The following is a 57,471-nucleotide window of genomic DNA, read 5'->3' as shown; positions in this document are numbered from 1 at the left end:
GGGGACGATCGCCCGCTACCGGGCCGTACGGGCCAATCGGCGCGCTGTGGGGAAGGACGGCGGGTGGGACGGGGTTGCCGGGCGGGAAGGGGCTGCCGGTGCTGCCGGGACCAACGGGCCGGACGGTACTGCCGGTACCGCCGAAGCCGTCGCAACGCCTCCACCGGCCACGGGACCCGTCACGCCGACGGCCGCGGAATCCGTCACGCCGACGGCCATGGAACACGTCACGCCGACGGCCGCGGAACCCGCTGCGCCACCGGTCCCGCGGCCCGCGGCACCGCCGGCCTCGGAACCCGCGGCACCAGCAGTCTCACCCACCGCTGCAACCACCGGATCCACCACAAGCACCCCACCCACCCCTGCCCCTGTCCCTGTCCCCACCCCCACCGTCACTACCCCCGACCTCCTCCCCGCCCCCACCCCAGCCGTTCACTACGGCAGCGACCGCCGCCAGGCCGGCGCGCTCGCCGCGGCCGCCGTCGCCGCTGCCGAAGGTCCCCTCGTCGTCGCCACCACCGACCCCGCCCTCTGGGCCGACACCAAGGACGGCCGCGCCAAACTGGGCCCGCTGCTGACCTACGACCCGCAGCACCTTCTGGACACCCCGGCCCGGATGCGCTGGTCACCGACATCCGGCTGCGAGGACATCGCCATCGCCGCGGCCCGCGCGGCCGCGCTCCTCACCCCCGTACGCCCCGTCAGCACCCTCGACTCCGCGGTGGCCGACGCCGCGACGACCCTGCTGCGCTGCTGGCTGCACGCCGCCGCCGTGGACGGGCGGCCTTTCCGCCAACTGCACCGCTGGGCCCACACCAAGGGCGCCGCGCACGAGCCCGTACGGATCCTGCGTACGAACCAGAAGGCGTCGGCGGGCCAGGCGGGCGAGCTGGAGTCCGTACTGACCGCGCACGCGGAACGCCGGGAGATGGCCCAGGAGTTGGTCTCCCGTACCCTGGCGTCCCTGGCCTCGATCCACATCCGGGACGCCTGCAATCCGGCGCGATCCGATGCCCTTCTTCTCGAATCTTTCATCGACGAAGGGGGAACGCTCTACGTGGTAGGGGAATCCATCGAGGATCCGCGAACCACTCCGGGTGCGATGCCGTTGCTCGTCGCACTCCTCTCCAACGTGGTCGAGCGCGGCCGCCGCATGGCCGAACGGTCATCCGCCGGTCGGCTCGACCCACCACTCACCCTCGTCCTGGACGACATCGCGGCGCTGGCGCCGTTCCCCGCCCTGCCCGGCCTCCTAGAAACCGGCCGTGCGCAGGGGCTGTTGACGCTGGCTACGATGCGCTCCCAGGAGCAGGCCCGCGCCCGCTGGCCGCACACCCCGTTCCCGGCCTGACCGGCGGGCCGCTACGCGCGCTCCAGCGCCATCTCGTGCTCGACAGCGCTCTCGTCCTTGGGATCGGCCATCGTCCGGCCGGTCTCGACGAAGCCCAGTGAGCGGTAGAGGGCAGCCGCGCGCTCGTTCTCCTCGTGCACCCAGAGCCGTACGCGCTCCACCGCCGGCCGTGACCGGCCCCACGCCCACTCCACGGCGGCCGCGAACAGCTCGCGCACCAGCCCCGTACCGCGATGTTCCGGACGTACGTAGACCCCGACGATGTGCGCCCACGGCGCCTCGCCGCCCCGCTCGTCCGCGCCCTCCTTCTCGACGAGCACGACAACCATGCCGCCCCAACTGCCGTCCGGGGCCTCGCCGATGAACGTCACCGGATCCCGGTCCTCGTCACTCCGCGCCGCCCGCCGCTGCCACACCTCATCCGGGTACGCCGCGACCTTCTCGAAGGGCTCGTTGAAAGCGATGCGCGCCACCGGATCGGACAGCGCCGCCAGCCGGAGTTCCCTGAGCCGCTTCCACTCGTCCGCCTTGACCGGCCTGATCAGATACCCCATCGGACCAGCATCCCAGCAGCCCGTCCCTCTGGCCACACGTAATTCTCCCTCCCCACCCCGCACTTACTAGTTAGGCTAGCCTCACCTAACTAACATCCTTCTCGTGGAGGCACCGCCTTGCCCCGAGCCATGACCCCCTCCGAACCCACACCACTCACCTCCCGCACCGACACCGACACCCACACCCACAGCCTCCGCGCCCTCCGCCTGGCCGGCATCGCCGGAATCCTGACCTCCGCGGCCTGGCTCGTCGGCGACATCCTCCTGCTCGGCAAGCCCATGGTCGCGCCGGACCAGTACCCGATCCTCACCGCGTACGACGGCATGGCCCGCGACTCCCTGGCCGCGATGCTCCCCGCCTCCACCACCCGCCTGGCCTGGGGAGCCCTGCTCGGCGTCCTGACCGGGCCGCTCTACCTCTACGCCTGCCGCCACTTCCGCCACGCTCTTCTCCCGCAGCCCCGCCGGCTCGCCCTACCGCCCTTCCTCCTCCTGACGGCCGGCTACGCGCTCGCCCCCTTCGCCCACGGCTCGTTCTTCTACTGGGGCCAGGCCGCGAAGGCGGTGCACGAGTCCGGCGCCGACTCCGCCACGCTGACCGCTCTCCCGGGCGACCTCGCCACAGTGCTCTTCATCCCGTACGCGGTGCTCCTTGCCCTCTGGGGCGTCGGCTCGGTCTGGCTGGCCGTCCTCGTCCTCCGTGGCGGGACCGCCCTGCCCCGCTGGATGTGCATCGCCAACCCACTGGTCTGCACACTCATCGGCACTCTCGTCACCAAACTCTGGCCCGGTGCCATGGGTACGGCCCTCCAAGGAGCTGCCCTGAGCGTCGGCAATCTGCTGCTCTTCTCCCTCACCACCGCGGCGTTCTGGAGAAGGACGACCGACTGACCCTGTCCCGGAACGCAAAAAGCTCCGGTCCCTGAACCATAAGGTTCAGGGACCGGAGCTGAAAAATTGTTCGGCGGCGTCCTACTCTCCCACAGGGTCCCCCCTGCAGTACCATCGGCGCTGAAAGGCTTAGCTTCCGGGTTCGAAATGTAACCGGGCGTTTCCCTAACGCTATGACCACCGAAACACTATGAAGATAACAACTCCAGCCGGCAAGGCGAGTTCGTTACTTCAGAACTAACACAGTGGACGCGAGCAACTGAGGACAAGCCCTCGGCCTATTAGTACCAGTCAACTCCACCCGTTACCGGGCTTCCATATCTGGCCTATCAACCCAGTCGTCTACTGGGAGCCTTAACCCCTCCAGGGGGTGGGAGCCCTCATCTCGAAGCAGGCTTCCCGCTTAGATGCTTTCAGCGGTTATCCTTTCCGAACGTAGCCAACCAGCCATGCCCTTGGCAGGACAACTGGCACACCAGAGGTTCGTCCGTCCCGGTCCTCTCGTACTAGGGACAGCCCTTCTCAAGACTCCTACGCGCACAGCGGATAGGGACCGAACTGTCTCACGACGTTCTAAACCCAGCTCGCGTACCGCTTTAATGGGCGAACAGCCCAACCCTTGGGACCGACTCCAGCCCCAGGATGCGACGAGCCGACATCGAGGTGCCAAACCATCCCGTCGATATGGACTCTTGGGGAAGATCAGCCTGTTATCCCCGGGGTACCTTTTATCCGTTGAGCGACGGCGCTTCCACAAGCCACCGCCGGATCACTAGTCCCTACTTTCGTACCTGCTCGACCCGTCAGTCTCACAGTCAAGCTCCCTTGTGCACTTACACTCAACACCTGATTGCCAACCAGGCTGAGGGAACCTTTGGGCGCCTCCGTTACTCTTTAGGAGGCAACCGCCCCAGTTAAACTACCCACCAGACACTGTCCCTGATCCGGATCACGGACCCAGGTTAGACATCCAGCACGACCAGAGTGGTATTTCAACAACGACTCCCCCGCCACTGGCGTGACGAGTTCACAGTCTCCCACCTATCCTACACAAGCCGAACCGAACACCAATATCAAGCTATAGTAAAGGTCCCGGGGTCTTTCCGTCCTGCTGCGCGAAACGAGCATCTTTACTCGTAGTGCAATTTCACCGGGCCTATGGTTGAGACAGTCGAGAAGTCGTTACGCCATTCGTGCAGGTCGGAACTTACCCGACAAGGAATTTCGCTACCTTAGGATGGTTATAGTTACCACCGCCGTTTACTGGCGCTTAAGTTCTCAGCCTCGCCCCACCGAAATGGAGCTAACCGGTCCCCTTAACGTTCCAGCACCGGGCAGGCGTCAGTCCGTATACATCGCCTTACGGCTTCGCACGGACCTGTGTTTTTAGTAAACAGTCGCTTCTCGCTGGTCTCTGCGGCCACCACCAGCTCAGAGTGCAAAACTCATCACCAGCAATGGCCCCCCTTCTCCCGAAGTTACGGGGGCATTTTGCCGAGTTCCTTAACCATAGTTCACCCGAACGCCTCGGTATTCTCTACCTGACCACCTGAGTCGGTTTAGGGTACGGGCCGCCATGAAACTCGCTAGAGGCTTTTCTCGACAGCATAGGATCATCCACTTCACCACAATCGGCTCGGCATCAGGTCTCACCCTTAACGTGCGACGGATTTGCCTACCGCACGGGCTACACCCTTACCCCGGGACAACCACCGCCCGGGCTGGACTACCTTCCTGCGTCACCCCATCACTCACCTACTACCACCTTGGATCAGCGGCTCCACCACTCCCCTTTGTCCGAAGACTCCAGGGCGGCTTCACGGCCTTAGCATTAATGGATTCGATGTTTGGCGCTTCAAAGCGGGTACCGGAATATCAACCGGTTGTCCATCGACTACGCCTGTCGGCCTCGCCTTAGGTCCCGACTTACCCTGGGCAGATCAGCTTGACCCAGGAACCCTTAGTCAATCGGCGCACACGTTTCCCACGTGTGTATCGCTACTCATGCCTGCATTCTCACTCGTGAACCGTCCACAACTACCTTCCGGTGCTGCTTCACCCGGCACACGACGCTCCCCTACCCATCACAGTCCCCGTTAGGGGTATCTACTGCAATGACACGACTTCGGCGGTGTGCTTGAGCCCCGCTACATTGTCGGCGCGGAATCACTTGACCAGTGAGCTATTACGCACTCTTTCAAGGGTGGCTGCTTCTAAGCCAACCTCCTGGTTGTCTCTGCGACTCCACATCCTTTCCCACTTAGCACACGCTTAGGGGCCTTAGTCGATGCTCTGGGCTGTTTCCCTCTCGACCATGGAGCTTATCCCCCACAGTCTCACTGCCGCGCTCTCACTTACCGGCATTCGGAGTTTGGCTAAGGTCAGTAACCCGGTAGGGCCCATCGCCTATCCAGTGCTCTACCTCCGGCAAGAAACACACGACGCTGCACCTAAATGCATTTCGGGGAGAACCAGCTATCACGGAGTTTGATTGGCCTTTCACCCCTAACCACAGGTCATCCCCCAGGTTTTCAACCCTGGTGGGTTCGGTCCTCCACGAAGTCTTACCTCCGCTTCAACCTGCCCATGGCTAGATCACTCCGCTTCGGGTCTTGGGCACGCTACTCAACGCCCTCTTCGGACTCGCTTTCGCTACGGCTTCCCCACACGGGTTAACCTCGCAACATACCGCAAACTCGCAGGCTCATTCTTCAAAAGGCACGCAGTCACGACTATGCAGCAAGCTGCATAGCGACGCTCCCACGGCTTGTAGGCACACGGTTTCAGGTACTATTTCACTCCGCTCCCGCGGTACTTTTCACCATTCCCTCACGGTACTATCCGCTATCGGTCACCAGGGAATATTTAGGCTTAGCGGGTGGTCCCGCCAGATTCACACGGGATTTCACGGGCCCCGTGCTACTTGGGTGGTTCTCAAACGAGCCGTTGATGTTTCAGCTACGGGGGTCTTACCCTCTACGCCGGACCTTTCGCATGTCCTTCGCCTACACCAACGGTTTCTGACTCGCCGACCGGCCGGCAGACCGGTCAAGAGAACTCCCACAACCCCAACCACGCAACCCCTGCCGGGTATCACACGTGACTGGTTTGGCCTCATCCGGTTTCGCTCGCCACTACTCCCGGAATCACGGTTGTTTTCTCTTCCTGCGGGTACTGAGATGTTTCACTTCCCCGCGTTCCCTCCACACTGCCTATGTGTTCAGCAGCGGGTGACAGCCCATGACGACTGCCGGGTTTCCCCATTCGGACACCCCCGGATCAAAGCTTGGTTGACAGCTCCCCGGGGCCTATCGTGGCCTCCCACGTCCTTCATCGGTTCCTGGTGCCAAGGCATCCACCGTGCGCCCTTAAAAACTTGGCCACAGATGCTCGCGTCCACTGTGCAGTTCTCAAGCAACGACCAGCCACCCACCACCCCGCCACACTCGGCGAGTTCACTGGGGCCGGCGTTGAAGGTACAGACGTCTCCGTCCGTGCCCTCAGACACCCAACAGCGTGCCCGACACCCTCGCCCCCTGACACGTTCCACGCCGAAGCAGTACTAGTGACCAGTGAGCCAAGTGTGCCGAGTAGTCAACGTTCCACCCATGAGCAACCAGCACCGGACATTCGCCGATGTACTGGCCCCTGACCAGCCCGAAGGCCGGTAAGAAGTGCTCCTTAGAAAGGAGGTGATCCAGCCGCACCTTCCGGTACGGCTACCTTGTTACGACTTCGTCCCAATCGCCAGTCCCACCTTCGACGATTCCCTCCCACAAGGGGTTGGGCCACCGGCTTCGGGTGTTACCGACTTTCGTGACGTGACGGGCGGTGTGTACAAGGCCCGGGAACGTATTCACCGCAGCAATGCTGATCTGCGATTACTAGCAACTCCAACTTCATGGGGTCGAGTTGCAGACCCCAATCCGAACTGAGATCGGCTTTTTGAGATTCGCTCCACCTCGCGGTATCGCAGCTCATTGTACCGACCATTGTAGCACGTGTGCAGCCCAAGACATAAGGGGCATGATGACTTGACGTCGTCCCCACCTTCCTCCGAGTTGACCCCGGCAGTCTCCTGTGAGTCCCCATCACCCCGAAGGGCATGCTGGCAACACAGAACAAGGGTTGCGCTCGTTGCGGGACTTAACCCAACATCTCACGACACGAGCTGACGACAGCCATGCACCACCTGTACACCGACCACAAGGGGGCGCCTGTCTCCAGACGTTTCCGGTGTATGTCAAGCCTTGGTAAGGTTCTTCGCGTTGCGTCGAATTAAGCCACATGCTCCGCTGCTTGTGCGGGCCCCCGTCAATTCCTTTGAGTTTTAGCCTTGCGGCCGTACTCCCCAGGCGGGGAACTTAATGCGTTAGCTGCGGCACGGACGACGTGGAATGTCGCCCACACCTAGTTCCCAACGTTTACGGCGTGGACTACCAGGGTATCTAATCCTGTTCGCTCCCCACGCTTTCGCTCCTCAGCGTCAGTATCGGCCCAGAGATCCGCCTTCGCCACCGGTGTTCCTCCTGATATCTGCGCATTTCACCGCTACACCAGGAATTCCGATCTCCCCTACCGAACTCTAGCCTGCCCGTATCGAATGCAGACCCGGGGTTAAGCCCCGGGCTTTCACATCCGACGTGACAAGCCGCCTACGAGCTCTTTACGCCCAATAATTCCGGACAACGCTTGCGCCCTACGTATTACCGCGGCTGCTGGCACGTAGTTAGCCGGCGCTTCTTCTGCAGGTACCGTCACTTGCGCTTCTTCCCTGCTGAAAGAGGTTTACAACCCGAAGGCCGTCATCCCTCACGCGGCGTCGCTGCATCAGGCTTTCGCCCATTGTGCAATATTCCCCACTGCTGCCTCCCGTAGGAGTCTGGGCCGTGTCTCAGTCCCAGTGTGGCCGGTCGCCCTCTCAGGCCGGCTACCCGTCGTCGCCTTGGTAGGCCATTACCCCACCAACAAGCTGATAGGCCGCGGGCTCATCCTGCACCGCCGGAGCTTTCCACACACAGACCATGCGGTCGTGTGTCATATCCGGTATTAGACCCCGTTTCCAGGGCTTGTCCCAGAGTGCAGGGCAGATTGCCCACGTGTTACTCACCCGTTCGCCACTAATCCCCTCCCGAAGGAGGTTCATCGTTCGACTTGCATGTGTTAAGCACGCCGCCAGCGTTCGTCCTGAGCCAGGATCAAACTCTCCGTGAATGTTTACCCGTAATCGGGTCAACACACACAAGAGCGGAACAGGAAGCGGAATAGGCTTCCCGTTCACAGCGTCCTCGCTGTGTGTGCCACCCGCACCGTTAAGTGCTGGTGGGCTTTTTCAAAGGAACCTCATCCTCCGGCTGCTGCCGGTGGACGGGGTATCAACATATCTGGCGTTGACTTTTGGCACGCTGTTGAGTTCTCAAGGAACGGACGCTTCCTTTGTGCCTGTTTCACCAGGCTCTCCGGGCGCTTCCCTTCGGTCTTGCGTTTCCGACTCTATCAGATCCTCGCGGTCCTGATTTTCGCCGGTGCGTTTCGGCCTTTCGGCTTCTTCGCGGTTCCAACCTTACCAGATCCGTTCGGCGTTTCCGCTTTCCGTTTCCGGCCCCCTGTTGGAGCGGGGTGACCGTCCGGCTTTCGCTTTTCGGCCTTTCCGACTCTATCAGATCCGTTTTTCGTTCCGGGCTTCCGGTGAAGGAAGCTGGTCGGTTCGAATGTGAATCCGATTCCCCGTCGGAGGGGGTTTGTTCGCGCCTTCCGGCGTGATCACTACTTTAGTGCCTTTTCCCGGTGACGCATAATCGAGTCACTGGTCAGAATTTCGGCACGCCGAAATCCGTCCCGTTCGGGAGTCGTGCAGTGGTGATGGTGCCGCCGTCCGGCGTGAGGGGCTGCCGTGGGGGCCTGTCGGCTCCGTGGCAACTCGGAGAACACTACACGAGGGGTTGGGGCGCTTCAAACCCGTGCCAGGAGGCGGATCCGGGCGTACCGTGGCCCCTATGACGACGCGTGCACTCGTACAGCAGTGGTGGCCCGCCTGACGGCGGCCGCCCCCAGTGCATGCAGACAACGGCCGCCGGACCCGGCGGCCGTTTCGCGAATCTCCTCGCAGCCGGCCGGTGGGCGCGGCGGTCCCGGGACCAGTAGTTCGGGAGACGAGAGAGATGACGCGGACACGGATCTTCAGTGGTGTGAAGCCGACGGGGCACCTGACCCTGGGGAACTACCTCGGTGCGCTGCGCGGCTGGGCGGACGAGGACCAGCACCGGGCGGACGCGCTGTTCTGCGTCGTGGATCTGCACGCGCTGACCGTGGAACACGATCCGGCGCGGGTGCGAAGGCTCAGCCGGCAGGCCGCCACGCTGCTGCTGGCGGTGGGGCTCGATCCGCGGCTCTGCACGGTGTTCGTGCAGAGCCATGTCGACGAGCACACGCGGCTGGCGTACCTGATGGAGTGCACGGCGTCCGACGGCGAGATGCGGCGCATGATCCAGTACAAGGAGAAGACCGAGAGGGAGCGGGCCCGGGGCGGCAGCGTACGACTGTCGCTGCTGACGTATCCGGCTTTGATGGCCGCCGACATCCTCGCGTACGGAACCGGCGAAGTGCCGGTGGGTGAGGACCAGGCGCAGCACGTGGAGCTGACGCGGGACCTGGCGGTGCGGTTCAACCAGCGGTACGGGCAGACGTTCGTGGTGCCGAAGGCGACGGTGCCGAAGGTGGCCGCGCGGGTGATGGACCTCCAGGAGCCGACGTCGAAGATGGGGAAGTCGCACGCCCGTACCTCGGGGATCGTCTATCTGCTCGACGAGCCGGAGGTGGTGCGCAAGAAGGTGATGCGGGCCGTCACGGACGCCGGGTCGGACGTCGTGTACGACCGGGCCGAGCGGCCCGGGGTGGCCAACCTGCTCGACATCCTGGCCGCGTGCGGTGCGGGGGATCCCACGGAGCTGGCGGATGAGTACGACTCGTACGGCGCGCTCAAGAAGGACACGGCGGAGGCGGTGGTGGAACTGCTGCGGCCGGTGCGGGAACGGCACGCGGAGCTGGTGAAGGACCCGGAGTACGTGGACTCCGTCCTGCGGGACGGGGCCGAGCGGGCCCGGGCGATCGCGCGGCCGCGGGTGGATGCGGCGTATCGGGCGGTGGGGCTGATGCCGGCGGTGTGAATGGGGGTGGGGTGGCCACCGGTGCGGGTGTTGTGCGCGGCGGTGGCCACCGCCCCGGAGGTCCCGGGTCCGGGGCGGCGGGGTAAGAGGGTCAGCCGTTGCCCGAGGCGAGTTCGCGGCTGCGGTCGCGGGCCGCTTCGAGGGCGGCGATCAAGGCCGCGCGCACACCGTGGTTCTCCAGCTCGCGGATGGCGTTGATGGTGGTGCCGGCGGGTGAGGTCACGTTCTCGCGAAGGGTGACCGGGTGCTCGCCACTGTCCCGGAGCATGGTCGCCGCGCCGATCGCCGCCTGCACGATCAGATCGTGCGCCTTGTCGCGCGGCAGGCCGAGCAGAATGCCGGCATCGGTCATCGCCTCGACGAGAAAGTAGAAATACGCCGGGCCCGAGCCGGAAAGGGCGGTCGCGGCGTCCTGCTGGGACTCCGGGACACGCAGCGTCTTGCCGACCGTGGCGAAGATTTCCTCGGCGCGGGTGAGGTGGGCGGCGGTGGCGTGGGTGCCGGCCGAGATGACGGACATCGCCTCGTCGACCAGGGCGGGGGTGTTCGTCATGACCCGTACGACGGGGGTGGCGTCGGGCAGCCGCTCCTCGAAGAAGGCGGTGGGGATGCCGGCGGCGCCGCTGATGACCAGGCGGTCGGCGGGTGTGTGCGGGGCCAGCTCCGTGAGGAGGGTGCCCATGTCCTGCGGCTTGACGGTGAGGATCAGCGTGTCCGCGGACTTGGCGGCCTCCGCGTTGGTCACGGGGGTGACGCCGTAACGGGTGCGGAGCTGGTCGGCGCGTTCGGGGCGGCGGGCGGTGACCATGAGGTCGGCGGGGGCCCAGCCGCCTCGGATCATGCCGCTGAGGAGGGCTTCGCCGATTTTTCCGGTGCCGAGTACGGCGACCTTCTGGGTCATGTTGCGGTTCACCTCGCCGGTGGGGCTGATGGGGGTACGGGGGTGGCCCGGGCCTGGGCCTGGGCCTTGGCCGCGGTCTGGCCTTGGCCTTGGCGGCCGGGCGGTGTGCGGGCTGCGCTGCCTTGCCCTGGTCATCCTCGCATCGTGTGGGTTCGGGGGTGGGGGCGTCCACGTTGCGGGCGACTGGGTGACGTAGCCGATGCGGGAGCGCGGGCGGGCGTGGCCGGCGGGGCGCCCGAGGACGTCGAGGGTGCCGGTCACCTTGGCCTTGCTGCCGACGACGGCGCGCATCCAGGTGGTCTCGCCGCAGCCGGACGGGCCGAGGAGGCCGGTGACACGGCCGGTCGGGACGTCGAAGTCGAGGCGGTCGAGGACGGTGCGGTGGCCGCTTACGACCGTGAGTGTCCGGGCCCGTACGGCGACGGTCTGCTCGGGAACGGTCCGGGTGACCGGGGGCGGGACGGGTCGGGTCGGGTCGGTCGCGACCGTAATTCCTCACGTGGTGAACAATGCGCGCGCGGTACGGCGCGTCAAGGGCCGGGGTCGTGCTCCGGCGGCCGCCGGAGTGCGCGGAATCGACCACTCCTGTTCGCTAACTCGGCGTTTACACGACGGTTACACAGCGACTCGCTCAAAGTCATGCTGCTTTGGACAGACTGAAGATGAGTGTCCAACCAGCCGTAGGAGGGGGCCGACGCCATGCGCCGCGTGCTGCTGTTCCTCTTGGCAGTGCTGCTGGCGTTTCCGGTCGGCTCCGAGGGTGCGTACGGGCGGACGGCTGGAACCGGGGCCGGAGCCGGTGGCAGGGCGGGGACGCAGACCGTCGGTGTGGCCGCACCGTTCGCGTACGAGGAGGACGGCCCGGCGGACTCCGCGAGCGAGCGCTGCCCCACCGGCCGCGCCGCGCGGTCCGCGACGGGGATACCGGCCTTCCACCCGGGCGACCAGGCCCGGGGCACGAGCGACCCCACCGCCCCGCCGGCCACCGGGCCGGACCCGGCGACTCCGGTCACCGGGCACCGCGCCGTACCTCTGCGGCGTTCGGGCCAGCTTCCCATCAGTCATCGCGTGTTCCGCTGCTGATCGACGTCCGGCAGACGAAAGTCGGTAATCGGCATTCGGTAATCGGTATTCGGTGAATGTCCTTCGGCGATCGACGACCACAGTCGTCGGTAGCTGCCGCCAGCCGCCGGCAGTCCGCCGCCCGGCGAGGCATCACCGGCGACATACCGCCATCCCCTCCCCCTCCCCTCTCCGCACGGCGCACCTCCGCGCCGCGCGGCCCGTCGCAATGCGCTGGAGGCACCCTCATGCAGAAAACAACGGACATACGCGCGGACTTCACCGCTTCACTCGTCGTCTTCCTGGTCGCCGTGCCGCTGTGTGTCGGCGTGGCCGTCGCCTCCGGCGTCCCGGCCGAGCTCGGTCTCGTCACCGGCATCGTCGGCGGCCTGCTCACCGGCTTCCTGCCCGGCAGCAGCCTCCAGGTCAGCGGCCCGGCCGCCGGACTGACCGTCCTCGTGTACGAGGCGGTCGAGGAGTTCGGGCTGAGCGCCCTCGGTGCGCTGGTGCTGGCGGCCGGTGTGCTGCAAGTGGCCATGGGGGCGCTGCGGCTGGGGCGCTGGTTCCGGGCCATCTCCGTGGCCGTCGTCCAGGGCATGCTGGCGGGCATCGGACTCGTTCTGATCGCCGGACAGTTGTACGCGCTCACCGACACCCGGCCGCCGGGCACCGGGCTCGCCAATCTCGGCGGCCTGCCGGAGCTGGCGTCCGACACGGTCTGGTCGGACCAGGCGCTGACGGCGTCGGCGGTCGGCGTCGGCACCATCGCCGTACTGGTGCTGTGGCCCCGGTGGAAGCGCGCGGCGCGCCTGCTGCCGGCTCCGCTCGCGGCCGTGGCGCTGGCCACCGGCACCGTCGCCGTCCTCGGCCTGCCGGTGGCCCGGGTGGAGGTCACGGGGTTGCTGTCGGCCGTCCAGCCGCCGGGCGGGGCGGACTTCGGGCAGCTGGCGGGGGTCGGCGCGGTCGGTACCGTGCTCGCCTTCGCGCTCATCGCGTCGGCCGAGTCGCTGTTCAGCGCGGCCGCTGTGGACCGGATGCACGACGGCCCGCGTACGGACTACGACAAGGAGCTGATGGCGCAGGGGGCGGGCAACGCGGTGTGCGGGCTGCTCGGCGCGCTGCCGATGACCGCGGTGATCGTGCGCAGCTCCGCGAATGTGCGGGCCGGGGCCCGTACGAAGGCGTCGCGGGTGCTGCACGGCGTGTGGCTGCTGCTGTTCGCGGCGGCGTTCCCGGCGGCGCTGGGTGTCGTGCCGCTGGCGGCGCTGGCGGGGGTGCTCGTGCACGCGGGCTGGAAGCTCATTCCCGTACGGGACATGGTGCCGCTGTGGCGTGAGCATCGAGGGGAGGCCGTGGTGCTCATGGGGACGGCGGTGGCGATCGTGGTGACCAACATGTTCGAGGGGGTCCTGATCGGGTTGCTGATGGCGGTCGCGAAGTCCGCGTGGGAGACCTCGCACGCGCATCTGGAGGTGTCGGGGCTGGAGGACGGCGGGCCCGGGGCCGGGCCCGTTCGCGTACGCGCGCTGGGGAACGCCACCTTCCTGCGGCTGCCCAGGCTGCTGGACCAGCTGGAGGCGCTGCCGCGCGACCGGGACGTGATCCTGGACCTCTCCGGGCTGCGGCACCTCGACCGCGCCTGCGCGGCGGCGCTGGGCACCTGGGCGGAGCGGCGGCGGCCGGCCGGGCCCGATCCGATGGCCGCCACCGCCACCCCCGCGCCCCCATACCGGGCATAGAGGGCGATAAACGCCATTAAACGGAAGGGAGCGGCGTTGCGGGGCCAATGGGCCGTAGGGTCAGGGAGCTTGATCCAACCGTCCTACGACCCTAGGAGCCCCGTGATCCGCCGGCCTCTCCGCTCCTGCGGTGCGACCGCCGCGCTCTCCGTCGCCCTGCTGCTGTCCTCCTGTACGAGCGCGACGCGGCTGGACGGCACGCAGGGCGCGGGCAGTGTGCACGACCCGCTCTTCCCCACCCTCGGCAACGGCGGGTACCAGGTCGGGCACTACGGTCTCACCCTCGACTACGACGTACGCGGCGGCACGCTGGACGCCACCGCCGACATCAGCGCCACCGCGCAGGCCGACCTCGCCTCCTTCCAGCTGGACCTCCAGGGGATGAAGGTGCACGGCGTGCGGGTGGACGGTGAGGACGCCGAGTTCTCCCGCAAGGGCCACAAGCTGACGGTCCGCCCGCCCGCGACGGTCAAGAAGGGCGCCACGTTCCGTACGACGGTCGCGTACGACGGCGAGCCCGAGGAGATGAAGGACGCGGACGGCGCGACCGAGGGCTGGGTCCGTACGGAGGACGGGGCGTTCGTCGCGGGGCAGCCGGCCGGGTCCATGACGTGGTTCCCCGGCAACAACCACCCCGGCGACAAGGCCGCGTACGACTTCAAGATCACCGTGCCGGACGGGTACACCGCCGTCGCCAACGGCGAGCTGCGCGGCCGGAAGAGCACCAAGGGCCGGACCACCTTCGAGTGGCACAACGCCGAGCCGATGGCGTCCTACCTCGCCACCGCGACGATCGGGAAGTTCACCGTCGAGGAGTCCCGCACGAAGGGCGGGCTGCCCGTCTACACGGCCGTGGACCCGGCGGAGGCCAGGGAGAGCGCCGGGCCGCTGGGCAAGCTGGACGAGATCCTCGACTGGTCGGTGAAACGGTTCGGCCCGTATCCGTTCTCCTCCGCCGGGGCGATCGTCGACCACACGCCCGAGCGGGTCGACTGGGGCGCCCTGGAGACGCAGACCAAGCCGGTCTACGCCGGGGCCCCGGACGAGGGCACGGTCGTCCACGAGACCGCGCACCAGTGGTTCGGCAACTCGGTGACGCCGAAGACGTGGCAGGACATCTGGCTCAACGAGGGGTTCGCGCAGTACGCCGAGTGGCTGTGGGAGGAGGACAAGGGCGGCCGTACGGCGCAGCAGCAGTTCGACGAGCTGTACAAGACCGACGAGGACGACGAGGACGTCTGGGGCTTCGCGCCCGGCGATCCGGGCACGGCGGAGAACGTGACCGGCGAACCCGTCTACAAACGCGGCGGCATGGTCCTCCAGCAGCTCCGCAAGGCCGTCGGCGACAAGGACTTCTTCGCGATCCTCAAGGACTGGCCCGCCGAACACCGGCACGGCAACGCCGACACCCAGCAGTTCATCGACTTCTGCCAGGACCGTACGGAGGTCGACCTGACGGACCTCTTCGACGACTGGCTGTACGGGGACGGGAAGCCGGACTGGGAGTACTGAGGGGGCGGCGGATTCGCGGGCGCACTCGAAGGCCCCGACTCTCCCGATACGCCGGTTTTCGCGGAAGCGAGTAAAAGGGCGGGGCCGGCAGGGTAAACGGGCAGGTGAGTTCCTGTGGTCCCCGCGCGTGCGGGGGTGGTCCCGTGGCGCTGCAGGCCCGCCTGGAGGGCCGGCAGTGGTCCCCGCGCGTGCGGGGGTGGTCCCGTCAGGCGGTGTCGAGGCAGACGGGCAGGTGAGTGGTCCCCGCGCGTGCGGGGACCACAACCGGCGTCTGCCGGTGCGATCGCAGGGTGATCCGGAAGAGGGAAGCGCCCTACCCGCGCTTCTTCTTCGCCTTTGTCGCCTTCTTGGCCGCCGGGTTGCCCGTACGCGCGTTCCGGCGGCGCTCGTAGCGCTCGCGTTCCGTCTCGTACTCGGCGCGCCGTACCCCTTCACCCGGCGCCTCGACGAGGCTGCGGCAGAAGTAGGCGAGCAGGGAGCCGATGAAACCGAGAGGCTCTGGGCGGAGCGGTCGGCCGGGCGGTCGGCGGCCGCGTCGTCGGTGATGCGGGTCAGGCGGTCCCAGGTGCGGCGGAAGGCGACCGCGCTGCAGACCGCGAAGCAGGCCACGATCAGGGCGTTGAGGAACGAGCCGACCTCGGCGATCTCCAGGCCCTGGAAGGCGAAGCGCAGCACCACCGCGCCGGCCGCGGCGAGTGCCAGGGAGCCGACGGCTGCCCCGGCCCGGCGCAGGCCGTAGCCGCCGTCGTGGTGCACCCAGGTCGTCCCGAAGAAGCGGATCGGGGCCGGCTCGGGGCCGGACCGGTCCGGGGCGGGCGGTGTCTCGTCGCTCATGCCGTCGATTATCCCCGGGGGCCGTCGGGCGACGGCACCGTGGCCGCCGGGGACGGCGCGACCGCCGCGCCCGCCGGGGCTCCCTCGGTGCCGTGTCCCCTGACGGGCGCGCAGGCGGCCCGGTCGTCCTGGCCGGCCGGTAGGCGCGGTCGCTCAGTTCGCGCAGCGCGGGGCCACCAGGCCGTCGCTGCCGGTGCGCACATAGCTGTCCGAGACGTACTGGCCGGGGGCGATGCAGTCCCAGATGTCGCTGGTGCCGTACGGGCCTTTGACCCGCTCGCCGGAGCGCTGGCAGCGGATGGCGACCCGCGCGCCGTACGGGAGCTGCCGTACGAGGGAGCTGCGGCTGCTCGGGCCGCTGCGGACGTTGAGGCGGTAGCCCGGTGCGACCGGGTAGGTGGCCGCGGTGGCCGCCATCGCCTGGACGGCGACGCCCTCGGCCTCGGTGACGGCCTCCGCCTCCGCGACCACCGCGGCCGCCTCCGCGTCGGTGCTCGCCGCTGTGCCGGCGGTGTTCTCCGGTGTGCTGGTCATGCGTACTCCCCCGTTGGACGGTCTCCGTGTGGACGAACGGTCCGGCCGGCCCGTACGCGGGTCACGGCGGCGCCGGTTCACCGCGCACGCTAGCAAGCCTCACCTGTCCCGTACGCACCATCGACTAGGCTCCGTGCGTCGCATCTGCGGCCCATGGACACGGGGGTGGGGAGATGCCGCCGCTGCGCGGTTCCGGAGCGGACCCGGAAGCGGAACGTCCGCTGTACGCGGGCCGGTACCGCCTGGACGCGCGCCTGGGTGCGGGCGGGATGGGTGTGGTGCACCTGGCGCGGTCGTCGTCGGGGCTGCGCCTGGCGGTGAAGGTCGTACACGCCGAGTTCGCCCAGGACCCCGAGTTCCGCGGCCGGTTCCGGCAGGAGGTGGCGGCGGCGCGGCGGGTGAGCGGCGCGTTCACCGCGCCGGTCGTGGACGCCGACCCGGACGCCGACCGGCCCTGGATGGCCACCCTCTACATTCCCGGGCCGACCCTCGGCGACCATGTGAAGCGCACCGGGCCGCTCGCTCCCGACGAGGTCCGCAGGCTGGCCGCCGGGCTGGCCGAGGCGCTGCGCGACATCCACCGGGCGGGTGTGGTGCACCGCGATCTCAAGCCCGGCAACGTCCTGCTCGCCGCCGACGGGCCCAAGGTCATCGACTTCGGTATCTCGCGTCCCGCGGACAGCGAGATGCGGACCGAGACCGGCAAGCTGATCGGTACGCCGCCGTTCATGGCGCCCGAGCAGTTCCAGCGGCCGCGTGAGGTGGGGCCGGCGGCGGACGTGTTCGCGCTGGGTTCGGTGCTGGTGCACGCGGCGACCGGGCGGGGGCCGTTCGACTCGGAGAGTCCGTACATCGTCGCGTACCAGGTGGTGCACGACGAGGCGGATCTGACGGGGGTTCCGGAGGAGCTGGCGCCGCTGATCCGTACGTGCCTGGCGAAGCGGCCGTCCGACCGGCCGACTCCGGACGTGCTGATGCGGGTGCTGCACACCGAGGGGCCCGCGGAGCCCCACGACGGCGTGCTCTCGGGCGGGCCCGCTCCCGAGGAAGCGCGCGTGCCGGCGCAGCGGCAGCCCGTGCGGGGTGCCTCCGCGCCCGCCCGCTCCACCGCATCGGTCGAGGCCGGGACCGCCGATGCCGGGGATGCCAATGCCGGGGCCACCGATGCCGGGTACGTCAATACCGGGTACGCCAATACCGCGGACGCGGACACGCACGTACGGGTTCGTCGGACGAAAGCGGAAGCGGAACCGGTACCGGAACCGGAACCGGTACCGGGATCGGCACTGGAACCGGGATCGACAGCGGAATCAGGGACAGGGCCGGGCACGGGCGCCAGGTCGGGCCCGGGTACAGAGTCGGGCCCGGAACCGGCCCCGCCGACCGGCCGGCCTCCCGCCCCGCGCCGCCGCCGCTGGGCCGTCTGGTCCGCGGTGGCCGCCGTGCTCGCCGGGGCGGGCATCTTCGCGGGTGTACGGGTCCTGGGCGCCGAGGACGCGCCGGCCCTACAGACGCACAACGCCGACCGCGCCACCGGCAGCACCGGTGACAGCTCCGCCGCGGCCTTCCGCCCGTGGCACACCCAGCTCGTGCGGCGGCCCGCGGGCCATCCGGCCGAAATGCCGTTCTGCGCGTACGGCGCTTCCGCCCTGTACTGCGTCGAGCGAGGGGTGAAGGCCGCGCGGGTGGACGCGGAGCACGGCGCGGTGACGTGGCGGCAGCCGAGCGGGCCGGTCCGCAAGAGTGACGTTCCGCCTGGTGCGCCGGTGTTCTCCGGCGGGCTGCTCCACGTACGGTCGCCGGACGGCAAGCGGCTGGAGGCGCTGGACCCGTCGGCCGCCGGGAAGGGCGCGGTGCGCTGGAGCAAGGACCTGAGCGGGTACGCCGCCGAGGTCCGGTTCGTGGGCGGAACGATTCTCCTGACCGCGCCGGACGGCATGATCACCGCTCTGGACAGCGCCACCCACCGGGAGCTGTGGCACCAGCGGTTCCCGGCCCAGCCGCTGGGCCAGTTCACCGCACTCGGGGACGGCCGTACGGCGTACGCGGCCACCGTCTCGGCCGACGACATCTCCACCGTCGTCACCGCGATCGACCCCGTGCACGGCTCCCTGCGCTGGGAACGGCGGCTGCCGGGATCGCTCACCCCGGCCGGTACGGGCGCGTCCGGCTCGCTCTACCTGACCGCCGCCGACCCGCTGCTCGTCACCCGTACGTCGGCCGTCGTCCGCTACGACCCGGCGACCCACCACGTGCGGCGGCTCCCCTGGACGCGCCGGTCGACGACGCGGCGGGCGTGGTGCGCGGCGAGACGGTCTACGTGCTCGCCACCACCGGCGGCACGCTCCAGGCCGTCGGTGACCGGCGGTGGAGCATGGAGACCTCGGTGAGCCGGGGGTCGGTGCCGGTGCTCGACCCGAAGGACGAGCGGCTGTACTTCACCGGGGCCGACGGCCGGCTGCTGGCCGTGGACACCCGGCGCGGCGCGCTGCTGGGCCAGACGCCGCCCCGGCTGGCCACCGGCCGCAGCGGCTACCTGGAGAAGCTGCCCGCGCCGTTGCCGGACCCGCGGGGCGGCCGGATCTACGCGGCGGCCCCGGACGGCTCGGTGTTCGCCGCGGACGCGCGGAACCCTGCCCGCTGGTGACGTGGAGAACCCCGCCCGCCGGTGCGGCGGACGGGGTTCTCGGCAAGCCGTTACGTGGCTCAGCCCAGCTTGCCGACGTCGCGCACCGCGCCCTTGTCGGCGCTGGTGGCCATCGCCGCGTAGGCGCGGAGGGCCTGCGAGACCTTGCGCTCGCGCTTCTTCGGCGCGTACACGCCGCCCAGCGCCTCCCGGCGGGCCGTCAGCTCCGCGTCGGGCACCAGGAGTTCGATCGAGCGGTCCGGGATGTCGATACGGATGCGGTCGCCGTCCTCGACCAGGGCGATGGTGCCGCCGGAGGCCGCCTCGGGCGAGGCGTGGCCGATGGACAGGCCGGAGGTGCCGCCGGAGAAGCGGCCGTCGGTGACCAGCGCGCACGCCTTGCCCAGGCCGCGGCCCTTGAGGAAGGACGTCGGGTAGAGCATTTCCTGCATACCGGGGCCGCCCTTGGGGCCCTCGTAGCGGATGACGACGACGTCGCCCTCCTTGACCTGCTTGCCGAGGATCTTCTCGACGGCTTCTTCCTGGGACTCGCAGACCACGGCCGGGCCCTCGAACGTCCAGATCGACTCGTCGACGCCCGCGGTCTTCACCACGCAGCCGTCCTCGGCCAGGTTGCCCTTGAGGACCGCCAGGCCGCCGTCGGCGGAGTAGGCGTGGGCGAAGTCGCGGATGCAGCCGTTCGCGGCGTCCGTGTCGAGGCTGTCCCAGCGCTCGGACTGGGAGAAGGCGGTGGCGGAGCGCTTGCAGCCGGGGGCCGCGTGCCACAGTTCGACGGCCTCGGGGGACGGTGACCCGCCGCGCACGTCCCAGGTCTTGAGCCAGTCGGCCATCGAGGAGCTGTGCACGGTGTGCACGTCCTCGTTGAGCAGCCCGGCCCGGTACAGCTCGCCCAGGATGGCGGGGATGCCGCCGGCCCGGTGCACGTCCTCCATGTAGTACGTGCCGCCCGGGGCGACGTTCGGCGCGACCTTGGCCAGGCAGGGCACCCGGCGCGAGACGGCGTTGATGTCGTCCAGGTCGTAGTCGAGTCCGGCCTCCTGGGCGGCGGCGAGCAGGTGCAGGATCGTGTTCGTGGAGCCGCCCATGGCGATGTCCAGGGCCATGGCGTTCTCGAAGGAGGCGCGGGAGCCGATGCTGCGCGGCAGGACGGTCGCGTCGTCCTGGTCGTAGTACCGCTTGGTGATCTCCACGACCGTCCGGCCGGCGTTCTCGTACAGCGCCCGGCGGGCGGTGTGGGTGGCCAGCACCGAGCCGTTGCCGGGCAGCGACAGGCCGATGGCCTCGGTCAGGCAGTTCATCGAGTTGGCGGTGAACATGCCGGAGCAGGAGCCGCAGGTCGGACAGGCGTTGTCCTCGATACGGAGGATGTCCTCGTCCGAGATGTTCTCGTCGACCGCGTCGGAGATCGCGTTGATCAGGTCCAGCTTGCGGACCGTGCCGTCGACCAGGGTGGCGCGGCCGGCCTCCATGGGCCCGCCGGAGACGAAGACGGTGGGGATGTTCAGGCGCATCGCGGCCATCAGCATGCCCGGCGTGATCTTGTCGCAGTTGGAGATGCAGATCAGCGCGTCCGCGCAGTGCGCCTCGGCCATGTACTCGACGGAGTCGGCGATCAGGTCGCGGGACGGCAGGGAGTACAGCATCCCGCCGTGGCCCATGGCGATGCCGTCGTCCACCGCGATGGTGTTGAACTCGCGGGCGATGCCGCCGGCCTTCTTGATCGCCTCGCTGACGATCCGGCCGACCGGCTGGAGGTGGGTGTGGCCCGGCACGAACTCGGTGAAGCTGTTGGCCACGGCGATGACGGGCTTGCCGAAGTCCTCGCGCGCTACGCCCGACGCCTGCATGAGCGCGCGGGCGCCGGCCATGTTGCGGCCATGGGTGACGGTGCGGGACCTCAGCTCGGGCACGTGGATCCACTCCCTCGGGTGTGTGTACGTCTCCCGTACGCCCGGTGCGCGTACGTACGTGAATCAGTCGAGCCTACGCGCCGCCTCCAAGATCTGGACAGCGGATCCGGCATGTGAGACGGATGACCGCTGGGCGGACAGCGCGCCGAGCCGTGGCAGCCCGTGCGGTCAGGGCCCGGTCAGATGCTGCTGTACCACCGGCGCACCCCGGGCGACGATCCGCTCCGGGCCCGCCCACGCCGGCGGCTCCAGCTTGATCACGTAGCGCAGCATCGCCGTCCCCGCCGGCTGCGCCGCCGCCGGCTCGGCCCGCAGGCCGGCGTCCGGGACCGCCGGCTCGGCCACGATCCGGCGCAGCAGCCGGCGGGCGACGAGCTTGCGGCGGGGCGGGTGCCCGGTTCCGTACCGCGAGGCCCTGAGCTGCCCCGCGTCATCAGGACCCCGGCACCCACGTCGGCGACGCCAGGTGCAGCCGGGTGAAGGCCAGTGCCTCCGCGAGGTCCGCCTCCCGCTCGGCCGCGGACATCGCGCGCCGGGTGTTGACCTCGACGACGATGTGCCCGTCGAAGCCGGTGGCGGCGAGCCGTTCCAGCAGGTCGGCGCAGGGCTGCGAGCCGCGGCCCGGGACCAGGTGCTCGTCCTTGTTGGAGCCGTTGCCGTCGGCGAGGTGGATGTGGGCGAGGCGCTCGCCCATCCGGTCGACCATGTGCAGGGCGTCGCTGCGCGAGGTGGCGGTGTGCGAGAGGTCGACGGTGAAGTGCCGGTAGTCGTCCTTGGTGGGGTCCCAGTCCGGCGCGTACGCCAGCATCTCGCGGTCCCGGTAGCGCCACGGGTACATGTTCTCGACGGCGAACCGTACGTCCGTCTCGCTCTCCATCCGCCACACTCCGCGAACGAACTCGCGGGCGTAGTTGCGCTGCCACCGGAAGGGCGGATGGACGACCACCGTCGAGGCCCCGAGCTTCTCCGCGGCGTTCCGCGCGCGCTGCAGCTTCACCCAGGGGTCCGTGGACCACACCCGCTGCGTGATCAGCAGGCACGGCGCGTGCACGGCCAGGATCGGCACCCCGTGGTAGTCGGAGAGCCGCCGCAGCGCCTCGATGTCCTGGCTGACCGGGTCGGTCCACACCATGACCTCGACGCCGTCGTAGCCCAGGCGCGCGGCGATCTCGAAGGCCGTCGCCGTCGACTCCGGATACACCGAGGCCGTGGACAGGGCGACCTTCGCATCCGGGATGCGCACCACTGGCTCCGTCACGAGGGACAGGGTACGGGCCGCCGCCGGCGGGTGGCGGCCGCGCCCCTACCCCGCGGGCAGGTGGTCGAGGTGGCGCAGGATCACGCCCTCGCGCAGCGCCCACGGGCAGATCTCCAGCGTACGGACGCCGAACAGGTCCATCCCGGCCTCCGCCACCATCGCCCCGGCGAGCAGCTGGCGCGAGCGGCCCTCGGAGACGCCGGGCAGCTTGGCGCGCTCCGGGCCGGTCATCCCGGCCAGCTTCGGCACCCACTCCTCCAGCGCCTTCCGGTCCAGCTCACGCTGGGTGCAGGGCCCGTCGGCGGACCGGGCGGCACCGGCGATACGGGCCAGCTGCTTGAAGGTCTTGGAGGTGCCGACGACGTGGTCGGGGGTGCCGAAGCGCGTGAAATCGCTCACCACCCGGGCTATTTCGGCCCGTACGCGCTTGCGCAGCGCCCGTATGTCCTCCGCCTCCGGCGGGTCGCCCGGCAGGTCGGCCGCGGTGAGCCGGCCCGCGCCGAGCGGCAGCGAGACCGCCGCGTCCGGCTCCTCGTCCAGCCCGTACGCGATCTCCAGCGAGCCGCCGCCGATGTCCAGCACCAGCAGCCGGCCCGCCGACCAGCCGAACCAGCGGCGGGCCGCGAGGAACGTCAGCCGGGCCTCGTCCTCGCCGGACAGCACCCGCAGCTCCACGCCGGTCTCCCGGGCGACCCGGCGCAGCACCTCCTCGCCGTTGGACGCCTCGCGGATCGCGGAGGTGGCGAACGGCAGGACGTCCTCGACGCCCTTGTCCTCCGCGACCTCGACCGCCGCCCGTACCGTCGCCACCAGCCGGTCCACGCCCGCGTCGCCGATCGCGCCGTCCTCGTCGAGGAGTTCGGCCAGCCGCAGCTCCGCCTTGTGCGAGTAGGCGGGCAGCGGGCGCGCACCCGGGTGCGCGTCCATCACCAGCAGATGGACCGTGTTCGACCCCACATCGAGGACTCCGAGTCTCATACCGTCGAACCTACTGCGGGCGGCCGGGAACCGACGGCGAGCCCTCGTCCCCGGTAAGACTTCGGCGGCGGCCGGTCGCCTTAGGCTGGAGTCGTGGCTAAGACGAACAAGGCGAAGCAGGAGAAAGCCCTGAAGAAGGCGGAAAAGCAGCGCGCCGCGCGGGCGGCGGCGCAGGCGCAAGGGGCTCGGGCCGACGAGGTCGGCGGCCTGGACTTCGCCCGCGCCTGGGTCACCTTCCCCGACCCCGCCGACGACGAGCAGGTCTTCCGCTGCGACCTGACCTGGCTCACCTCCCGCTGGACGTGCATCTTCGGCAGCGGCTGCAAGGGCATCGAGGCGGGCCGGGCGGACGACGGCTGCTGCACGCTCGGCGCGCACTTCTCCGACGAGGAGGACGAGCAGCGGGTCGCGGAGCACGTGGCGCGCCTCACACCGGACCTGTGGCAGTTCCACGACGTCGGCACGTCCACGGGCTGGACCCAGGAGGACGAGGACGGCGACCGGCAGACCCGGCGCTGGAAGGGCTCGTGCATCTTCCAGAACCGGCCTGGTTTCCCGGCCGGGGCCGGCTGCTCGCTGCACATCCTCGCGCTGCGCGAGGGCCGCGAGCCCCTGGAGACCAAGCCGGACGTCTGCTGGCAGCTGCCGGTCCGCCGTACGTACGAGTGGATCGACCGGCCCGACGACACCCGCGTCCTGGAGGTCTCGATCGGCGAGTACGACCGCCGCGGCTGGGGCCCCGGCGGCCACGACCTGCACTGGTGGTGCACGTCGGCGACGTCCGCACACGGCGCGGGCGAGCCGGTGTACGTGTCCTACGGGCCCGAGCTGACCGAGCTGATGGGCAAGGAGGGGTACGACCGCCTCGTCGAGCTCTGCGAGGAGCGGCTGGCGGCGACGCTTCCGATGGCGCCGCATCCGGCGGACCCGGTGGGCTCGAAGTAGGGGACGCGCGTACCGGGTCCGGCTGTCGCCCGTCAGCCTGTCGGCGCGGGCGGGCCGGGGGACGAGCCCGGGCCCGTCGTCGGTTCCGGTGGCGTGGGCGTCGGTGTCGGGGTGGGGGTGGACGGTGGCTCGCCGGTCGGCTCCCGCGTCGGCGTGGCCGTCGCCGTCGGCTCCGGATCGGGCCGGGGGCCGGACCCCGTCGGCTCCGGGTGCCCCGGCCAGTGGCCGCCGCTCCCCTGGCCCCACCCCTCCAGCGTCACCGTCGTGCCCCCTGGCGCCAGGGTGACCCGCGCGTTCCAGTACCCGTCCGGTTCCCGGCCGTGGTCCACGGACACCAGGAGCGTGGTGGACTCCCCGGACGCAGCACGCCTGCCGTGGCGCTCAGCCGGAGCCAGGGCGCGCCCGTACGCGCCGACCAGTGGACCGGCTCGCCGCCGGACGCGGTGAGGGTGACGGCCGTGCCGCCGCCCCGCGGTTCGGCGGTGACGGTCAGCCGTCCGGGGCCGGTGCCGGAACGGTCCGGTTCGCCGGGCCGCAGCAGCGTGCCGTCCGCGCCCACGACCTGCACCGATACGTCAGGGCCGGCCGGCCAGTTACTCGCCGCCAGCAGGCGCTGCGCTGCGGGCGGGCGCGCGCTGCCCGCGTTCTCGTACGGCCGGCCGTCGAACGGTCCGCTGCCCGGGTCGCCGGCCGCCACCGACGGGCCCTCGCTCTCGCCGGTCAGGGGCGCGCCCCGGTAGGCGGCCCACAGGGCGAGCACCGGAGCCGCGAGGACGGTGGCGATGACGATCGTGGTCACGGCCCGGGTGCGCAGGCGGCGTCCGCGGGCCGCCGGGTCCTTGGGCCGGACGGGGAATCCGCGCCGGTCGTAGCGTGGAGAACCGTTTGCGCCACCCGTGCGCCCCGCACGCCCGGAGCGTACGGAGACCTCCGCGCCGGCCACCCCTTCGGCACGCCCCGAACGCGAACTCCGCGCCGCCGCCATGGCCGTGCGCACGGCCGTACGCGAAACGGTGACCAACGGCAGCGCGCCGTGATCGAGGGGCGCGGTGCCCGGCCAGGGCCCGTGGGCGGTGGCCCGCTCCGCCGTACGGCGGCACTCCGCGCAGTCGTCCACGTGCCGGACCAGCTCCCGGCGCAGGGCGACCCCGAGCAGCATCCGGGTGTCGGCCGCCAGCCGCGCGACGTCCGGGCAGCGGCCGGACTCGACGACGGCGAGCGCGGCACGGGTGCGCTCGACCTCGCAGGCGGCGGTGGCCAGGAGGGTGCGGGTGGCGTCGGTGTCGCCGCCGAGGACGGCCGCGACCTCCTCGGCGGACAGGCGGTGGCGTACGGACAGCTCCAGCGCCTCGCGCTGTTCGGGGGTGGTACCGGCGGCTTCGGGCCAGGCCAGACCGTCCAGTTCGCGCCGCTGCCGGGCCGCTTCGGCGTCGGCGGTCCCGCCGGGCGGGTCGCCGCCGTCCGGTGCGCCGTCGGCCAGCCGCCGCAGACAGGCCCACCGGGCCAGCGCGTACAGCCAGGACCGGTACAGGCCGGGGTCGGGCGGCCGGCGGCCGTGGTGCCGTTCGGCGACGGCGAGCACCTCGCCCAGGACGGCGGTCGCCGCGTCGTGCTCGCACAGGACGGACAGACAGTAGGTGAACAGCCCGTCGAGGTGGGGCTCGTACCGCTCGGGAAGCCGCGCCGGGGCGTGGCGCCGGGTGCCGTCGTGCGCCCGGTGTGCGCCGGTGGCGTGCGTGGGGTGATCGGACCTGCTGCTCATCACCCGGCGACGGTAGGCGGATGATGCAGGCACTATCGCGCCGCATGGACACTTTTAATCCATACGGGTGATGTTCTCCCTCAAAAGAGGACACCAGAACGTGGTTTCACGCACGTTACGGGCCCTCTCACCCCTCCCACAGGCCTCGTCCGCCCCGCTGACAGGCCCGCGCGCCCGGCGCTGTCACACCCCGCGGCTACGGTGAACCCCATGGCGACTCGTAAACCCTCGGCCAAGGAGCGGCCCTCGTACCGCTGCACCGAATGCGGCTGGACCACCGCGAAGTGGCTCGGCCGCTGCCCGGAGTGCCAGGCGTGGGGCACGGTCGAGGAGTTCGGCGGCGCCCCCGCCGTCCGTACGACCGCGCCCGGCCGCGTCACGACGGCGGCCCTGCCCATCGGCCAGGTCGACGGCCGCCAGGCCACCGCCCGCCCGACCGGCATCGACGAGCTGGACCGCGTCCTGGGCGGCGGCCTGGTGCCGGGCGCCGTGGTGCTGCTGGCCGGCGAGCCCGGCGTCGGCAAGTCCACGCTGCTGCTGGACGTGGCCGCCAAGGCGGCCAACGCCGACCACCGCACGCTGTACGTGACGGGTGAGGAGTCCGCGAGCCAGGTGCGGCTGCGCGCCGACCGCATCAACGCCATCGACGACCACCTCTACCTCGCCGCCGAGACCGACCTGTCCGCCGTCCTGGGCCACCTGGACTCGGTCAAGCCGTCGCTGCTGATCGTGGACTCCGTCCAGACCGTCGCCTCGCCCGAGATCGACGGCGCGCCCGGCGGCATGGCGCAGGTCCGCGAGGTCGCCGGCGCCCTGATCCGGGCGTCCAAGGAGCGCGGCATGGCCACCCTGCTGGTGGGCCATGTGACCAAGGACGGCGCCATCGCGGGCCCCCGCCTCCTGGAGCACCTGGTCGATGTCGTACTGAACTTCGAAGGCGACCGGCACGCCCGGCTGCGTCTGGTGCGCGGCGTGAAGAACCGCTACGGCACCACCGACGAGGTCGGCTGCTTCGAGCTGCACGACGAGGGGATCACCGGTCTGGCCGACCCGTCCGGACTCTTCCTGACCCGCCGCGACGAGCCCGTGCCGGGCACGTGCCTGACGGTCACCCTGGAGGGCCGCCGCCCGCTGGTCACCGAGGTGCAGGCGCTGACCGTCGACACGCAGATCCCTTCCCCCGCCGCACCACCTCCGGCCTGGAGACCTCCCGCGTCTCGATGATGCTGGCCGTCCTGGAGCAGCGCGGGCGCATCGCGGCCCTCGGCAAGCGCGACATCTACACCGCCACGGTCGGCGGTGTGAAGCTGACCGAGCCGGCCGCCGACCTCGCCGTGGCGCTCGCGCTGGCCAGCGCCGCCAGTGACAGCCCGCTGCCGAAGAACCTGGTCGCGATCGGCGAGGTGGGGCTGGCGGGCGAGGTCAGGCGGGTGACGGGCGTGCAGCGCCGGCTGGCCGAGGCGGCCCGGCTCGGTTTCACCCACGCCCTGGTCCCGGCCGACCCGGGCAAGATCCCGGCGGGGATGCGGGTGCTGGAGGTCGCCGATGTCGGCGAGGCGCTGCGGGTGCTGCCCAAGCGGCCGCGCCGGGAGCCGCCGCGCGAGAAGTCCGCGGCCGAATAGCCGCCGGACGACTACGCTCCTCATGCGGGCGGCGGCCGCGCCGTCGGCCCCGTGAGCAGGCGTCCGCGCGCGGGTGACGCGCGGGGACCCGGCCGCCGCGCGGGCGGCCGGCGTGACTTTGCAGACAGCCTCTAGCCTGGGCGCCGGTAGACTTTGCCCCGGTCTCGCCTGTCAAGGAAGTCGTGCCGTCGGCCCGCGCAGCCCGTGAGCTGCGTGACCAAGGCATCTGCCGGGCGGCCTGCGGCACCGACAGACCTTGCGACGGAGGAGTGCAGTGGCAGCCAACGACCGGGCATCGTCGTCTGGTGGCAGGTCCGGTTGGGGGCCGCCCGCCCGGAAGTCGGGTGACAGCGGCGGCACGGACGGCCTGATGCGCGCCACGCTGAGTGCGGTGGCGCCCGGCACGGCGCTGCGGGACGGCCTGGAGCGCATCCTGCGCGGCAACACCGGCGGTCTGATCGTCCTCGGCTTCGACAAGACCGTCGAGACGATGTGCACCGGCGGCTTCGTGCTGGACGTGGAGTTCTCCGCGACCCGGCTGCGCGAGCTGTGCAAGCTGGACGGCGCGCTGGTCCTGGACAAGGACATCACCAAGATCCTGCGGGCCGGTGTGCAGCTGGTCCCGGACGCCTCCATCCCCACCGAGGAGACCGGCACCCGGCACCGCACCGCGCAGCGCGTCTCGATACAGGCCGGTTTCCCGGTCGTCTCGGTGAGCCAGTCGATGCGGCTGATCGCGCTGTACGTGGACGGTGAGCGCCGCGTCCTGGAGGAGTCGGCGGCGATCCTGTCCCGCGCCAACCAGGCGCTGGCCACACTGGAGCGCTACAAGCTGCGCCTGGACGAGGTCGCCGGCACCCTGTCGGCCCTGGAGATCGAGGACCTGGTCACGGTCCGGGACGTCACCGCGGTCGCCCAGCGGCTGGAGATGGTGCGCCGTATCGCGACCGAGATCGCCGAGTACGTGGTCGAGCTGGGCACGGACGGCCGGCTGCTCTCCCTCCAGCTGGACGAGCTGATCGCGGGCGTCGAGCCGGAGCGCGAGCTGGTCGCCCGCGACTACGTGCCGGAGCCGACGGCCAAGCGGTCCCGTACGGTGCCGGAGGCGCTGTCCGAGCTGGACGCGCTCAGCCACGCCGAGCTGCTGGAACTGCCCATCGTGGCCCGCGCGCTGGGCTACAGCGGCTCGCCCGAGACGCTGGACTCGGCGGTCTCGCCGCGCGGCTTCCGGCTGCTGGCGAAGGTGCCGCGGCTGCCGGGCGCCGTCATCGACCGGCTGGTCGACCACTTCGGCGGGCTGCAGAAGCTGCTCGCGGCGAGCGTGGACGACCTCCAGGCGGTGGACGGGGTCGGCGAGGCGCGCGCCCGGTCCGTGCGCGAGGGCCTGTCCCGGCTGGCGGAGTCGTCGATCCTCGAACGGTACGTGTAGGGCGCGCGGCGCCGTATCGCGTGCGGGCGTCCATGGGCCCGCACGCCGCCGGACCTCACCTCACCCCCGCAGGAACGCTTCCTCCTTCTCCGGCGCCAGTCCGACCGGCTGCCGGGGCCGCAGCGGGGGCGGACCGTCCAGTTTCCGCAGCCACGCCCAGGTGTCGGCCACCGTCTCCGCGACAGGCCGGCAGCGCAGCCCCGCCGCGTGCGCCTTGGCCGCGTCGCCGCGGTGGATGGCGTCGTACAGCTCGCCCGGCGGCAGCCAGACGGGCAGTTCCGTCCAGGGCGTCAGCCCGGCCGCGACGATCTCCTCCGGCCCGTACCAGCGCAGTTCCGCATCGGAGCCGGTGACCCGCACGCAGGCCTCCAGCAGTTCGCCCATCGTGGCGTGGCCCGGCTCGCTGATGAGGTTGTACGGGCCGGACAGCCCGGTCTCCGCGGCGTGCAGGACCCACGCGGCCAGGTCGCGGACGTCGATGTACTGCAGGCCGAGGTCGCGCGGGCCGGGCGCGAGCACCGGTCCGCCGCGGGCGACGCGCGTCAGCCACCAGGGAAGCCGGCCGATGTTCTCCCAGGGGCCGAGGATCAGTCCGGCGCGGGCCAGCACCGTACGGTCCTCGCCGAAGGCCGCCAGCGCGGCCAGTTCACCGCCGCGCTTGTCCTCCGCGTACGCCACCGCGTCCGCGTCGGGGGAACCCTCCACCAGCGGGCTCGCTTCGGTGTGCCCGGGCCCGGCCGGGTGCCGGTAGACCGAGCCGGTGGACACGTACACGTACCGTCCGGCCCGGCCGGCCAGCAGCCGGGCGGCGTCGCGCACCGCGGTCGGCGCCCAGGCCCAGGTGTCCACCACGGCGTCCCAGGTGCCGTCGGCGAGCGCGGCGAGGGTGGCCGGGTCGGTGCGGTCGCCCCGCACGACGGACGCCCCCGCCGGCGCTTCGTGCTGTCCGCGGTGGAAGACCGTCACCTGCCAGCCACGGGCCAGCGCCGCTTCGGTGACCGCGCGCCCCACGAACTCCGTCCCGCCCAGAATCAGTAGCTTCATGGAGCCGACTGTGCCCGATCATGGACGGCTGTGGAACGGCTCACGCTCACAGCGCAATCAACGCCGTACCGGCCCGGACCGCCGTACTCAGCAGGTCTTTTGGCGTCGGGTCAGTCCTTGGCCAGTGTGAAGGTCGCGCGTACCGCGTCCAGGCCGCCCACCTTGGCCTCGACCTGGTACGTACCGGGTCCGACGGCCTTGGCGGCGGGCGTCGCGCACTCCGAGTCGCTGGGCTTGCGGTCCCACTTCACAATCCGCTTGACCGAACCGCCCGCCGCCACCTGCACGGGCGCGGTGCCACCACCGCCCCGCGGGCAGTCGCCGGAGGACCACACCCGTTCGTCCTCGGCGGGCCCGCTGATGGTGAGGGCCGCGTATCCGCGTCCCAGGTCCACCTTGCAGGCGCTGTCGGACGCGTTCTCGATCGTGACCTCGAACGTGGGCGTCTCGCCGGGCGCGTAGGTGTCCTTCAGGCTGCGCAGCGTCAACTCGGTGCTCTCGGGCGCGCAGTTCGCGAGCGCCGAACCGGCCGCCACGGCGCCGCTGCCTTCCCCTATGGGGCCGCCGGCGCCGAGGCGCCGCCACTGCCGCCCGTACCGCCGCCGGAGCCGCCGGAGCCCCCGCGCCGCCACCGCTGCCGCCCGCGCCGCCGGAACCGGTGGCGGAGCCGCCGCCGCTGCCCGACTCGTCGCGGCCGCCCGGTTTTTGATCGTTCCCGGAATCCGTCGCGTTCGGGCCCGGTGTGATGGACGTCGCGGGCCCCGGCCCGCCCGGCCCCTTGCCCTCGTCGCCGGTCTTCCCGTCGCTGCCGGTCCAGTTGACGGCCCACACCACCAACAGGACGAGCACGACGAGGACGGCCAGCGCAACGGCCCTCCGCCGCCAGTAGATGGAGGAGGGAAGCGGCCCGATCGGATTGCGCAGAGATCCCACGCGGAAACTCTACGAGAGATCAGGTGTCACACCGGCCAGTACCCGCCGCGGGAAGCAGCAACTTTTCACATCATCTTTCCGGAGCGGGTCGCGGTGGCTCGTCCGCGGCGGTCCCGGCATGTTCCGTGCGGCGGTCCCCAAGTGATCCACGGCGGGCCGCCGCCCGGCCCGGGCCCGGGCCCGGCCACCCGCTTTCGTCAGGGGTTTCCCCCGACGGTGGTCAGGTGCGGCTTTCCCGTAACAGTCCGTACCGTATGCGTTCATGTACAGCACCGATCTCTATCGCGACGTCACCGACTTCGCGCACGACACTCCCGGCTGGGTCCACTCACTGGCCGCGGGCGGCACCGAAGGCGGCATTCTGCTGCTCATGGCCCTGGCCGTACTGGGCTGGTGGCGGTCCCGGAAGGGGAGGAGCGGCTGGTCGCGCTCGCGATCCTGGTACCGATCGCCACGGCGGTCGCGTATCTGGTGAGTGAGGTCGTCAAGAGCTTCGTGAACGAGGAGCGGCCCTGCCGTGCCGTGGCGGGCGCCGCCGCATCCATAGTCCCCTGCCCCCCACAGGGCCACTGGTCCTTCCCGAGCAACCACTCCACGATCGCGGCGGCGCTGGCCGTCGGCATCGTGTTCGCCTGGCGCGCGCTGGCCTGGCTGGTGCTGCCGATCGCGCTGCTGACCGGCTTCTCGCGGGTGTTCGTCGGCGCGCACTACCCGCACGACGTGGTGGCCGGCCTGGCGCTGGGCACCCTGACCGCCACGCTGTGCGTGACGCTGCTCGCCGGGCCGCTGACCTCCCTGGTCGTGCGCCTGGGGGCGGGGCGCTGGAAGATCCTGGTACGGGCCTGACCGGTCCTCCTGGGGCGGGGGCGCCCCTCGGGGTGCCCCTCGGCGGGCGCCGCGCCCGTACCCTCCCGTGGCGCCTCGCCCGCACCGCCCCGTGACGTCACGGCGCGTGCCATTCCTCCTTGTGCCCGAAGCCGCGGCCGTTGTCGATCAACCGCAGCCAGTCCGGGCGGACTTCCCAGAGTGCGGTGCGTTCCAGTGCCGCACCGAGCCGTTCGTCGGCCGTGACGAACGGGAAGCGCTCTGTGTACGTACGCCACCCGGCCGCGCGGTCCGCGCCCGTCAGCAGGTGGCACGAGCCCCGGCCCTGCACCCCGGTCAGCGCGGTCCACTCCTGGCCGTCGCGCTGGGCCGTGAAGGCGACACGGGCGCCGGCACCGGCGTCGGCGGCCCGCGCGAAGGCCCGGCCGTGCCGGGTCGTCCCGGCGGTGACGAGGACGAGGGCGGGCGCCGGCCCGTCCGCGGCGGCGTAGAGCACGGCGCACGCCTGCGGCCCCTCGTCGTCGGCGTAGGCGAGGGTCAGCGTCGTGTGGGCGGCCAGGGCCCGGCGGATCGTGTCCGGGCAGTCGCCCGTGGTGGTCGTCTCGGTGGTCATCGCCGTTCTCCCGCCGGTCCCGTCGGTATCCACATCATGGGGACATCCTCGTCCCTTACGCCCCTCGTGCCCCGGCCGGCCCGGGTGGGGCGGCCCGGCGTTCCCGCGAGCGGGTGGGCGCATCGTGGCGCGCGCCCGGTGCGTTTCACGGCGGAGCGCCGTCGTGCCAGGATCGGCAGTGCCATGACTTCCACTCCTGCCGCCACCGGCGCCGCCGCTGTCACCGCCGCCAACGAAGCCGCCGAAGGGGCCCGGCTGCACGGCCCCGTCACCGACTGGTTCGACGAGCACGCCCGCGATCTGCCCTGGCGCCGCCCCGAGGCGGGCGCCTGGGGCGTGATGGTGAGCGAGTTCATGTTGCAGCAGACGCCGGTCAGCAGAGTGCTGCCGGTGTACGAGCAGTGGCTGGCGCGCTGGCCGCGCCCTGCCGACCTGGCCGCCGAGCCGCCCGGTGAGGCGGTGCGCGCCTGGGGCCGCCTCGGCTATCCGCGGCGCGCGCTGCGCCTGCACGCCGCCGCCTCCGCCATACAGGAACGCCACGGCGGCGACGTACCGCGCGAACACGCCCAGCTCCTCGCGCTGCCGGGCGTCGGCGAGTACACGGCCGCGGCCGTGGCGTCCTTCGCGTACGGGCAACGGCACGCCGTACTGGACACCAACGTCCGCCGGGTCTTCGCGCGCGCCGTCACCGGACAGCAGTACCCGCCGAACGCCACCACGGCCGCCGAACGGAAGCTCGCCCGCGCGCTCCTGCCGCAGGACGAGGAGACCGCCGCCAAGTGGGCTGCCGCCACGATGGAGCTGGGCGCGCTGGTGTGCACCGCTCGCGGTCCGGAGTGTGTGCGCTGCCCGATCTCGGCGCAGTGCGCCTGGCGGCTGGCGGGTTCGCCCGCGCACGACGGGCCGCCGCGGCGCGGCCAGACGTACGCCGGTACGGACCGCCAGGTGCGCGGCAAGCTCCTCGCCGTACTGCGGGAGGCCGTCGGGTCCGTGCCGCAGGCGGTGCTGGACACGGTGTGGGACGAGCCGGTGCAGCGCGCGCGGGCGCTCGACGGTCTCGTCTCGGACGGCCTGGTGGAGCCGCTGCCGGGCGGCATGTACCGCCTGCCGCTCGGCCGGAGCACGTCGTGACGTCGGGGCCGTGTCGACCGCACTGTGACAGTTGAGTGATGGCGCGGCCCGCGTCACCGCTTCCCGGGCCTGCTCCTAGCTCTTCCGGCCACCCCCACTGTCCCCCGGGAGGATGACCCCTTCCGGGCCCCCGTCAGCCGGAGGTATGACCCCCGGAGGGCTGTTACACAACCGACGGTTTTCCGTGCACTCCCTGTGGGGCCCTCGCACATTACGCCGCAACACCCCCTCCGTAGCGTCTTCCTCGTGCTGGAGATGACCACCAGCGCGGTCAACGTGGGGAAGCGCAAGCGGATCGGAGGCGTCGGGATGGCGACCAGCGGCGGCAAGGTACTGGACTTCGAAGAGTACGTGCGGACGCGGCAGGAGGCCCTGCTGCGCAGCGCCCGGCGCCTGGTACCCGACCCGGTCGACGCCCAGGACCTGCTCCAGACGGCCCTGGTCCGTACGTACGGGCGCTGGGACGGCATCGCCGACAAGTCGCTGGCCGACGCCTACCTCCGCCGCGTCATGATCAACACGCGGACCGAGTGGTGGCGCGCCCGCAAGCTGGAGGAGGTGCCCACCGAGCAGCTCCCGGACGCCAGTGTCGACGACGGCACCGAGCAGCGCGCCGACCGGGCCCTGCTGATGGACATCCTCGGGGTGCTCGCGCCCAAGCAGCGCAGCGTCGTCGTGCTGCGACACTGGGAGCAGATGAGCACGGAGGAGACCGCGGCGGCGCTGGGCATGTCCACCGGTACGGTCAAGAGCACGCTGCACCGGGCCCTGGCCCGGCTGCGCCAGGAGCTGGAGAATCGCGACATCGACGCGCGGATGCTGGAGCGCGGCGAGCAGGAGCGGGAGCGGTGCGCGGCCTGACCGGCTGCGCGACCGGTGGCTTACCCAGAGGGACTGTGAGCGGGAGCGGTTTGACCAGGAACAGGCCGGCCGGAGGACGGAGCACCGTCCGGCGGACCAGCGGCGGAGCGGCCCTCGCGGGAGTGGCCGCCCTTTCGCTGTTGCTGGCCGGGTGCAACCCCGGCGGCGAGGGTGTGCGGACCGAGGGCACGGCCAGCAGCCCGCCGGCGAGCACGGGCACGGGCCGGTCGGCCCACCCGCCGTCCCCCTCCCCTCGGTGTCGGCCCCGTACGAGAAGGTCGACGCGGTGCAGCTGGTGAAGGACGACCCGAAGGTCGGCGACGACGTCAGGAAGTCGCTCGGCAAGCCGTGCGCCGCGGAGGAGTACCCGGTCGAGGTCACCTATGCCGCGCTCACCCACGGCAAGGACCCCGACGTCGTGGTGAACGTGATGACCTGCGCCGACTCGGTCGGCATCGGCTCGTACGTCTACCGTAAGAAGGGCGGGAGGTACGAGAATGTCTTCGCCGACGAGCAGCCTTCGGTGTACGCGGGTGTCAACAAGGGCGAGCTGGAGGTCTCCAAGCAGACCTACGGCACCGGCGACAAGGTGTGCTGCGCTTCCGGCGAGGATGTGATGACCTACCGCTGGACGGGCAGCCGTTTCGCCGAGTACGCCCGGTACCACACCGACTACAGCAACAACGGGGGCACGGAGGCCGCGTCCCCGGAACCGGCACCGGAGGATTGAGAACACCGCATGGCCGATACCCATGTGCTCTTCGTCGAGGACGACGACGTCATCCGCGAGGCGACCCAGCTCGCGCTGGAGCGGGACGGCTTCGTGGTCACCGCCATGCCCGACGGCCTGGCGGGGCTGGAGGCGTTCCGCGCCGACCGGCCCGACATCGCCCTGCTGGACGTGATGGTGCCGGGCCTGGACGGCGTCAGCCTGTGCCGGCGCATCCGGGACGAGTCCACCGTGCCGGTGATCATGCTGTCCGCGCGGGCCGACTCCATCGACGTGGTGCTGGGCCTGGAGGCCGGCGCCGACGACTACGTGACCAAGCCGTTCGACGGCGCCGTGCTGGTCGCCCGGATCCGCGCGGTGCTGCGCCGCTTCGGGCACGCCTCGGGGCCGGAGGGCTCGGGCGGCGCCGCCGCGGAGACGGCCGTACCCGCCGAGGCCGTGCTGCGCTTCGGCGACCTGGAGGTCGACACGGAGGGCATGGAGGTGCGCAAAGGCGGCCAGCCGGTCGCGCTGACGCCCACCGAGATGCGCCTGCTGCTGGAATTCTCCAACTCGCCCGGCACGGTCCTCTCCCGCGACCGGCTGCTGGAGCGGGTCTGGGACTACGGCTGGGGCGGCGACACCCGGGTCGTGGACGTCCACGTCCAGCGGCTGCGCGGCAAGATCGGCCAGGACCGCATCGAGACGGTCCGCGGCTTCGGTTACAAGCTGAGAGGCTGACTCCTGCGGTGGTCAGGCTCGCCCTGCGTACCGGGCTGAGATGGAAGCTCAGCGCCGCGATCGCGCTCGTCGGAGCGCTGGTCGCGATCGCGCTGAGCCTTGTCGTGCACAACGCGGCCCGCGGTTCGATGCTGGACAACAGCCGCGACGTGCAGACCGAACGCCTCAACTTCACGCAGAAGATCTACGAATCCACCCACCAGCTGCGCTTCGGCGCGAAGCTGGACGATCCGGCGCTGCCGAAGGAGCTGCGGGACGAGGCCACCAAGGGCAAGCGGGCGACCTACCTGGAGGACACCGGCCAGACCACGCCCAAGGTGTGGGCCGCGGCGCCGGTCGCGGGCAGCCGGGTGCTGTCCATCCAGGGCTACTTCCCCGACCGGTTCGCCGTCCTCGACGACCTCGACCAGGCACTGCTGATCGGCTCGACGGCGGTCGTGGTCGGCGGCTGCGCGCTCGGCGTGCTGATCGGCGGGCGGCTGTCCCAGCGGCTGCGCAAGGCCGCGGCGGCGGCCGGCAAGCTGGCCGACGGCGACACCTCCGTCCGCATCCGCGACGAGGTCGGCGGCCGTATCCGGGACGAGACGGACGACCTGGCCTGGGCGGTGGACGCGATGTCCGACGCGCTCCAGAAGCGCATCGAGGCGGAGCGCCGGGTGACCGCCGACATCGCCCACGAGCTGCGCACCCCGGTCACCGGGCTGCTCACCGCGGCCGAGCTGCTGCCGCCGGGCCGCCCCTCGGAACTGGTACGGGACCGGGCCCAGGCGATGCGCACCCTCGTCGAGGACGTGCTGGAGGTGGCCCGGCTGGACGGCTACGCGGAGCGCGCCGAACTGCAGGACGTGCCGCTCGGCGAGTTCGTCACCCGGCGGGTGCGGGCCCTGAACGCCGACATCAGGATCGAGATCCTGCGGGACGCCGAGGTCTCCACCGACCCGCGGCGCCTGGAGCGCATCCTGGGCAACCTCATCGCGAACGCGGCCCGGCACGGCAAGCCGCCGATCGAGGTGACCGTCGAGGGCCGGGTCGTACGCGTACGCGACCACGGCACGGGCTTCCCCGAGGCCCTGCTGCGCGAGGGCCCTAGCCGCTTCCGTACGGGCAGCAGCGACCGGGCCGGGCGCGGCCACGGTCTCGGCCTGACCATCGCGGCGGGCCAGGCCCGCGTACTGGGCGCCCGGCTGACCTTCCGCAACGCGGACGAGCTGACGGACGGCTCCACCGGCGCGGTCTCCGTCCTGTGGCTGCCGGAGAACGCCCCGACGAACACGGGCAGCTTCCCGGTCATCCAGCTGCCGGACCGGTGAGGGGGCCGCCCCCACCTGGCGGCCGCCCACCCGCCCCGGCCCGTCGTCCCCGGTGCGATGACTACTCCACGCACTCCCCCAGTCCTTGCCCAGGTCGAGCTGCTCGCTGCGCTGGGTCAGCGAGAACCAGTTGCCGGAGTCGTCGCGGAATATCGCCTCGGTGCCGTACGGGCGCTCCTGCGGCTCCTGGAGGAACTCCACGCCCTTGGCCTTCAGCGCGGCGTAGTCGGCCTTCACGTCGTCCGTGGCCAGCACCCCGGCGCCCATCAGCCCCTTGCTCACCAGCTGCTTGAGCTGCTCGCCGGCCTCCGGATCCATGCCGGGCGGGCCGGGGACCATCAGCGTCAGCTCCACCTCGGGCTGGTCCTTGGCGCCGACGGTCAGCCAGCGCATCCCGTCCGCGCCGCCCATCCGCATGTCCGTACGGACCTCCAGCCCGAGTTTGTCCGTGTAGAACTCCTTTGCCCGGTCCTGGTCGAGGACCCAGACGGTGGTGATGGCGAGTCCCTTGATCATGGCGTGCCTCCGTTGGTTTCTGCGCGGTCCTCTTCACCGTAGGCAGCGCTTCCGCTACCCGCCTTCTCGGAAATTGCGGTCCGCCGGGGCCGTCCCGTCCCGGCTCTCGAACGACTTGAAGCCGCCGGACCACAGCAGGGCGTAGCAGCCCGGTATCAGCCCGGCGCCCTGCCCCACGTGCCGTCGGCGGTACGCGCTCGGCGTCAGGCCGGTCCGCTCCTTGAACCGGGCGGAGAAGGTGCCGAGGCTGCCGAAACCGACCAGCCAGCAGATCTCCGTGACGGCGAGGTCGGCCGTGCGCAGCAGCTCCTCGGCCCGCTCGATCCGGCGGCGGCTCAGGTACTGGCCGGGGGTGAGGCCGTACACCTGCTTGAAGGCGCGGATGAAGTGGAAGCGGGAATATCCGGCGTGCGCCGCCACCGCCGCGAGGTCCAGCGGTGCGGCCCAGTCGCGGTCCATCACGTCCTTCGCCCGCCGCAGCTGCCGCAGCCGCGCGAGCGGCACCGGGGGCGACTGGGGCGTCTGGGGCGCCGGAGTCGACGCGGGCACCGGGGACACCGGGGGTGCCGAGGACACCGGAGATGCCGGCGGCACCGGCGCCGCGCCGTCGCCGCCCGCGCGCCCGTCCCCCGCTCGTCCCGCACCCCGTCGCCGTTCATCTTCCGATGCTGACACGCACCACTGACAACGGCCCGGCGTCCGCCGGTCCGCGGACACGCCAGCGGCCCCCGGCATGTCCGCCGGGAGCCGCTGGCCAGGGTTTTTCAGTGCCGGATCAGACGGCCTCCGCCATGGGAGCCTTGGCCGCCGGGGCCTCGCCGCCGTCCTGCGGGCCCTCGGCCGGCTTGGCGGGGCCGCCGCGCAGCGGCACCTCCTTGAGGAACCAGGCCGCGGCGAAGCCGATGACGCTGATCAGCGCGCCCCACACGAAGACCTGGTGGGTGCCGCCGGAGACCGCGTGCATGTACGCGTCCTTGACCGCCGCCGGCAGCGTGGGAAGCATCTTCGGGTCCATCTGGGCGCCACCCGCGGTCGCGCCCGCCCCCTGGGCGCCGAGCCGCTCGGTCATCACGTCCGTCACCCGGTTGTTGAAGATCGCTCCGAAGATCGCGACACCGAAGGAGCCGCCGATCGTACGGAACAGGGTGGCGGACGAGGAGCCGACGCCCATGTCCTTCATCTCGACGCTGTTCTGCGCGATCAGCATCGTGGTCTGCATCAGGAAGCCCATGCCGGCGCCGAGCACCGCCATGTACACACCCGAGGTGAAACGGGTGGTGCCGGTGTCCATCAGGGACAGCAGCGCCAGCCCCGCGGTGATCAGCGCGCCGCCGCCCACCACGAAGATCTTGTACTTGCCGGTGTTGGTGGTGACCCGGCCCGCGACCAGCGAGACCGCCATCATCGCGAGCAGCATCGGCAGGAGCAGCAGCCCGGAGTTGGTGGCCGAGGCGCCCTGCACGGTCTGCTGGAACAGCGGCAGGAAGGTCATCGACCCGAACATCACGAAGCCGACCAGGAAGCCGATGAGCGTGACGAGGCTGAAGTTGCTGTTGCGGAAGATGTGCAACGGCAGCACGGGCTCGCGGACCTTGGTCTCGGTGAGGACGAAGGCGAGCAGGGCCACCACGCCGACCGCGCCGAGCCCGACGATCTGGGCCGACAGCCAGTCGTACTCCGTACCGCCCCAGGTGGTGATCAGGACCAGCGAGGTGATGCCGACGGTGAGCAGGACGGCGCCCACGTAGTCGATGCGCGCCTGCGACCGCTTCTTCGGCAGGTGCAGTACCGCGGTCACCATGACCAGGGCGATCGCGCCCAGCGGCAGGTTGATGTAGAAGCTCCAGCGCCAGCCGAGGTGGTCGGTGATGGTGCCGCCGACCAGCGGCCCGCCGATCATCGCGACGGCCATGACGCCGGCCATCATGCCCTGGTACTTGCCGCGCTCACGCGGCGGGATCAGGTCACCGATGATCGCCATGACGCCGACCATCAGACCGCCGGCGCCCAGACCCTGCACCGCCCGGAAGCCGATCAGCTGGCCCATGTCCTGGGCCATGCCGGACAGCGCGGAGCCGATCAAGAAGATCACGATGGACGTCAGGAAGACGCCCTTACGGCCGTAGAGGTCGCCCAGTTTGCCCCAGATCGGGGTGGAGGCGGCGGTCGCGAGCGTGTACGCGGTCACCACCCAGGACAGATGGCTCAGCCCGCCCAGTTCACCGACGATCGTGGGCATCGCGGTGCCCACGATCATGTTGTCCAGCATCGCGAGCAGCATCGCGATCATCAGCGCGAACAGCACCACACGGACGCTGGCCGGCTGCTTCCCCCGGTCTGCGCCGGTTTCGGTATTTCCCCCGTCGGGGTCGCTTTCGTCTGCGACATCCCCATCTTCGCTTCTCCCACTTACTTGCCGCCCGGCTAGTTCAGTACAGTGCAGTAAGGTAGCCAGCAACTAGCCGGGCGTCAAGTAAGTTTATGTGTGGGCCCCTCGGCCCCGGCCCGGACGACCGACGCAGGAGAACAGCAGCATGGGCACACCGCACGCGCGCAGGGGCAACACCCGCCAGCGCATCCAGGACGTCGCCTTGGAGCTGTTCGCCGAGCAGGGGTACGAGAAGACCTCGCTGCGCGAGATCGCCGAGCGGCTCGACGTCACGAAGGCGGCGCTGTACTACCACTTCAAGACCAAGGAAGACATCGTCATCAGCCTCTTCCAGGACCTGGCGCGGCCCATCGACGAGCTGACCGAGTGGGCCGCTGGCCAGCCGCGCACCCTGGAGACCAAGCACGAGGTGCTGCGCCGCTACAGCGAGGCGCTGCGCTCCGCCGAGCCGCTCTTCCGCTTCATGCAGGAGAACCAGGCGACCGTACGGGACCTGAGCATCGGGGAGACCTTCAAGCAGCGGATGCTCCGGCTCACCGGGCTGCTCAGGGAGCCGGAGGCGCGGCTGACGGACCAGGTGCGCTGCATCACCGCGATCTTCTCGATGCACGCGGGGCTGTTCGCCATGCAGAACGTCGAAGGCGACCCCGAGGACAAGCGCAAGGCCGTCCTGGAGGTCGCCACCGAACTGATCACCGCCGCCCAGCCGCCGAACCTCGACTGACGGCACCGGCGGTACCGGACGTACCGGCGGCACCAGCCGTACCAGCAGTACAGGCGGCACCGCCGGCACCGGCGGGAGCAGGGATCACACGCCGTCGCCGCGCGCCTTCAGGAAGGCGGTCGGCTCGACGCCGGAGCCGTAGTTCGGGCCGGTACGGACCTCGAAGTGCAGGTGCGGGCCGGTCGAGTTGCCGGTGCTGCCGGACTTGGCGATCTCCTGGCCGGTCTCCACCTTCTGGCCCGGCTTGACCTCGGCGCTGGTCAGGTGCGCGTACTGGGTGTACGTACCGCTGTCGTGCTTGATCACGACCGCGTTGCCGTACGCGGGACCGTCGCCGCCGCCGTTCGGACCGGCCTTGACCACGGTGCCGCCGTGCACGGCGTGCACGGCCGTGCCGCTGGGCACCACGAAGTCCTGACCGCTGTGGTTGTGGGACCAGTGCTTGCCCGCCAGCCCGAAGGTCATGCCCAGCGTGTAGTCGTCCACCGGCTTCACCCAGGAGCGGGCCTTCTCCTCGGCGGCCTTCTTGGCCTTCTCGGCCGCCTGCTGCTCCGCCTCGGCCGCCTTCTTCTGGGCGTCGGCCTGCGCGGCCACCGAGGAGCGGACGTCGGACGCCAGGCCGTCCAGCGCGAGCGCCTGCGCGTCGCTCCCGGCCGCCACGGCCACCCCGACGCCCATGGCCGCGGAGACGCCCAGGCCCGCCGCGAGCACGGAGGCGCGGGTACGGACAGTGGACTTCTTCGTCAGGCGGTGCAGGGGGTGGTGCTTCGACATGCGGGGACTACCTCCGGGAAAGGGAAAGGGCCGCGCCCCGGCCGTCGACCGGGAACGCCCCACCTTGGTAACCCGAATCCGACATGCTGCCAATACCCCTTTCTACTACCCCATCCCGTAGCAAAAGCCGAGGAAATAAGCCCGCGCGACTACCCTCACCCCCCGGCCTCAAACCCCGTGACCCCCTCCCTCTTCCGGCCGCCGATCACTCCGGCGACCACCCCTCTGAGCTGGGCTTTTACCGAGGCGTACGACGTTGTCGAACACCCCGGCACCCCCCTCGCCGTACCGCGGCGTTCCCCGCACCCGCTCCCGTCCGCCGCACCCCGTGAAGCGCCCGCTATTCCGCGTAGTAGGCACCCGAGGGCCTGTGCGTCATGTCACCGGGCCCCGCCTTTCCCGCGCCTTACGCCGGGTCTTTGGCCTGCCCGTATCAGGACCAAAGGCCCGGTACGAAAAACGCGCTCCACCCGGACGGCGTCGCCCGGCCGAGCAGCCCCCGGAGCCCCCGCCTCTCCCTACGCTGTGAAGTCCACGGCGCCCGGCCCGGCCGGCGTCGACCAGGTGGTGGGGATCACCGCATGGCCCCGATGACCGTCATGGCCCGGCTCCTTCCGAAGATCGTCGCCCCGCTCGACAGGAAACTGCTCGTCCGCCCCCGCCCCGGCGCCTCCTGGTGGACCGCCCCTTACGGATCAGCGGCCCCGTCTCCTTCCGCGGGGAGCGACGCACCCTCGGGGAGCGCGACGTACGGCGCATCGCCGCCAAGCTCGTCGACCGGGCCGTGACCCAGCTGCCCGGCGCCACCGTCGCGGCGCTGGAGCGGCCCGTCGCCCCCGGCGAGGACCGGGCCGTGGCGGACGCCCTCGCCCGTACGCTCTGGCCCGACAACGCCGTCGGCGCCCTGGCCGCCCGGCTGCCGTCCCGCTTCGCCGAGGACGCCGCCTTCGAGACGCGGTACGCCCACTACACCGCCGCCCTCCACAACCACCTGACCGTCTTCGGCATCGACCTCGCGCACTCCCCGGACAGCTGGCCGCTGGACGCCGCCTACCTGGGCCTGCACTGCGAGGCCGAACCGGCCGCCGCGGACAGCGGCGGCCCCCAGAGCCCGCCGTCCCGCCGAGCACGCCCTGTCCGGCCGGTGCCGGATCCTCGTACGGGGCGTGGCCGACTCCGGCAAGACCACCCTGCTCCAGTGGCTGGCCGTCGCCACCGCCCGGTACGACGCAGCTCGCCGGTGTCTGGCGGCGGTACGACACCGACCACTACGCCCGGGAGATCATCGCCCCCTGGACCCGGACCGACTGTTCTTCCCGGCGGCGGACGTGGCGGAGCTGTCCGCGCTGCGCGGCTCGGCGGCCGGCCGTACCTCCAGGTCGCCGGGGAGTTCACGGTGGCCGAGCTGGTCGACGGCATCGCCCCGGCGGGCGGCCTGCGCCGGCTCTGGCCGGCGTACGGCCTCGGGGCCTCGATGGAGTGGCTGGCCGCGTTCCCCCGGCTGGAGGAGCTGTGGATCAGCCGCCGGATGCCGGCCGTCACGGGTGTTCCGGACGGAATCCGCGTCGTCGAGCTGTGATGTCGCGGTCCTGCGGGGTGCAGGCCTGTCTTACCGGGCCCGTACCCGGCGTTCCGCCTTCGAGTTCCCGGTTCCGCGGAATAACCCGGTGCGTATTCGGACGGTGCCGCCCGGGCAATACCGCCGGAGCAAACCGGAATGACGTTTTCCCTTTACGCCCGGGAGAGCCGGGCAATAGCCCGCGCCGCTTCCGTACCGGAGCGGAACGCCCCGCATCCCGGTGGTTACGGATATCCCCGCACCCGGTACGGAAAAATACTTCCGCTCACGGCGCCGGACGCCCCGCGCCCGTACCCCGTCGTACGCGGCTCCCGCCCCCGCACACGACGGCGCCGCGGCCCGGAACCTGGAGCAGGTCCCGGGCCGCGGCGTCGGTTGCCGTGCCGGTCAGGCGCTGGGCGCCCGGTCCGTACCGCCGGCCGTCACGCGTCCTTCGACAGGTCCGGGCCGCCGGCCGCGGACTCGACGGGCGGGGCGTCCGGCAGAGCCGCCTTCTCCTCGCCGCGGAAGGTGAACTTGGCGTTCTCGCCCTCACCCTCGATGTCGACGACCACGATGTGGCCCGAGCGCAGCTCGCTGAAGAGGATCTTCTCCGAGAGAGCGTCCTCGATCTCGCGCTGGATGGTCCGGCGCAGCGGGCGGGCGCCCAGCACCGGGTCGTAGCCGCGCTTGGCGAGCAGCTTCTTGGCCTCACCGCTGAGCTCGATGCCCATGTCGCGGTCCTTGAGGCGCTCGTCCACCTTGGCGATCATGAGGTCGACGATCTGGATGATGTCTTCCTCGGTGAGCTGGTGGAAGACCACCGTGTCGTCGACACGGTTGAGGAACTCGGGCCGGAAGTGCTGCTTGAGCTCTTCGTTGACCTTGTTCTTCATCCGCTCGTAGCTGCTCTTGGTGTCGCCCTGGGCGGCGAAGCCCAGGTTGAAGCCCTTGGAGATGTCCCGGGTCCCGAGGTTGGTCGTCATGATGATGACCGTGTTCTTGAAGTCCACCACCCGGCCCTGGGAGTCGGTCAGGCGACCGTCCTCCAGGATCTGCAGCAGGGAGTTGAAGATGTCGGGGTGGGCCTTCTCCACCTCGTCGAACAGCACGACGGAGAACGGCTTGCGGCGCACCTTCTCGGTGAGCTGGCCGCCCTCTTCGTAGCCGACGTAGCCGGGAGGCGAGCCGAAGAGCCGGGAGACCGTGTGCTTCTCGCTGAACTCCGACATGTCGAGGGAGATCATCGCGTCCTCGTCGCCGAACAGGAATTCGGCGAGTGTCTTGGACAGCTCGGTCTTACCGACACCGGAGGGACCGGCGAAGATGAACGAGCCACCGGGGCGCTTGGGGTCCTTCAGACCGGCCCGCGTACGGCGGATGGCCTGCGAGAGCGCCTTGATGGCGTCCTTCTGGCCGATGACGCGCTTGTGGAGCTCGTCCTCCATCCGCAGCAGCCGCGAGGACTCCTCCTCGGTGAGCTTGAAGACCGGGATGCCGGTCGCCGTGGCCAGGACCTCGGCGATCAGCTCGCCGTCGACCTCGGCGACGACGTCCATGTCGCCGGCCTTCCACTCCTTCTCCCGCTTCGCCTTCGCGGCCAGGAGCTGCTTCTCCTTGTCGCGCAGGCCCGCGGCCATCTCGAAGTCCTGCGAGTCGATCGCGGACTCCTTCTCCCGGCGCACGTCGGCGATCTTCTCGTCGAACTCGCGGAGGTCCGGCGGCGCGGTCATCCGGCGGATGCGCATCCGGGAGCCGGCCTCGTCGATCAGGTCGATCGCCTTGTCCGGCAGGAAGCGGTCGGAGATGTAGCGGTCGGCCAGCTGGGCGGCCTGGACCAGGGCCTCGTCCGTGATGGAGACGCGGTGGTGCGCCTCGTAACGGTCGCGCAGGCCCTTGAGGATCTCGATGGTGTGCGGCAGCGACGGCTCCGCGACCTGGATCGGCTGGAAACGGCGCTCCAGGGCCGCGTCCTTCTCCAGGTACTTGCGGTACTCGTCGAGCGTCGTCGCACCGATGGTCTGCAGCTCGCCTCGCGCCAGCATGGGCTTGAGGATGCTCGCGGCGTCGATCGCGCCCTCGGCGGCGCCCGCACCCACCAAGGTGTGGAGCTCGTCGATGAACAGGATGATGTCGCCGCGGGTGCGGATCTCCTTGAGCACCTTCTTCAGGCGCTCCTCGAAGTCACCGCGGTAGCGGGAGCCGGCGACCAGGGCGCCCAGGTCCAGGGTGTAGAGGTGCTTGTCCTTGAGGGTCTCGGGCACCTCGCCCTTGACGATGGCCTGGGCCAGGCCCTCGACGACCGCCGTCTTGCCGACGCCGGGCTCGCCGATGAGGACCGGGTTGTTCTTGGTACGGCGGGACAGCACCTGCATGACCCGCTCGATCTCCTTCTCGCGCCCGATCACCGGGTCGAGCTTGGTCTCGCGGGCGGCCTGCGTCAGGTTGCGGCCGAACTGGTCCAGGACGAGCGAGGTCGAGGGGTGCCCTCGGCCGGGCCGCCGGCGGTGGCGGCCTCCTTGCCCTGGTAGCCGGAGAGCAGCTGGATGACCTGCTGCCGCACCCGGTTCAGATCGGCGCCCAGCTTCACCAGGACCTGGGCGGCGACGCCCTCGCCCTCGCGGATCAGGCCGAGCAGGATGTGCTCCGTACCGATGTAATTGTGGCCGAGCTGAAGGGCCTCGCGGAGCGACAGCTCCAGGACCTTCTTCGCACGGGGGGTGAAGGGGATGTGACCGGACGGGGCCTGCTGCCCCTGGCCGATGATCTCCTCCACCTGCTGGCGGACCGCCTCGAGCGAAATCCCGAGGCTCTCCAGGGCCTTAGCGGCGACACCCTCACCCTCGTGGATCAGGCCCAGGAGGATGTGCTCGGTGCCGATGTAGTTGTGGTTGAGCATCCGGGCTTCTTCCTGAGCCAGGACGACAACCCGCCGCGCACGGTCGGTGAACCTCTCGAACATCGTTAATCGCTCCTCAGAGCGGTCAGGCAGTTAGGGGTCGGTCCCCTCCCTGTCCTTCCGCATGCTAGTCCCGTGGGACGGGACAGCTCATTCCAACTGCCGACATCCGTCCGGATCACCCCCGCGACGGCGGGGAAATCTGCTGCCGAACAGCCGACATCTGCTCCAACCCGATGGTGCGAGACGATGTTCCCGCAGGCCAGGCATATACGCCCCGGGCCAGTACGCCCGTGGCGAACGCACCCGTCACCGACACGCCCGCCCGGAGCCCGTCGCCGCTCCGGAAAAAGCGCTGCGCACGCCGCCGCACCGTCTCTCCCCACTGGGGATGTCTTACCCGCCGCCACGGACACTCCATGCGGCGTGGGCCCGTTCCATCCGCTATGGGCGAACACCCGAGCGCCGCCCATTGCGCCGTCACGCCCCCGCACGCTCCCTTCCGTGGCGACAGTCCGCACCCGCGTGTCAACCCAGCGTAACTTCTCGGAGTTTCGCGAGTTGCTCCCGGTATGCCCGTCGCGCTCCCGCGCTCCCGCTCCGCCCTCGCCGCCGTACGGCAGTGGTACGAGGACGAGCTGCGCTGGCCGACCACCGGCACGGAGCCGGTGGAGCTGCTGACCGGGGTGCGCTTCGACGCCCTCGATCTGCCGGCCGACGCGGGCCGGGCCGTACTGGGGCGGGTGGGCCCCACGGGGCCCGTACTGATCGACCGCAGCGGCTCCGCCGGTCCCAGGATGCTCGTCCTCGTGACCGCGGGGGCCGCGGAGGAACTGCCGGAGCTTCTGGAATGGCTGGAATGGGGCTCGCTGGGGCTGGATCTGACCGCACGCGGCACCGGGGACCGGATGCCCGCGCCGTCCCCGCCGCCGTCACCGCGGGCGCGGTGGCCGTACGGATCGGGCCCACGGGAGGCCGCGGGGTGGGTGCGGCCTCCCGAGCCGGGACGCGAGATCGAGGCGGCTCTGCCCACCACGGGGACAGGGGCAGGGCGCGGGGGCCGCGGTGTTCCCCTCGCGGATCGCCAGGGGCGCGCCCCCGACCTCGTACGACTCGTGAGCGCGGCGGCCACGGAATGCCACCGGGCCCGTTTGCTGCGCGGTCGTCAAGCTCGAAGACAAACGGATTGCGGGTACTGCGGTCAGCCGTTCGCCTTCTCGAACGCCTCACGGATCTCCGCGGGCACACGGCCGCGGTCATTGACGTTGTAGCCGTTCTCCTTCGCCCACGCGCGGATCTTCGCGGTGTCCGGGCTGCCGCCGGAAGACGCGCGCGCCTTGCCGCGGCCACCGGAACGGCCACCGGTCTTGCGGCCCGCCTTCACGAACTCGGCCAGCGACTCGCGCAGCTTGTGCGCGTTGTCGTCGGACAGGTCGATCTCGTAGGACTTGCCGTCGAGGGCGAACGTCACGGTCTCATGGGCCTCGCCGCCGTTGAGGTCGTCGACAAGAAGAACCTGAACCTTCTGTGCCACCGGTTTCCCTTTCATCGAATGCGGATTACGACGGAAAGCAAACCGCTTTTCCGGGAAAAACACAAACCCCTGGGTAGGGTTCAGTTGCACCACGGCCGGGGAACGCTTGCTTCCACAGCTATGAGATAGGGGCGCGATTCGGACATAGAACGCTGATCACAGGTGCAGAAGCATCCGGCTGTTGCCCAGGGTGTTGGGCTTCACTCGTTCGAGACCGAGGAACTCGGCAACGCCCTCGTCATAGGAACGCAGCAGCTCGCTGTAGACATCGCCGTCGACGGGCGTCTCACCGATCTCCACGAACCCGTGCTTGGCGAAGAAGTCCACTTCGAAGGTGAGGCAGAAAATGCGCCGCACTCCGAGCCAGCCCGCGGTGCGCAGCAGCTTGTCGAGGACTTGGTGGCCGACTCCGGCGCCCTTGTGCCGCGGGTCCACCGCCAAAGTGCGCACTTCGGCCAGGTCTTCCCACATGACGTGCAGCGCTCCGCAGCCGACGACCTCGGCGTCCTCGTCCCGCTCGGCGACCCAGAACTCCTGGATGGACTCGTAAAGCGTCACGGTGGCTTTGTCGAGGAGGATGCCGTCCGGGGAGTAGGCGTCGATGAGCCGGCGTACGGCCGGTACATCGCTGGTCCGGGCACGGCGGACGGTGAGTCCATTAGTCAGGGGCGGCATGGCGCGACGCTATCGCCCCGGGTCACCGGATCCCGGGGCGGGTACTTCTCCCGCATCCGCTTCGCCCTCTGCGGCCTGTTCCGGGGGTACGGAAGGTTCCCGCGCGCGTTCCGCGGCCGGTTCACCGGCGCGTTCCCCGTGGTCCGGCCGTTCCGCCGGTACGGGCGGTTCCCGTTCGGCGCGGCCGGTCCGCGGCGGGGCCGGCGCGGGTTCCGCCGGTTCGTCGCCCTGCACCATACGCACGGCATCCCTGAGGGCATGTCGCTGTTCCGGCGACATCATCCCGAAGAAGGCCACCAGGGCCGCCGCGGGGTTGTCACTCGCGGACCACGCCTCGTTCATCAGTGCGGCCGAGTAGGCGGCACGAGTGGAGACCGCCTCATATCGATAGGCGCGCCCTTCGGCTTCCCGGCGCACCCAGCCCTTCTGATGGAGGTTGTCCAATACGGTCATCACCGTTGTGTAGGCGATCGACCGTTCCTTCTGCAGATCTTCCAGGACTTCCCGAACGGTGACCGGGCGGTTCCACTCCCACACCCGCGTCATGACCGCGTCTTCCAGATCACCCAAGCGTCGTGGCACAGCAGCACAATAGTGGGAGATGTCGCAAATGCCGGTTCTTACTCGGTTGATTTACCCCGGAAAAAGGCAGTACGGCCCGAGATGCGCAATCTCGGGCCGTACGGAGGTGTGCCGTGCGCAAGGCCGACCAGGTGACCGAACGGATGGACGAACACCGTCGGCACCCGGGGGCCGGGCGCGGGAGGCCGGGACGGGCCCGGCCGGCGCGGGTCAGGCGCCGTGTGCCTTGGGCTCCTGGCGGGCGCCCTCGGCGCGGGCCAGCGCGGCGTCGACCGCCGCGTCCTCCTTGGACTTGTTCTCGCCACCCTGGCTCTTCACGATCGTCACGATGAGCGCGACGAACGCCACGGCCATCACCACGGGCGGTACCAGCGCTGCGACGTAATCCATGACCAGGGGCCTCCTTCGGGAGTGAGGATTCCAGAGTACGCAGCGCTCACGCGGACCGGGTCGCGGGGGGCCGCACGGGCTTGCGGCGCGGCGGGAAGACCTCGCCCGGCGTGGGGACGGGGCGGCCGGGGCGCGGCGCCTTCGGGCGCGGGTCCGGCGCGGGGACGGGCGCGGGCTCGTCCGCCACCCTGCCACCGGGCAGAGCGCGCAGCCTGGCCCGTACGGAGCGCTCGGCGAGGCGCTCGCAGTGGCGCAGCAGGGCGGTACGGCGCGCGTGTTCCTCAGGTCCCCGCTGCCGCGCGCACAGCAGGCGCAGGGCGGCGAGGTCGGCGGGGACGGGGTCGTAACCGGCCGCCAGGGCCTCCTGGAGCTGCCCCAGGTAGCCGTGTGCGGAGCCGGGGAGGGCGTCACGGTAGCGGGCGAGGTCGGCGAGGAGAAAGGCGCGCAGCCGCCCGCCCTCGCGCGCCGCCTCGTCCACCGCCTCGGCGAGCCGCAGGTACTCCTGGACCTCCTGGGCGCCGTCGGCGTCGTAGCCCGTCGGGGCACCGGTCGTGTGGCGCGTCGGCTGGAGTGCGGCGGCGAGCGCGCGCCGCAGCACGCGCAACTCGTCGGCGCTGAAGGCCATACCGCCGCGGGATCCGTATGGCATAGGCATGGGCAGACCTTACGCCGCTGCCGGACAAAATCCGCTTAACGGCATAAGAACGGCGCAAGTGTCGCGGAACGCGCAGGAAGCAGTAAAAGCCTCTTCGGTTAGAAGTCGGTACGTATAGGGCCTAAGCGGGCAATTCGCCGTGGAGGCCGGCCGGGCCGGACGGCCCTCAGCCCCGCGTCACATTGCGCTCGTACACCAGCCGCAGACCGATCAGCGTGAGCCACGGCTCGTGCTCGTCGATGACCGAGGACTCGCCGAGCACCATCGGCGCCAGCCCGCCGGTGGCGATCACCGTCACGTCGTCCGGGTCATCCGCCAGCTCCCGCGCCATGCGCTGGACGACCCCGTCGACCTGGCCGGCGAAGCCGTACAGGATGCCGGACTGCATGGCCTCGACGGTGTTCTTGCCGATCACACTGCGCGGCCGGGCCAGTTCGATCTTGCGGAGCTGCGCGCCCTTCACGCCGAGCGCCTCCACCGAGATCTCGATGCCGGGCGCGATCACCCCGCCGACGTACTCGCCGCGCGCGCTGACCGCGTCGAACGTGGTGGCCGTACCGAAGTCGACCACCACGGCCGGCCCGCCGTACAGCTCCACGGCCGCCAGCGCGTTGATGATCCGGTCGGCGCCGACCTCCTTGGGATTGTCCATCAGGATCGGCACGCCGGTCTTGACGCCGGGCTCGACCAGGATGGCCGGAACGTCCCCGTAGTAGCGCCGGGTGACCTCGCGCAGCTCGTGCAGGACCGAGGGGACGGTGGAGCAGATGGCGATGCCCTCGATGCCGTCGCCCAGCTCCTCGCCCAGCAGCGGGTGCATGCCCATCAGGCCCTGGAGGAGGACCGCGAGTTCGTCGGCGGTGCGGCGGGCGTCGGTGGAGATCCGCCAGTGTTCGACGATCTCCTCGCCGTCGAACAGGCCGAGGACGGTGTGGGTGTTGCCTACGTCGATGGTGAGCAGCATCTGCGTCAGCGCTCCTCGCGCAGGTCGAGACCGATGTCGAGGATCGGGGAGGAGTGGGTGAGCGCGCCCACGGCCAGGTAGTCCACCCCGGTCTCGGCGTAGGCGCGGGCGTTGTCGAGGGTGAGCCGTCCGGAGGATTCCAGGATCGCCTTCCCGGCCACCAGCGCCACCGCCTCGCGGGTCCGGTCGGGGGTGAAGTTGTCCAGCAGGATCAGGTCGGCGCCCTCGGCGAGGATCGGCGGGATCTGGTCCAGCCGGTCGACCTCCACCTCGATCGGCACGCCCGGGAACTCGTTCCGTACGGCCTTGAAGGCCTCGGCCACACCGCCCGCCGCGACGACGTGGTTGTCCTTGATCAGGGCCGCGTCCGACAGCGACATCCGGTGGTTGACGCCGCCGCCGCAGCGCACCGCGAACTTCTCCAGCGCCCGCAGGCCGGGCGTCGTCTTGCGGGTGTCGCGGACCTTGGCGCCGGTGCCCTCCAGGGCGTCGGCCCAGGCGCGGGTGGCGGTGGCGATGCCGGACAGGCGGCAGAGCAGGTTCAGGGCGCTGCGCTCGCCGGTCAGCAGGTCGCGGGTGCGGGTGGTGACGCTGAGCAGCTTCTGGCCGGCCTCCACGCGGTCGCCGTCCTCGACGTGCCGCTCGACCTCGAACTCCGCGGTGCACACGATGGACAGCACCGCCTCGGCGACCCGCAGTCCGGCCACGGTCCCCGCCTGACGGGCCGTGAAGTCGCCGGTGGCGACCGCGTCTTCGGGGACGGTGGCGACGGTGGTGACGTCCACCCCCTGGTCGAGGTCCTCCTCGACGGCCATGTGGGCGATGTCCTCGACCTGTACGGGGTCCAGCCCGGCCTCGGCCAGGAGGGCCGCGAGGTCGGGGTCCAGCCCGCAGGCGAGCGGGTCGATCTCGTACGCGCCGTCACCGGCGCCGCAGCCGCAGGAGTCGCCGCAGCCGCCTTGCGGGGCCTGGGCCTGGGCAGCCTGGTCAGCGGCCTGGCCCGGACGGCCGATCCGGTGCAGGGGGAGGTCGTCGGGGGTGCTCACTGGTTCGGCTCCGTTTCGGGCGCGGGTGCGGCGGTCGTCGCGGGGAAGGCGGCGGTGTCGGTCGTACGGAAGTGCAGGGTGTGCGGCGGGCGGTGGGTGACCAGGAAGTGCCGCTGCCAGGCGGTGTCGTCCCGGTCGGCGTGGTCCTCGCGCCAGTGGCAGCCGCGGGTCTCCTCGCGGTTGCGGGCGCTGCTGACCAGGACCCGGGCGACCATCAGGAGGTTGGTGGCCTCCCACGCCTCGACGCCGGGCTCGGCGGGCTTGGGCCCGTCGGCCGGGCCCGGGTCGGCGGCGGCGCGCTGCATGCGGACCAGCGCGGAGAAGGCCTCGACGAGGCTCGCGGCGGAGCGCAGCACTCCTGCCCCGGCGGTCATGGTCCGCTGGATCACGGGCCGCGCCTCGGGGGCGAGCAGCGGTACGGGGGCGGCGGCGGGCCCGACGACGGGGCCGGGCCGCCGGACGGGCGCGGCCGTGATGTCGTCCGCGATGCGCTCGGCGAAGACCAGGCCCTCCAGGAGGGAGTTGGAGGCCAGCCGGTTCGCGCCGTGCACGCCGGTGCACGCCACCTCGCCGCACGCGTACAGGCCGGGCACGGTCGTCCTGCCGTACAGGTCGGTCCGTACGCCCCCGGAGGCGTAGTGCGCGGCGGGCGCGATCGGGATCGGCTCGGTGGCCGGGTCGATGCCGTGGGCGCGGCAGGCGGCGAGGATGGTCGGGAAGCGCTGCTCCCACATGGCGGCGCCGAAGTGCCGGGCGTCCAGGTACATGTGGTCGGTGCCCTGTTCCTGGGCACGGCGCATGATGGCCTTGGCGACGATGTCGCGCGGGGCCAGCTCGGCGAGTTCGTGCTGTCCGAGCATGAAGCGGGTGCCGTCGGCGTCCACCAGGTGGGCGCCCTCGCCGCGTACCGCCTCCGAGATCAGCGGCTGCTGGCCCTCCGCGTCCGGACCGAGGTAGAGCACCGTCGGGTGGAACTGGACGAATTCGAGGTCGGAGACCTCGGCGCCGGCGCGCAGCGCGAGGGCGACACCGTCGCCGGTGGAGACCGCGGGGTTGGTGGTCGCGGCGAAGACCTGGCCCATGCCGCCGGTGGCCAGGACCACCGCGGGGGCGTGCACGGCGCCCACGCCGTCGTGCTGGCCCTCGCCCATCACGTGCAGGGTGACACCGGCCGTGCGGCCGTCGGCGTCCGTGAGCAGGTCCAGGACGAGGGCGTTCTCGATGGTGCGCAGGCCCTGCGTACGGACGGCGTCCACCAGGGCGCGGGAGATCTCGGCGCCGGTCGCGTCGCCGCCCGCGTGCGCTATCCGGCGGCGGTGGTGGCCGCCCTCGCGGGCGAGGGCTATCTCGTCGCCGCCGGGCTCGGTGTCGAAGCGCGCCCCGGTGGCGACGAGGCGGCGGACGGCGTCCGGGCCCTCGGTGACCAGGGTCCGTACGGCGGCCTCGTCGCACAGTCCGGCGCCCGCGACGAGGGTGTCCGCCAGGTGCTGTTCCGGGGTGTCGCCCTCGCCGAGCGCGGCCGCGATGCCGCCCTGGGCCCAGCGGGTGGAGCCGTCGTCCAGGCGGGCCTTGGTGACCACGACGGTACGGCGGCCGGCGGCGGCGCAGCGCAGCGCGGCGGTCAGGCCCGCGACCCCGGAGCCGACCACGACGACGTCGGCCTCGATGGACCAGCCGGGGGCGGGGGCCTGGAGGCGGAGGGTGGGGGTGGGGCCGGAGGCGGTGGCTGTGGGGCCGGTGGGGCTGGAGGTGGTGGCTGTGGGGCCGGTGCCGTTCATCGGGGCGCTCCGAACGTGAGACGGATGTTGTCGATGAGTCGGGTGGTACCGACCTTGGCGGCGACCGCGAGGACGGCCTCCCCCTCGTACGCGTCCGGAATCTCGGTGAAATCGGACGGGTCGACGAGCGCCACGTAGTCGAGCGCCAGCGGCGGATCCAGGCGGGCCGCGTCCTCCAGGACGACACGGGCCGCCGCGCGCGCCACCGCGGGGCCCCGCGGCGGGGTCGCGGCGGCGTGCGCGAGGGCGTGCGCGTCGGCCGCCGCGCGGTCCTCCCCCAGGGCGGCGAGCGCCACGGAACGGTCCTGCACCCGGTGGGCCGTGTGCGTCGCGTACGAGGCGCGGTCCCGCAGGGCCTCCTCGGCGGCGAGCCGGTCACGGGCCGCGAACAGGGCCCGGGACAGCGCCAGGGCGGTCCGGCGGTCCGCCGCGGAAAGATAGCGGTTACGGCTGGACAGGGCCAGCCCGTCGTCCTCACGGACGGTGGGGACACCGACGATCCGTACGTCGAAGTTCAGGTCGGCCACCATGCGCTCTATCACGGCCAGTTGCTGCGCGTCCTTCTGGCCGAAGAGGGCCACGTCGGGACGGGTGAGGTGCAGCAGCTTGCCGACGACGGTCAGCACGCCGTCGAAGTGGCCCGGTCTGCTGGCCCCCTCCAGGAGGTTGCCCATGGGACCGGCGGCTATGCGGACCTGCGGCGCGCCGCCCGGATAGACCTCACCGGCACCGGGCGCGAAAACGGCGTCCGCGCCGGCCGCGCCGGCGAGCGCGAGGTCCGCCTCCAGGGTGCGCGGGTAGCGGTCGAGGTCCTCACCGGCGCCGAACTGGAGCGGGTTGACGAAGACGGTGACGACGACCTGCCCCGCCGGGCCGACCCGGTCGCGGGCGGCGCGGACCAGCGTCGCGTGCCCCTCGTGCAGGGCCCCCATGGTCATGACGACGGCCCGCTGCCCGGTGCAGCCCGGCAGGGCACGCAGCTCGGCCGCGGTGTGCACCAGGCGCGTGCGCGGGGCGTTCATCGGTCGCCTTCTTCGGGGTGGTCGCCGGACGGGCTTTCGCGGTGGTCGCCGGGCGACGGCGGCGCGCCTCCGGTGCTGGTGCCGCTGGTGCTGGTGCTGGTGCCGTCGCCGACGTTGGCCAGGACGTCCAGCAGGTCCTCGGCCAGCTCCGGCTTCAGCAGGCCGTGCGCCAGGGCGCGGTCGGCCGTCGTACGGGCCATGGCAAGGTATCCCGCGACGCTCTGCGGCGCGTGTTTGCGCAGCTCCGAGACGTGCGCGGCCACGGTACCGGCGTCGCCGCGGGCGACCGGACCGGTCAGGGCGGCGTCACCGGAGCGCAGCGCGTTGTCCAGGGCCGCGCCCAGCAGCGGGCCGAGCATCCGGTCGGGCGCGCCGACACCGGCCTCCCGCAGCAGCTCCATGGCCTGCGCCACCAGGGTGACCAGGTGGTTCGCACCGATGGCGAGCGCCGCGTGGTACAGCGGGCGGGCCCCTCCTCGATCCACTCCGGCTCCCCGCCCATCTCGATGACCAGCGCCTCGGCGGCCATCCGCAGCGGTTCGGGCGCCGTGACACCGAAGGAGCAGCCGGCCAGCCGCTGCACGTCGACGCGCGTACCGGTGAAGGTCATGGCGGGGTGCAGGGCGAGCGGCAGGGCGCCGGCGCGGGTGGCCGGGTCGAGGACGGCCGTACCGAACCGCCCCGACGTGTGGACGAGCAGCTGGCCCGGCCGTACGGCACCGGTCTCGGCGAGGCCCGCGACGAGCCCGGGCAGGGCGTCGTCGGGCACCGTGAGCAGCACCAGTTCGGCGCGTTGCAGCACCTCGGCCGGGGAGACGACCGGCACGTCGGGCAGGAGCGCCGCCGCACGCCGTACGGAGGCGTCGGAGACACCGGACACGGCGACCGGCCGGTGTCCGGCGAGCTGGAGCGATGCGGCGAGGGCGGGCCCGACGCGACCTGCGCCGACGACTCCGACGGTCAGTCGGGCGGGGCGGTCCTGGGCCTCGGTGGGTGGAGTTGTGTTCACGCGGCGACGGCCTTCCGTTCCAGTCCGCGGGGGGTACCGGACGATTCGTTCGCCATGCTACGCGAGTGTTTACGGCGCTCTTCAGAGCCGTACGCAGGCTGAGACGGGTGTCTCGTACCGCGTCGTCGGGCGCGTTCCCGGCTGCGGTTCCGGGCGTGCCCCCAGCTGCTTCGCCCGCCGTTCCCCGGGCTGTTCTCCACAGGGGTGACGGAGGTGTTCGCAGAGGTTATCCACAGGGGTCGCAGAGGCGGGCGTGACCCGTCATGGTGGGGGTGGAGACGGAAGCGGAGGACGGACCGAGAGGGGGTGCGACAGCGGCTCGGCCTGGGCGGGGCGGGCGGTCCGACGGAGGTGTACGGGGCGTGCCGGCCGCCGGGTGAGGACCCGGTGTACGGCGCGGCGGAGGCGGGCCAGGGGGCGGTCGGCGGGTGCGGTGACCACGGCCTGGAAGCGCAGCCACCGACGGATCTCGCGTACGGCCTGGACGTCCCCGGCACCGGGGAGGACGGGCGCGCTCTCACCGCGTTGGGCGGCGCGGTAGGCGTCGAGCATGTGCTGCTGGGATGCGTTCATGGACACCACAGTGAGGCCGTCCGGCGACGGGTGGCTCGTCGATTGACGAGAGCCGTCAATCGACGGCGACGCAGGTCACGGGCTCACGCATGATGATGACCAGAGCCGGGGGTGGGTGGGGGGAGGGGGCCCCGGGAAGCGAGGCCCCCGGGGAGCGCATCGGGCGTCCCGGGGCAGGCGAGGTCCGGGTCGGGTCGGTCCGGGTCGGGTCGGTCCGGGTCGGGTCGGTCCGGGTCGGTCCGGGTCGGGTCGGTCCGGCGCGCGCCTGACCGCCACGCGACCAAGCGTCGACCGGGCCGCCGCGCCGACCGAATGGCATGTGCGGCGCCAGTGCCGTACTCGGAGTGGGAACGGGGAGAGACGGATTTGAGTGTGTGGATCGATGTGGCGGGGCTGCCCGCCGAGCGGACGGTGTTCAGCCCGTCGCCGCTCGCCGAGCTGGGGGCCGCCCTGCACGCGCTCGCCGAGCCCGGCCACCACCCCGGCCTGCACGGCTGGACGACCGCGACGGCCAGTGCGCTCGAACCCGACCTGGCCGACCGGCTGTGTGAAGCGGACTTCCTGTGGGGGCCGACGTTCTCCGACGTGACGATGCCGTTCGCCGCGCTGCCGGACATCGCCGGGCAGCCCGGGGCGACGCTCGCCGAGGACCTGGACCTGCTCGACCGGCTCGACGACGAACTGTTCGTGAACGCCGCGCTGGAGATCAACTGCACCAGCGGGTACTGCCGCGGTGGCCCGTCGCCGCTGGTGGACGCCGAGGCGCGGCGGCTGGCGCTGGAGCGGGCCACGGCGCGCGGCCCCCGGCAGGCCGACTTCGCGCAGCGGCTGCTCGCCGACCCGCCCGCCGTACGGGCCTGGCTCCGCCGCCTGCTGGAGGACTGCGAGCAGGCGTTCTTCGCGGACGTCTGGCAGCGGGTGCGCGTCCACCTCGCCGCCGACGCGCGGCACAAGGCGGAGGTGCTGCGCCACAAGGGCCTGGCCGAAGCGCTGGCCGAGGTGTCGTCCGCGGTGACGCTGGACGCGTCCCGGTCGCGCATCGTCGTCGACAAGCTGTCCCACGGCCAGGGCACGGCCGTGGATCCGGACGTCGGGGCCGGGATCACCTTCATCCCCACCTC

The 57,471-nt window shown here is 71.1% G+C and carries 42 protein-coding genes, 3 rRNA genes and 9 pseudogenes (2 of these 54 only partly in view); 22 read left to right on the top strand and 32 right to left on the bottom strand.

The window, feature by feature from the left end; genetic code table 11:
- Positions 1–1,351 carry the 3' portion of a type VI secretion protein gene (locus ACEXOX_RS27390; protein WP_406526487.1) on the top strand. It extends 266 nt beyond the left edge of the window, so the window shows 1,351 of its 1,617 coding nt (coding positions 267–1,617); the start codon falls outside the window, past its left edge; its stop codon occupies positions 1,349–1,351.
- A gap of 11 nt (positions 1,352–1,362) precedes the next feature.
- Here the strand turns inward: ACEXOX_RS27390 and ACEXOX_RS27385 are convergent, their stop codons facing one another.
- Positions 1,363–1,905 carry a GNAT family N-acetyltransferase gene (locus ACEXOX_RS27385; protein WP_406523842.1) on the bottom strand — a complete coding sequence of 181 codons (543 nt, stop codon included), beginning with the start codon at positions 1,903–1,905 and terminating at the stop codon, positions 1,363–1,365.
- A 129-nt stretch (positions 1,906–2,034) separates the two neighbouring features.
- Between ACEXOX_RS27385 and ACEXOX_RS27380 the strand changes: the two genes are divergently transcribed.
- A complete protein-coding gene (locus ACEXOX_RS27380; RefSeq protein WP_406523841.1) occupies positions 2,035–2,796 on the top strand; it encodes a DUF6796 family protein in 762 nt (253 codons plus the stop codon).
- Positions 2,797–2,864: 68 nt separating this feature from the next.
- Here ACEXOX_RS27380 and rrf read toward each other — a convergent pair.
- The 3 genes from rrf to ACEXOX_RS27365 form a co-directional block, all read right to left on the bottom strand.
- Positions 2,865–2,981: ribosomal RNA gene (gene rrf, locus ACEXOX_RS27375) — 5S ribosomal RNA — on the bottom strand.
- 76 nt (positions 2,982–3,057) lie between these two features.
- Positions 3,058–6,178 (bottom strand): 23S ribosomal RNA (locus tag ACEXOX_RS27370).
- A gap of 303 nt (positions 6,179–6,481) precedes the next feature.
- Positions 6,482–8,010 (bottom strand): 16S ribosomal RNA (locus tag ACEXOX_RS27365).
- The 16S, 23S and 5S rRNA genes sit together here, the layout of an rRNA operon.
- A 947-nt stretch (positions 8,011–8,957) precedes the next feature.
- Between ACEXOX_RS27365 and trpS the strand changes: the two genes are divergently transcribed.
- Positions 8,958–9,962, top strand: coding sequence for a tryptophan--tRNA ligase (gene trpS / locus ACEXOX_RS27360; protein WP_030018064.1), 1,005 nt, complete (start codon positions 8,958–8,960; stop codon positions 9,960–9,962).
- A gap of 91 nt (positions 9,963–10,053) precedes the next feature.
- Here trpS and proC read toward each other — a convergent pair whose 3' ends face one another.
- Both proC and ACEXOX_RS27350 read right to left on the bottom strand, forming a co-directional pair.
- On the bottom strand, positions 10,054–10,863 hold the full coding sequence (gene proC / locus ACEXOX_RS27355) for a pyrroline-5-carboxylate reductase (RefSeq protein WP_406526486.1): 810 nt from the start codon (positions 10,861–10,863) through the stop codon (positions 10,054–10,056).
- Positions 10,864–11,049: 186 nt separating this feature from the next.
- Positions 11,050–11,355 (bottom strand): annotated as a pseudogene (locus tag ACEXOX_RS27350) (ATP-binding cassette domain-containing protein); the annotation flags it as partial.
- Positions 11,356–11,562: 207 nt separating this feature from the next.
- Here ACEXOX_RS27350 and ACEXOX_RS27345 point away from each other — a divergent pair.
- The 3 genes from ACEXOX_RS27345 to ACEXOX_RS27335 all read left to right on the top strand — a co-directional run bounded on the left by ACEXOX_RS27345 (position 11,563) and on the right by ACEXOX_RS27335 (position 15,176).
- Positions 11,563–11,946: a hypothetical protein gene (locus tag ACEXOX_RS27345; protein ID WP_406523840.1), complete on the top strand. Its 384-nt coding sequence runs from the start codon at positions 11,563–11,565 to the stop codon at positions 11,944–11,946.
- A gap of 227 nt (positions 11,947–12,173) precedes the next feature.
- Positions 12,174–13,664 (top strand): SulP family inorganic anion transporter, encoded by a 1,491-nt coding sequence (locus tag ACEXOX_RS27340; protein ID WP_406523839.1) that lies wholly within the window; start codon positions 12,174–12,176, stop codon positions 13,662–13,664.
- 102 nt (positions 13,665–13,766) lie between these two features.
- On the top strand, positions 13,767–15,176 hold the full coding sequence (locus ACEXOX_RS27335) for a M1 family metallopeptidase (protein ID WP_406523838.1): 1,410 nt from the start codon (positions 13,767–13,769) through the stop codon (positions 15,174–15,176).
- A 313-nt stretch (positions 15,177–15,489) separates the two neighbouring features.
- Here the strand turns inward: ACEXOX_RS27335 and ACEXOX_RS27330 are convergent.
- A pseudogene (locus ACEXOX_RS27330) lies at positions 15,490–16,010 on the bottom strand (hypothetical protein).
- 153 nt (positions 16,011–16,163) lie between these two features.
- The gene (locus ACEXOX_RS27325) at positions 16,164–16,544 is read right to left on the bottom strand and encodes an SH3 domain-containing protein (RefSeq protein ID WP_406523837.1); all 381 of its coding nucleotides are present in this window, start codon (positions 16,542–16,544) and stop codon (positions 16,164–16,166) included.
- 173 nt (positions 16,545–16,717) lie between these two features.
- Here ACEXOX_RS27325 and ACEXOX_RS27320 point away from each other — a divergent pair, with 173 nt between their 5' ends.
- Both ACEXOX_RS27320 and ACEXOX_RS27315 read left to right on the top strand, forming a co-directional pair.
- Entirely contained in the window at positions 16,718–18,934 is a 2,217-nt protein-coding gene (locus ACEXOX_RS27320) for a protein kinase domain-containing protein (protein ID WP_406523836.1), read from the top strand.
- Entirely contained in the window at positions 18,931–19,191 is a 261-nt protein-coding gene (locus ACEXOX_RS27315; protein ID WP_406523835.1) for a hypothetical protein, read from the top strand. The genes ACEXOX_RS27320 and ACEXOX_RS27315 overlap by 4 nt, the downstream gene beginning before the upstream one ends.
- Before the next feature lie 59 nt (positions 19,192–19,250).
- Here ACEXOX_RS27315 and ilvD read toward each other — a convergent pair whose 3' ends face one another.
- From ilvD to ACEXOX_RS27295, 4 genes and pseudogenes are all read right to left on the bottom strand, one after another.
- The gene (gene ilvD / locus ACEXOX_RS27310) at positions 19,251–21,101 is read right to left on the bottom strand and encodes a dihydroxy-acid dehydratase (protein ID WP_406523834.1); all 1,851 of its coding nucleotides are present in this window, start codon (positions 21,099–21,101) and stop codon (positions 19,251–19,253) included.
- A gap of 168 nt (positions 21,102–21,269) precedes the next feature.
- Positions 21,270–21,482: pseudogene (locus ACEXOX_RS27305) on the bottom strand (TetR family transcriptional regulator); the annotation flags it as partial.
- A 52-nt stretch (positions 21,483–21,534) separates the two neighbouring features.
- Positions 21,535–22,347, bottom strand: coding sequence for a sugar phosphate isomerase/epimerase family protein (locus ACEXOX_RS27300; protein WP_406526485.1), 813 nt, complete (start codon positions 22,345–22,347; stop codon positions 21,535–21,537).
- A 57-nt stretch (positions 22,348–22,404) separates the two neighbouring features.
- Positions 22,405–23,337, bottom strand: a complete 933-nt coding sequence (locus ACEXOX_RS27295; protein ID WP_406523833.1) for a Ppx/GppA family phosphatase — start codon at positions 23,335–23,337, stop codon at positions 22,405–22,407.
- 93 nt (positions 23,338–23,430) lie between these two features.
- On the opposite strand from ACEXOX_RS27295, the gene ACEXOX_RS27290 reads away from it, so the two are divergent.
- Complete coding sequence (locus ACEXOX_RS27290; protein WP_406523832.1) at positions 23,431–24,282, top strand: hypothetical protein; 852 nt, start codon at positions 23,431–23,433, stop codon at positions 24,280–24,282.
- 32 nt (positions 24,283–24,314) lie between these two features.
- Here ACEXOX_RS27290 and ACEXOX_RS27285 read toward each other — a convergent pair.
- Positions 24,315–26,044 (bottom strand): annotated as a pseudogene (locus ACEXOX_RS27285) (sigma-70 family RNA polymerase sigma factor).
- 210 nt (positions 26,045–26,254) lie between these two features.
- Here ACEXOX_RS27285 and radA point away from each other — a divergent pair.
- Both radA and disA read left to right on the top strand, forming a co-directional pair.
- Positions 26,255–27,666: pseudogene (gene radA / locus ACEXOX_RS27280) on the top strand (DNA repair protein RadA).
- A 274-nt stretch (positions 27,667–27,940) separates the two neighbouring features.
- Positions 27,941–29,095, top strand: a complete 1,155-nt coding sequence (gene disA, locus ACEXOX_RS27275; protein WP_406523831.1) for a DNA integrity scanning diadenylate cyclase DisA — start codon at positions 27,941–27,943, stop codon at positions 29,093–29,095.
- A gap of 60 nt (positions 29,096–29,155) precedes the next feature.
- On the opposite strand, the gene ACEXOX_RS27270 is transcribed toward disA, so the two are convergent.
- Both ACEXOX_RS27270 and ACEXOX_RS27265 read right to left on the bottom strand, forming a co-directional pair.
- Positions 29,156–30,139, bottom strand: coding sequence for an NAD-dependent epimerase/dehydratase family protein (locus tag ACEXOX_RS27270; protein WP_406523830.1), 984 nt, complete (start codon positions 30,137–30,139; stop codon positions 29,156–29,158).
- Positions 30,140–30,249: 110 nt separating this feature from the next.
- The gene (locus ACEXOX_RS27265) at positions 30,250–30,675 is read right to left on the bottom strand and encodes a hypothetical protein (protein WP_406523829.1); all 426 of its coding nucleotides are present in this window, start codon (positions 30,673–30,675) and stop codon (positions 30,250–30,252) included.
- 659 nt (positions 30,676–31,334) lie between these two features.
- Between ACEXOX_RS27265 and ACEXOX_RS27260 the strand changes: the two genes are divergently transcribed.
- Together ACEXOX_RS27260 and ACEXOX_RS27255 are read left to right on the top strand one after the other, a co-directional pair.
- On the top strand, positions 31,335–31,547 hold the full coding sequence (locus ACEXOX_RS27260; protein ID WP_406523828.1) for a hypothetical protein: 213 nt from the start codon (positions 31,335–31,337) through the stop codon (positions 31,545–31,547).
- A complete protein-coding gene (locus ACEXOX_RS27255) occupies positions 31,466–31,918 on the top strand; it encodes a phosphatase PAP2 family protein (protein WP_406523827.1) in 453 nt (150 codons plus the stop codon). The genes ACEXOX_RS27260 and ACEXOX_RS27255 overlap by 82 nt, the downstream gene beginning before the upstream one ends.
- A 97-nt stretch (positions 31,919–32,015) precedes the next feature.
- Here ACEXOX_RS27255 and ACEXOX_RS27250 read toward each other — a convergent pair whose 3' ends face one another.
- Positions 32,016–32,510 carry a pyridoxamine 5'-phosphate oxidase gene (locus ACEXOX_RS27250; protein ID WP_406523826.1) on the bottom strand — a complete coding sequence of 165 codons (495 nt, stop codon included), beginning with the start codon at positions 32,508–32,510 and terminating at the stop codon, positions 32,016–32,018.
- Between the two features lie 183 nt (positions 32,511–32,693).
- Between ACEXOX_RS27250 and ACEXOX_RS27245 the strand changes: the two genes are divergently transcribed.
- The 5 genes from ACEXOX_RS27245 (at position 32,694) to cseC (ending at position 37,262) form a co-directional block, all read left to right on the top strand.
- Positions 32,694–33,641 carry an A/G-specific adenine glycosylase gene (locus ACEXOX_RS27245; protein WP_030023570.1) on the top strand — a complete coding sequence of 316 codons (948 nt, stop codon included), beginning with the start codon at positions 32,694–32,696 and terminating at the stop codon, positions 33,639–33,641.
- 309 nt (positions 33,642–33,950) lie between these two features.
- Positions 33,951–34,502, top strand: a complete 552-nt coding sequence (locus ACEXOX_RS27240; protein WP_030023568.1) for a SigE family RNA polymerase sigma factor — start codon at positions 33,951–33,953, stop codon at positions 34,500–34,502.
- A gap of 256 nt (positions 34,503–34,758) precedes the next feature.
- Positions 34,759–35,232 carry a hypothetical protein gene (locus ACEXOX_RS27235; protein WP_406523825.1) on the top strand — a complete coding sequence of 158 codons (474 nt, stop codon included), beginning with the start codon at positions 34,759–34,761 and terminating at the stop codon, positions 35,230–35,232.
- Positions 35,233–35,241: 9 nt separating this feature from the next.
- Positions 35,242–35,952, top strand: coding sequence for a two-component system response regulator CseB (cseB, locus tag ACEXOX_RS27230; protein ID WP_406523824.1), 711 nt, complete (start codon positions 35,242–35,244; stop codon positions 35,950–35,952).
- Positions 35,953–35,960: 8 nt separating this feature from the next.
- A complete protein-coding gene (gene cseC, locus ACEXOX_RS27225) occupies positions 35,961–37,262 on the top strand; it encodes a two-component system sensor histidine kinase CseC (protein ID WP_406523823.1) in 1,302 nt (433 codons plus the stop codon).
- A 78-nt stretch (positions 37,263–37,340) separates the two neighbouring features.
- Here the strand turns inward: cseC and ACEXOX_RS27220 are convergent.
- From ACEXOX_RS27220 to ACEXOX_RS27210, 3 genes and pseudogenes are all read right to left on the bottom strand, one after another.
- Positions 37,341–37,778: pseudogene (locus ACEXOX_RS27220) on the bottom strand (VOC family protein); the annotation flags it as partial.
- Positions 37,779–37,832: 54 nt separating this feature from the next.
- Positions 37,833–38,237: a helix-turn-helix transcriptional regulator gene (locus ACEXOX_RS27215; protein ID WP_406526484.1), complete on the bottom strand. Its 405-nt coding sequence runs from the start codon at positions 38,235–38,237 to the stop codon at positions 37,833–37,835.
- A gap of 316 nt (positions 38,238–38,553) precedes the next feature.
- A complete protein-coding gene (locus ACEXOX_RS27210) occupies positions 38,554–40,086 on the bottom strand; it encodes an MDR family MFS transporter (RefSeq protein WP_406523822.1) in 1,533 nt (510 codons plus the stop codon).
- Between the two features lie 226 nt (positions 40,087–40,312).
- Between ACEXOX_RS27210 and ACEXOX_RS27205 the strand changes: the two genes are divergently transcribed.
- Positions 40,313–40,891 carry a TetR/AcrR family transcriptional regulator gene (locus ACEXOX_RS27205; protein ID WP_406523821.1) on the top strand — a complete coding sequence of 193 codons (579 nt, stop codon included), beginning with the start codon at positions 40,313–40,315 and terminating at the stop codon, positions 40,889–40,891.
- Between the two features lie 84 nt (positions 40,892–40,975).
- Here the strand turns inward: ACEXOX_RS27205 and ACEXOX_RS27200 are convergent, their stop codons facing one another.
- Positions 40,976–41,665 carry a M23 family metallopeptidase gene (locus ACEXOX_RS27200; RefSeq protein ID WP_406523820.1) on the bottom strand — a complete coding sequence of 230 codons (690 nt, stop codon included), beginning with the start codon at positions 41,663–41,665 and terminating at the stop codon, positions 40,976–40,978.
- Between the two features lie 676 nt (positions 41,666–42,341).
- Here ACEXOX_RS27200 and ACEXOX_RS27195 point away from each other — a divergent pair.
- Positions 42,342–43,244, top strand: a complete 903-nt coding sequence (locus tag ACEXOX_RS27195) for a hypothetical protein (RefSeq protein ID WP_406523819.1) — start codon at positions 42,342–42,344, stop codon at positions 43,242–43,244.
- Between the two features lie 422 nt (positions 43,245–43,666).
- Here the strand turns inward: ACEXOX_RS27195 and ACEXOX_RS27190 are convergent.
- Positions 43,667–46,185 (bottom strand): annotated as a pseudogene (locus ACEXOX_RS27190) (ATP-dependent Clp protease ATP-binding subunit).
- A 509-nt stretch (positions 46,186–46,694) separates the two neighbouring features.
- Between ACEXOX_RS27190 and ACEXOX_RS27185 the strand changes: the two are divergent.
- Positions 46,695–47,393, top strand: a complete 699-nt coding sequence (locus tag ACEXOX_RS27185) for an SCO3374 family protein (RefSeq protein WP_406523818.1) — start codon at positions 46,695–46,697, stop codon at positions 47,391–47,393.
- Here ACEXOX_RS27185 and ACEXOX_RS27180 read toward each other — a convergent pair.
- The 11 genes and pseudogenes from ACEXOX_RS27180 to ACEXOX_RS27130 form a co-directional block, all read right to left on the bottom strand.
- Positions 47,324–47,656, bottom strand: coding sequence for an Lsr2 family protein (locus ACEXOX_RS27180; RefSeq protein ID WP_030025331.1), 333 nt, complete (start codon positions 47,654–47,656; stop codon positions 47,324–47,326). The genes ACEXOX_RS27185 and ACEXOX_RS27180 overlap by 70 nt on opposite strands.
- A 156-nt stretch (positions 47,657–47,812) precedes the next feature.
- Positions 47,813–48,331: an amino-acid N-acetyltransferase gene (locus tag ACEXOX_RS27175; RefSeq protein WP_030025332.1), complete on the bottom strand. Its 519-nt coding sequence runs from the start codon at positions 48,329–48,331 to the stop codon at positions 47,813–47,815.
- A 9-nt stretch (positions 48,332–48,340) separates the two neighbouring features.
- Entirely contained in the window at positions 48,341–48,877 is a 537-nt protein-coding gene (locus ACEXOX_RS27170) for a BlaI/MecI/CopY family transcriptional regulator (RefSeq protein ID WP_406526483.1), read from the bottom strand.
- Positions 48,878–49,123: 246 nt separating this feature from the next.
- Positions 49,124–49,303 (bottom strand): hypothetical protein, encoded by a 180-nt coding sequence (locus tag ACEXOX_RS27165; protein WP_003982975.1) that lies wholly within the window; start codon positions 49,301–49,303, stop codon positions 49,124–49,126.
- Positions 49,304–49,349: 46 nt separating this feature from the next.
- Positions 49,350–49,958: a hypothetical protein gene (locus ACEXOX_RS27160; RefSeq protein WP_406523817.1), complete on the bottom strand. Its 609-nt coding sequence runs from the start codon at positions 49,956–49,958 to the stop codon at positions 49,350–49,352.
- Positions 49,959–50,124: 166 nt separating this feature from the next.
- Complete coding sequence (locus ACEXOX_RS27155) at positions 50,125–50,922, bottom strand: type III pantothenate kinase (protein WP_030025335.1); 798 nt, start codon at positions 50,920–50,922, stop codon at positions 50,125–50,127.
- A 5-nt stretch (positions 50,923–50,927) separates the two neighbouring features.
- Positions 50,928–51,968, bottom strand: a complete 1,041-nt coding sequence (gene nadC / locus ACEXOX_RS27150) for a carboxylating nicotinate-nucleotide diphosphorylase (RefSeq protein WP_406523816.1) — start codon at positions 51,966–51,968, stop codon at positions 50,928–50,930.
- Positions 51,965–53,746 carry an L-aspartate oxidase gene (locus ACEXOX_RS27145; RefSeq protein WP_406523815.1) on the bottom strand — a complete coding sequence of 594 codons (1,782 nt, stop codon included), beginning with the start codon at positions 53,744–53,746 and terminating at the stop codon, positions 51,965–51,967. Before ACEXOX_RS27145 ends, nadC begins: the two co-directional genes overlap by 4 nt.
- The gene (panC, locus tag ACEXOX_RS27140; RefSeq protein WP_406523814.1) at positions 53,743–54,768 is read right to left on the bottom strand and encodes a pantoate--beta-alanine ligase; all 1,026 of its coding nucleotides are present in this window, start codon (positions 54,766–54,768) and stop codon (positions 53,743–53,745) included. The genes ACEXOX_RS27145 and panC overlap by 4 nt, the downstream gene beginning before the upstream one ends.
- Positions 54,765–55,777, bottom strand: a pseudogene (locus ACEXOX_RS27135) (Rossmann-like and DUF2520 domain-containing protein). The gene panC and the pseudogene ACEXOX_RS27135 overlap by 4 nt, the downstream one beginning before the upstream one ends.
- A gap of 261 nt (positions 55,778–56,038) precedes the next feature.
- Positions 56,039–56,350 (bottom strand): hypothetical protein, encoded by a 312-nt coding sequence (locus tag ACEXOX_RS27130; protein WP_406523813.1) that lies wholly within the window; start codon positions 56,348–56,350, stop codon positions 56,039–56,041.
- 366 nt (positions 56,351–56,716) lie between these two features.
- Here ACEXOX_RS27130 and ACEXOX_RS27125 point away from each other — a divergent pair.
- A pseudogene (locus ACEXOX_RS27125) lies at positions 56,717–57,471 on the top strand (DUF5937 family protein); its annotated part runs 352 nt beyond the window's last position; the annotation flags it as partial.

This window comes from Streptomyces sp. Ac-502 (assembly GCF_045222935.1).
GTDB classification, from domain to species: domain Bacteria; phylum Actinomycetota; class Actinomycetes; order Streptomycetales; family Streptomycetaceae; genus Streptomyces; species Streptomyces monomycini.
Note: the sequence above shows the minus strand (reverse complement) of the source record. Positions and strands in the feature narration are given on the sequence as shown.

Bases quoted from the DNA above. Each gene is read 5' to 3' on its own strand.
- ACEXOX_RS27155 (WP_030025335.1), bottom strand. From the start codon at position 50,922: ATGCTGCTCACCATCGACGTAGGCAACACCCACACCGTCCTCGGCCTG.
- ACEXOX_RS27240 (WP_030023568.1), top strand. From the start codon at position 33,951: ATGGCGACCAGCGGCGGCAAGGTACTGGACTTCGAAGAGTACGTGCGG.
- ACEXOX_RS27380 (WP_406523841.1), top strand. From the start codon at position 2,035: ATGACCCCCTCCGAACCCACACCACTCACCTCCCGCACCGACACCGAC.
- ACEXOX_RS27130 (WP_406523813.1), bottom strand. From the start codon at position 56,350: ATGAACGCATCCCAGCAGCACATGCTCGACGCCTACCGCGCCGCCCAA.
- ACEXOX_RS27320 (WP_406523836.1), top strand. From the start codon at position 16,718: ATGCCGCCGCTGCGCGGTTCCGGAGCGGACCCGGAAGCGGAACGTCCG.
- ACEXOX_RS27170 (WP_406526483.1), bottom strand. From the start codon at position 48,877: ATGACGCGGGTGTGGGAGTGGAACCGCCCGGTCACCGTTCGGGAAGTC.
- ACEXOX_RS27340 (WP_406523839.1), top strand. From the start codon at position 12,174: ATGCAGAAAACAACGGACATACGCGCGGACTTCACCGCTTCACTCGTC.
- ACEXOX_RS27160 (WP_406523817.1), bottom strand. From the start codon at position 49,958: ATGCCTATGCCATACGGATCCCGCGGCGGTATGGCCTTCAGCGCCGAC.
- ACEXOX_RS27385 (WP_406523842.1), bottom strand. From the start codon at position 1,905: ATGGGGTATCTGATCAGGCCGGTCAAGGCGGACGAGTGGAAGCGGCTC.
- ACEXOX_RS27215 (WP_406526484.1), bottom strand. From the start codon at position 38,237: ATGGACCGCGACTGGGCCGCACCGCTGGACCTCGCGGCGGTGGCGGCG.
- ACEXOX_RS27250 (WP_406523826.1), bottom strand. From the start codon at position 32,510: ATGACCACCGAGACGACCACCACGGGCGACTGCCCGGACACGATCCGC.
- ACEXOX_RS27295 (WP_406523833.1), bottom strand. From the start codon at position 23,337: ATGAGACTCGGAGTCCTCGATGTGGGGTCGAACACGGTCCATCTGCTG.
- panC (WP_406523814.1), bottom strand. From the start codon at position 54,768: ATGAACGCCCCGCGCACGCGCCTGGTGCACACCGCGGCCGAGCTGCGT.
- ACEXOX_RS27175 (WP_030025332.1), bottom strand. From the start codon at position 48,331: ATGCCGCCCCTGACTAATGGACTCACCGTCCGCCGTGCCCGGACCAGC.
- ACEXOX_RS27260 (WP_406523828.1), top strand. From the start codon at position 31,335: ATGTACAGCACCGATCTCTATCGCGACGTCACCGACTTCGCGCACGAC.
- ACEXOX_RS27165 (WP_003982975.1), bottom strand. From the start codon at position 49,303: ATGGATTACGTCGCAGCGCTGGTACCGCCCGTGGTGATGGCCGTGGCG.
- proC (WP_406526486.1), bottom strand. From the start codon at position 10,863: ATGACCCAGAAGGTCGCCGTACTCGGCACCGGAAAAATCGGCGAAGCC.
- ACEXOX_RS27145 (WP_406523815.1), bottom strand. From the start codon at position 53,746: ATGAACGGCACCGGCCCCACAGCCACCACCTCCAGCCCCACCGGCCCC.
- ACEXOX_RS27185 (WP_406523818.1), top strand. From the start codon at position 46,695: ATGCCCGTCGCGCTCCCGCGCTCCCGCTCCGCCCTCGCCGCCGTACGG.
- ACEXOX_RS27245 (WP_030023570.1), top strand. From the start codon at position 32,694: ATGACTTCCACTCCTGCCGCCACCGGCGCCGCCGCTGTCACCGCCGCC.
- ACEXOX_RS27200 (WP_406523820.1), bottom strand. From the start codon at position 41,665: ATGTCGAAGCACCACCCCCTGCACCGCCTGACGAAGAAGTCCACTGTC.
- ACEXOX_RS27345 (WP_406523840.1), top strand. From the start codon at position 11,563: ATGCGCCGCGTGCTGCTGTTCCTCTTGGCAGTGCTGCTGGCGTTTCCG.
- ACEXOX_RS27205 (WP_406523821.1), top strand. From the start codon at position 40,313: ATGGGCACACCGCACGCGCGCAGGGGCAACACCCGCCAGCGCATCCAG.
- ACEXOX_RS27270 (WP_406523830.1), bottom strand. From the start codon at position 30,139: ATGAAGCTACTGATTCTGGGCGGGACGGAGTTCGTGGGGCGCGCGGTC.
- cseB (WP_406523824.1), top strand. From the start codon at position 35,242: ATGGCCGATACCCATGTGCTCTTCGTCGAGGACGACGACGTCATCCGC.
- ACEXOX_RS27325 (WP_406523837.1), bottom strand. From the start codon at position 16,544: ATGACCAGCACACCGGAGAACACCGCCGGCACAGCGGCGAGCACCGAC.
- trpS (WP_030018064.1), top strand. From the start codon at position 8,958: ATGACGCGGACACGGATCTTCAGTGGTGTGAAGCCGACGGGGCACCTG.